Origin of the sequence: Marinococcus sp. PL1-022 (assembly GCF_033845285.1) — a bacterium.
Lineage (GTDB): Bacteria > Bacillota > Bacilli > Bacillales > Marinococcaceae > Marinococcus.
The window spans coordinates 3,099,578-3,140,269 of the sequence record NZ_JAWXCX010000001.1; the positions used below are offsets into that span (position 1 = coordinate 3,099,578).

34 protein-coding genes, 9 tRNA genes and 3 rRNA genes (1 of these 46 running past the window's edge) are annotated in these 40,692 nt (G+C 49.9%); all 46 read left to right on the plus strand.

Annotated features, from left to right (window positions below; all coding sequences use genetic code 11):
- Window positions 1-1,225 carry the 3' portion of a methionine--tRNA ligase gene (gene metG, locus SIC45_RS15840; RefSeq protein ID WP_319632885.1) on the plus strand. Its footprint begins 761 nt before the window's first position, so only the last 1,225 of its 1,986 coding nucleotides appear in the window; its start codon lies off the left edge, out of view; it ends in the stop codon at window positions 1,223-1,225.
- Between the two features lie 18 nt (window positions 1,226-1,243).
- On the plus strand, window positions 1,244-2,008 hold the full coding sequence (locus SIC45_RS15845; RefSeq protein WP_319632886.1) for a TatD family hydrolase: 765 nt from the start codon (window positions 1,244-1,246) through the stop codon (window positions 2,006-2,008).
- An 89-nt stretch (window positions 2,009-2,097) separates the two neighbouring features.
- Window positions 2,098-2,664 carry a ribonuclease M5 gene (gene rnmV / locus SIC45_RS15850; protein WP_298786930.1) on the plus strand — a complete coding sequence of 189 codons (567 nt, stop codon included), beginning with the start codon at window positions 2,098-2,100 and terminating at the stop codon, window positions 2,662-2,664.
- The gene (gene rsmA, locus SIC45_RS15855) at window positions 2,661-3,539 is read left to right on the plus strand and encodes a 16S rRNA (adenine(1518)-N(6)/adenine(1519)-N(6))-dimethyltransferase RsmA (protein WP_298786931.1); all 879 of its coding nucleotides are present in this window, start codon (window positions 2,661-2,663) and stop codon (window positions 3,537-3,539) included. The genes rnmV and rsmA overlap by 4 nt, the downstream gene beginning before the upstream one ends.
- Window positions 3,540-3,659: 120 nt before the next feature.
- The gene (locus tag SIC45_RS15860; protein WP_022792872.1) at window positions 3,660-3,914 is read left to right on the plus strand and encodes a Veg family protein; all 255 of its coding nucleotides are present in this window, start codon (window positions 3,660-3,662) and stop codon (window positions 3,912-3,914) included.
- A gap of 251 nt (window positions 3,915-4,165) precedes the next feature.
- Window positions 4,166-5,029 carry a 4-(cytidine 5'-diphospho)-2-C-methyl-D-erythritol kinase gene (gene ispE, locus SIC45_RS15865; protein ID WP_319632982.1) on the plus strand — a complete coding sequence of 288 codons (864 nt, stop codon included), beginning with the start codon at window positions 4,166-4,168 and terminating at the stop codon, window positions 5,027-5,029.
- Between the two features lie 59 nt (window positions 5,030-5,088).
- Window positions 5,089-5,931 carry a pur operon repressor gene (gene purR, locus SIC45_RS15870; protein WP_319632887.1) on the plus strand — a complete coding sequence of 281 codons (843 nt, stop codon included), beginning with the start codon at window positions 5,089-5,091 and terminating at the stop codon, window positions 5,929-5,931.
- A complete protein-coding gene (locus SIC45_RS15875; RefSeq protein WP_298786941.1) occupies window positions 5,928-6,305 on the plus strand; it encodes a RidA family protein in 378 nt (125 codons plus the stop codon). The genes purR and SIC45_RS15875 overlap by 4 nt, the downstream gene beginning before the upstream one ends.
- Before the next feature lie 342 nt (window positions 6,306-6,647).
- Window positions 6,648-6,944 carry a septation regulator SpoVG gene (gene spoVG, locus SIC45_RS15880; RefSeq protein WP_298786943.1) on the plus strand — a complete coding sequence of 99 codons (297 nt, stop codon included), beginning with the start codon at window positions 6,648-6,650 and terminating at the stop codon, window positions 6,942-6,944.
- Between the two features lie 185 nt (window positions 6,945-7,129).
- The gene (gene glmU / locus SIC45_RS15885) at window positions 7,130-8,518 is read left to right on the plus strand and encodes a bifunctional UDP-N-acetylglucosamine diphosphorylase/glucosamine-1-phosphate N-acetyltransferase GlmU (RefSeq protein WP_319632888.1); all 1,389 of its coding nucleotides are present in this window, start codon (window positions 7,130-7,132) and stop codon (window positions 8,516-8,518) included.
- A gap of 16 nt (window positions 8,519-8,534) precedes the next feature.
- Window positions 8,535-9,485 (plus strand): ribose-phosphate diphosphokinase, encoded by a 951-nt coding sequence (locus SIC45_RS15890; RefSeq protein ID WP_298786946.1) that lies wholly within the window; start codon window positions 8,535-8,537, stop codon window positions 9,483-9,485.
- A 126-nt stretch (window positions 9,486-9,611) separates the two neighbouring features.
- Window positions 9,612-10,277 (plus strand): 50S ribosomal protein L25/general stress protein Ctc, encoded by a 666-nt coding sequence (locus SIC45_RS15895; protein ID WP_319632889.1) that lies wholly within the window; start codon window positions 9,612-9,614, stop codon window positions 10,275-10,277.
- Between the two features lie 230 nt (window positions 10,278-10,507).
- Window positions 10,508-11,062: an aminoacyl-tRNA hydrolase gene (pth, locus tag SIC45_RS15900; protein WP_319632890.1), complete on the plus strand. Its 555-nt coding sequence runs from the start codon at window positions 10,508-10,510 to the stop codon at window positions 11,060-11,062.
- 84 nt (window positions 11,063-11,146) lie between these two features.
- On the plus strand, window positions 11,147-14,686 hold the full coding sequence (gene mfd, locus SIC45_RS15905; protein WP_319632891.1) for a transcription-repair coupling factor: 3,540 nt from the start codon (window positions 11,147-11,149) through the stop codon (window positions 14,684-14,686).
- 25 nt (window positions 14,687-14,711) lie between these two features.
- Window positions 14,712-16,274, plus strand: a complete 1,563-nt coding sequence (locus SIC45_RS15910) for a polysaccharide biosynthesis protein (protein ID WP_319632892.1) — start codon at window positions 14,712-14,714, stop codon at window positions 16,272-16,274.
- Entirely contained in the window at window positions 16,274-17,758 is a 1,485-nt protein-coding gene (gene mazG, locus SIC45_RS15915) for a nucleoside triphosphate pyrophosphohydrolase (protein ID WP_319632893.1), read from the plus strand. The genes SIC45_RS15910 and mazG overlap by 1 nt, the downstream gene beginning before the upstream one ends.
- 2 nt (window positions 17,759-17,760) lie before the next feature.
- Entirely contained in the window at window positions 17,761-18,015 is a 255-nt protein-coding gene (locus SIC45_RS15920; protein ID WP_091615012.1) for an RNA-binding S4 domain-containing protein, read from the plus strand.
- 221 nt (window positions 18,016-18,236) lie between these two features.
- Entirely contained in the window at window positions 18,237-18,629 is a 393-nt protein-coding gene (locus SIC45_RS15925; protein WP_319632894.1) for an FtsB family cell division protein, read from the plus strand.
- 129 nt (window positions 18,630-18,758) lie between these two features.
- Window positions 18,759-19,196, plus strand: a complete 438-nt coding sequence (locus tag SIC45_RS15930) for a S1 domain-containing RNA-binding protein (protein ID WP_298786961.1) — start codon at window positions 18,759-18,761, stop codon at window positions 19,194-19,196.
- A 147-nt stretch (window positions 19,197-19,343) separates the two neighbouring features.
- A tRNA-Met gene (locus SIC45_RS15935) sits at window positions 19,344-19,420 on the plus strand.
- 167 nt (window positions 19,421-19,587) lie between these two features.
- Entirely contained in the window at window positions 19,588-20,349 is a 762-nt protein-coding gene (locus tag SIC45_RS15940; protein WP_319632895.1) for a threonine/serine exporter family protein, read from the plus strand.
- Between the two features lie 24 nt (window positions 20,350-20,373).
- Window positions 20,374-20,826, plus strand: a complete 453-nt coding sequence (locus SIC45_RS15945) for a threonine/serine exporter family protein (protein ID WP_298786964.1) — start codon at window positions 20,374-20,376, stop codon at window positions 20,824-20,826.
- Window positions 20,810-22,168, plus strand: a complete 1,359-nt coding sequence (gene tilS, locus SIC45_RS15950; RefSeq protein WP_319632896.1) for a tRNA lysidine(34) synthetase TilS — start codon at window positions 20,810-20,812, stop codon at window positions 22,166-22,168. Before SIC45_RS15945 ends, tilS begins: the two co-directional genes overlap by 17 nt.
- Before the next feature lie 229 nt (window positions 22,169-22,397).
- The gene (hpt, locus tag SIC45_RS15955) at window positions 22,398-22,940 is read left to right on the plus strand and encodes a hypoxanthine phosphoribosyltransferase (protein ID WP_298787035.1); all 543 of its coding nucleotides are present in this window, start codon (window positions 22,398-22,400) and stop codon (window positions 22,938-22,940) included.
- A gap of 67 nt (window positions 22,941-23,007) precedes the next feature.
- Window positions 23,008-25,044 carry an ATP-dependent zinc metalloprotease FtsH gene (gene ftsH, locus SIC45_RS15960; protein ID WP_319632897.1) on the plus strand — a complete coding sequence of 679 codons (2,037 nt, stop codon included), beginning with the start codon at window positions 23,008-23,010 and terminating at the stop codon, window positions 25,042-25,044.
- Window positions 25,045-25,258: 214 nt separating this feature from the next.
- Window positions 25,259-26,152: an Hsp33 family molecular chaperone HslO gene (gene hslO / locus SIC45_RS15965; RefSeq protein ID WP_298786971.1), complete on the plus strand. Its 894-nt coding sequence runs from the start codon at window positions 25,259-25,261 to the stop codon at window positions 26,150-26,152.
- 109 nt (window positions 26,153-26,261) lie between these two features.
- Entirely contained in the window at window positions 26,262-27,194 is a 933-nt protein-coding gene (gene cysK, locus SIC45_RS15970; RefSeq protein ID WP_298786973.1) for a cysteine synthase A, read from the plus strand.
- 231 nt (window positions 27,195-27,425) lie between these two features.
- On the plus strand, window positions 27,426-28,889 hold the full coding sequence (locus SIC45_RS15975; protein ID WP_319632898.1) for an anthranilate synthase component I family protein: 1,464 nt from the start codon (window positions 27,426-27,428) through the stop codon (window positions 28,887-28,889).
- A gap of 27 nt (window positions 28,890-28,916) precedes the next feature.
- Window positions 28,917-29,504, plus strand: a complete 588-nt coding sequence (gene pabA, locus SIC45_RS15980) for an aminodeoxychorismate/anthranilate synthase component II (RefSeq protein WP_319632899.1) — start codon at window positions 28,917-28,919, stop codon at window positions 29,502-29,504.
- An 8-nt stretch (window positions 29,505-29,512) separates the two neighbouring features.
- The gene (gene pabC, locus SIC45_RS15985; protein WP_319632983.1) at window positions 29,513-30,343 is read left to right on the plus strand and encodes an aminodeoxychorismate lyase; all 831 of its coding nucleotides are present in this window, start codon (window positions 29,513-29,515) and stop codon (window positions 30,341-30,343) included.
- 27 nt (window positions 30,344-30,370) lie between these two features.
- A complete protein-coding gene (gene folP / locus SIC45_RS15990) occupies window positions 30,371-31,213 on the plus strand; it encodes a dihydropteroate synthase (RefSeq protein WP_319632900.1) in 843 nt (280 codons plus the stop codon).
- Window positions 31,206-31,571 (plus strand): dihydroneopterin aldolase, encoded by a 366-nt coding sequence (folB, locus tag SIC45_RS15995; protein ID WP_319632901.1) that lies wholly within the window; start codon window positions 31,206-31,208, stop codon window positions 31,569-31,571. Before folP ends, folB begins: the two co-directional genes overlap by 8 nt.
- The gene (gene folK, locus SIC45_RS16000) at window positions 31,568-32,083 is read left to right on the plus strand and encodes a 2-amino-4-hydroxy-6-hydroxymethyldihydropteridine diphosphokinase (RefSeq protein WP_319632902.1); all 516 of its coding nucleotides are present in this window, start codon (window positions 31,568-31,570) and stop codon (window positions 32,081-32,083) included. Before folB ends, folK begins: the two co-directional genes overlap by 4 nt.
- Before the next feature lie 33 nt (window positions 32,084-32,116).
- Window positions 32,117-33,106, plus strand: a complete 990-nt coding sequence (gene dusB, locus SIC45_RS16005; RefSeq protein ID WP_298786987.1) for a tRNA dihydrouridine synthase DusB — start codon at window positions 32,117-32,119, stop codon at window positions 33,104-33,106.
- 124 nt (window positions 33,107-33,230) lie between these two features.
- On the plus strand, window positions 33,231-34,733 hold the full coding sequence (gene lysS, locus SIC45_RS16010) for a lysine--tRNA ligase (protein ID WP_319632903.1): 1,503 nt from the start codon (window positions 33,231-33,233) through the stop codon (window positions 34,731-34,733).
- 299 nt (window positions 34,734-35,032) lie between these two features.
- Window positions 35,033-36,605, plus strand: a 16S ribosomal RNA gene (locus SIC45_RS16015).
- A 110-nt stretch (window positions 36,606-36,715) separates the two neighbouring features.
- Window positions 36,716-36,792: transfer RNA gene (locus SIC45_RS16020), tRNA-Ile, on the plus strand.
- 9 nt (window positions 36,793-36,801) lie between these two features.
- Window positions 36,802-36,877: transfer RNA gene (locus SIC45_RS16025), tRNA-Ala, on the plus strand.
- A 119-nt stretch (window positions 36,878-36,996) separates the two neighbouring features.
- A 23S ribosomal RNA gene (locus SIC45_RS16030) occupies window positions 36,997-39,930 on the plus strand.
- A 65-nt stretch (window positions 39,931-39,995) separates the two neighbouring features.
- Window positions 39,996-40,112, plus strand: a 5S ribosomal RNA gene (rrf, locus tag SIC45_RS16035).
- Together the 16S, 23S and 5S rRNA genes with 8 tRNA genes alongside form the textbook arrangement of a ribosomal RNA operon.
- A gap of 14 nt (window positions 40,113-40,126) precedes the next feature.
- Window positions 40,127-40,202, plus strand: a tRNA-Val gene (locus SIC45_RS16040).
- A gap of 7 nt (window positions 40,203-40,209) precedes the next feature.
- A tRNA-Lys gene (locus tag SIC45_RS16045) sits at window positions 40,210-40,285 on the plus strand.
- A 7-nt stretch (window positions 40,286-40,292) separates the two neighbouring features.
- Window positions 40,293-40,367, plus strand: a tRNA-Gly gene (locus SIC45_RS16050).
- Between the two features lie 5 nt (window positions 40,368-40,372).
- A tRNA-Arg gene (locus SIC45_RS16055) sits at window positions 40,373-40,449 on the plus strand.
- 16 nt (window positions 40,450-40,465) lie between these two features.
- A tRNA-Pro gene (locus SIC45_RS16060) sits at window positions 40,466-40,542 on the plus strand.
- A 10-nt stretch (window positions 40,543-40,552) separates the two neighbouring features.
- A tRNA-Ala gene (locus SIC45_RS16065) sits at window positions 40,553-40,628 on the plus strand.
- Window positions 40,629-40,692 lie beyond the last annotated feature (64 nt).

The window sequence follows — 40,692 nt, forward strand, 5'->3', positions numbered from 1 at the left end:
GACAGAGCACGACGAAGAATATCAAAAATACTGGCCGGCAGATGTGCATATTGTTGGCAAAGAAATCGTGCGTTTCCATACTATTTACTGGCCGATTATGCTGATGGCCCTCGATCTGCCGCTTCCAAAGAAGGTGTTCGGCCACGGATGGCTGTTAATGAAGGACGGAAAAATGTCGAAATCCAAAGGCAACGTTGTTGATCCGATTCCGCTTGTCGACCGGTACGGTTTGGATGCTGTCCGCTACTATCTGCTCCGGGAAGTTCCGTTTGGATCTGACGGGGTATTCACGCCGGAAGGATTTGTGGACCGGCTGAACTATGATCTCGCAAATGATCTGGGCAATCTTTTGAATCGTACTGTGGCGATGATTAACAAATATTTTTACGGCTCCGTCCCGGCCTATGTAAAGAATGCGACTCAGTATGATGCTTCGCTGCTTGAACTAATGGAGGCGACCGTCACAAAGGTAGAAAATGCGGTTGAAGAAATGGAGTTTTCGGTGGCTCTGACAGCCATCTGGCAGCTCATCAGCCGGACAAACAAATATATTGATGAAACGCAGCCGTGGATTCTGGCAAGAGATGAAAGCAAGCGGGAAGTGCTCGGCTCCGTGCTCTACCACCTGGCAGAATCTCTGCGGGTAATCAGCATACTGATTCAGCCGTTTATGACAGAAACGCCGAAGAGCATCTGGTCGCAGCTTGGGATAGATAAAGAAATTACAGGCTGGGAGACGACAAAATCCTTCGCCCATATAAAAGCAGGTACCCAAGTAGCCGCAAAGGCTGTACCCGTCTTTCCTCGTCTTCAGCAGGAGGAGGAAGTGAAGTATATTATTGAGTCAATGGGCGGTACGGTAAAAGCGGAAGCAGAAGAGGAAGAGGAAACGGAAGAAAACGGTGAAATCACGATTGATGATTTTGGGAAGGTGGAACTGAAGGTAGCGGAAATCATTGACGCAGAACCAGTCAAAAAGGCTAATAAACTTCTTAAAATCCAGTTGGACGTGGGGGATGAGAAGCGTCAGGTCATTTCAGGCATCGCAGAGCATTATACACCGGAGGATCTAAAAGGCCGGAAGGTGATCTGTGTGACCAATCTGAAAGCGGTGAAGCTGCGGGGAGAATGGTCGGAAGGAATGATTCTGGCAGCTTCTAAAGGAAAGGAACTTACGCTTGCTACTATTGATCAGGCTCTTCCGAACGGATCGGTCGTGAATTAAAGAAGGGACGAGAATGTAATGCTTTTTGATACACATGTTCATTTGAACGTAGAACAATTTGAAGGAGAAGTTGCAGAAACGATCGGACGGGCCAAAGAAGCCGGAGTCGAATACATGACGGTCGTCGGCTTTGACCGGGAGACGATTCCTAAAGCGATAGAATTGGCGGAAACGTATGATTTTATTTATGCAGCAGTTGGCTGGCATCCGGTTGACGCTGTCGACATGACTGATGAGGACCTGGACTGGCTTGAGGAACTCGCCGGCCACCCCCGCGTGGTTGCCCTCGGAGAAATGGGACTTGATTATCACTGGGACAAGTCTCCAAAGGATGTACAAAAAGATGTCTTCCGCCGGCAGATACACCTGGCAAAGAAAGTAAATATGCCAATCATTATTCATGACCGCGAGGCCCATGATGATATTGTCGACCTGCTCGAGGAAGAAAATGCGGGAGAAGTCGGTGGTATTATGCACTGCTTTGGCGGAACTGCCGAGACGGCGAAGCGCTGCATGGATATGAATTTTTATATTTCCTTTGGCGGCCCGGTAACGTTCAAAAACGCAAAGCTTCCTAAGGAAGTAAGCAGGGAAATCCCGATGGACCGGCTGCTGGTGGAAACCGACTGTCCATTTTTGGCGCCGCACCCTTACCGGGGCAAGCGAAACGAGCCGGCGTACGTAAAGCTGGTGGCTGAAAAAATCGCAGAGCTGAAAGAAATTCCGTATGAGGAATTGGCTGAACAGACGACAAAAAATGCTAAACAGCTTTTTCGTCTGTAGACGATGAACAGGCCCGCTCTTTCCATGAAGAATGGAAAAGCGGGCTGTATCATAGCAAAAGACTAAATTGGCTTAGAAGGAAGGTAACCGTGCGTATTTATGAATGTATCGTAGTGGAGGGCAAGTCTGATACTGCAGCCGTCCGCAACGCGGTGGAGGCAGACACTATTGAAACAAACGGGTCGGCAGTAAGTGAGGAAGCGCTCCGCCGGATTGAACTGGCCAGGGAGCGAAGAGGAGTTATCATTCTGACTGACCCGGACGTGCCGGGCGAGAGAATACGCCGGATTGTCAGCCGGCGTGTGCCTGGGTGCAAGCACGCTTTTTTAACAAAGGGAAAAGCTTACGGAAGCCCGGGCCAGAGTCTGGGCGTAGAGCATGCTTCTGCAGAAACGATCCGGGAAGCTTTAAGGCACGTGCGCAGCGAAAAAGAGCATCCGGAAGTGACAGCAGCAGTAACAAGGCAGGACCTTTTGGAGCTCGGCCTGTTCGCCGGAAGCGGCTCAAGAGATAAACGCGCCCGTCTTGGGGAAATATTGAACATTGGCTATGCTAATGGAAAGCAGTTTTTGAAAAGACTGGAAATGTTTCAGATCAGTCAGGCTGAATTCGCTGCGGCATATGAACAATTATTGGAAGAGGAGGAGAAGGCGTGAAGGATATAGCAACCCCGGGGCGGACAAAGGATATATTGGAAAGACACGGATTTGCGTTTAAAAAAAGCCTGGGACAAAATTTCTTAATCGATGCAAACATTTTAACGCGCATTGCAGAAGCAGCGGGCATAGGGCCGGAGGACGGTGTCATAGAGGTAGGACCCGGCATCGGAGCGCTCACAGAGCATCTCGCAAAACAGGCGGGGCAGGTGGAAGCATTCGAAATCGACCAGCGCCTGCTTCCGATTCTTGAAGAAACGATGGCCCCTTATCCGCATGTCCGGGTACACCACCGCGACATTCTGCAGGTGGAGCTTGGGGCTTTTATTCGTGAACAGATGAGTGAATGCCGCAGCATATCCGTCGTAGGAAATCTTCCGTATTACGTTACAACTCCCATCCTGATGGCAGTGCTTGAACAGAGGCTGCCGATTAAAAACATTGTGATTATGCTGCAAAAAGAAGTGGCAGAGCGAATGGCGGCAGTGCCTGGCACAAAAGCCTACGGGTCCTTATCCATAGCGGTGCAATACTTTGCGGAAACAGAGAAGGTGATGACCGTTCCTAAAACCGTTTTTATTCCGCAGCCAAGAGTGGATTCGCTGATTCTCCGCCTGAGAAAGCGCTCCGCTCCACCGGTGCACACAGTGAATGAGGAATTCTTCTTCCGTCTGGTGCGGGCGTCGTTTGTCCAACGCAGAAAAACCCTGTGGAACAATTTGCTTCACCAGCTCGCTGGGCCGGAGGGTAAAGAAAGACTGCTGCATGCGTTTTGGCAGACCGGCATCGATCCTGCGAGACGCGGGGAAACGCTTTCTATGGAGGAATTCGCTCTATTAGCCAACGAACTTGCTCCTTTTTATCAAGAATTTTAAGACATTCCGAAAAAGAAGATTTAGTAATTGACATTCAAATTAAAGAATTGTTATAATGAAAAATTTTTGACAACTAATCCGGGTTATGTTAACATTGTTTTTAGTGAGGTGGGTTAGACAATGGGAAAAACATTGGTGGAGATTAAAGAAGCGTTGGATCTAAAAGTAGGTAAACGAGTTACGGTAATTGCTAATGGCGGACGCAAGAAAACCGTCGAACGTTCCGGGTATTTAGAAGAAACATATCCTTCCGTCTTTATTGTCAAACTGGACAGAGCCCAGCATCCTGTCGAACGTCTTTCTTACAGCTATACAGATGTACTCACCCAGACAGTCAAACTGTATCTAACGGAAGAAGAAGAGCTTCAGGCTTAACTAACACATACGAATGCAGTCCCCGGACAGCATACAGGCTTTCTGCGCTAAGCAGGAAGCTTTTTTCGTGTTTAAAATCATGTTGAAAAAAGGACGACGAAACGCGCGCGAAAGCCTGGTTTCCGAATCTGCGCGCGCCTGCGGCAGCAGGGGAAGCTTTTCCTGCTGTACATGCTGCTGTTTTTCAACTAAAATGTTAGAAGGTTGAAAGTGCGGTAAACGTGGAGGAAGATGAGAGAAGGAGAATGATGGTGAAGTTATCAAAAAAGGCTCCGGCGAAAATAAATCTGACGCTCGACGTTTTAGGTAAACGGGCAGATGGCTATCACGAAGTGAAAATGGTGATGGCCCAGGTGGATTTGGCTGATCGTCTGGAGTTTGAGCGAAGAAAAGATGGAAAAATTGTCGTGCAAATGTCAGAAGGCTTTCTTCCGGAAGACCATAGAAACCTGGCTTACCAGGCTGCAAAGCTGTTAAAGGATAAATACCGGATTGCATACGGCGTATCGATCTTCATACATAAAAATATCCCTGTCGCTGCCGGACTTGCCGGTGGCAGCAGTGATGCCGCAGCTACGCTGCGGGGAGTGAATGAGCTGTGGGAAATCGGTGCGGACATGGATGAACTGGCGGAAATCGGGGCGCTGATCGGCTCAGATGTCTCTTTTTGTGTCCACGGCGGAACGGCGATCGCCACTGGCCGGGGGGAGCAAATTGAACACATTGACCCGCCTCCGTCCTGCTGGGTAATTTTAGCTAAACCTCCTACAGGCGTTTCCACCGGGGAGATATACCGCAGAATTGATGCGTCGAAAAAACGCCGGGAGATGACACCTGCGATGGTCGAGGCGATTCGGAGTAACAATTATGAACAATTGTGCCGCTCTTTATCCAATACCCTTGAAGAAGTAACTCTGCCTCTGTACCCCGAGGTGGGCCAGATTAAAGCCCGCATGCTCGATTCCGGTGTGGATGCTGCGCTGATGAGCGGCAGCGGTCCTACTGTTTTCGGGCTGGTGGATAAGGAAAGTAAAGTAAGCCGTGTGTATAATGCGTTGCGTGGTTTCTGCTCCCAAGTGTACGCGGTTCGTCTGTTGAACAACCGAAACGCTTGATAAAATCCGTATGAAAATGGTATATTCTTGCTAAATATTCGGATTTTACGGAGGTAAGCATGAAAAAATTGAAACGAAGCGGCCGATTGGTTGATATGACCAATTTTTTGCTGCAGCATCCACATGAACTTATCTCTCTTGGTTATTTTACGGAGAGGTATGATTCCGCCAAATCCTCGGTAAGTGAAGATTTGACTATCATTAAAGAAATTTTTGAAACACAGGGCGTTGGTGCACTGCGTACGGTGGCAGGCGCGAGCGGCGGCGTGCGATATGTACCGAAAGTGGAAAAAAGCACTGCAGAATTGTTTGTCGAAGAGCTGTGTGAAAAGCTCGAAAACAAAGAACGGCTGCTGCCTGGAGGATATTTATATATGATGGATATTCTTGGGCGTCCGCGCACGATGAACGAAGTGGGAAAAATGTTTGCTTCTGTTTTTGCGGACCGGCAGATTGATGCGGTTGTCACCGTGGCTATGAAAGGCATTCCGCTTGGACACGCAATTGGTACATACCTTGACGTACCTGTAAGCATTGTGCGGAGAGACCACCGGGTTACAGAAGGATCGACGGTGAGCATCAATTACGTATCGGGTTCATCGAGACGTATTCAGACGATGTCCTTGGCGCGGAGGAGCCTGCCGGAAGGATCCAACGTCCTTGTAGTGGACGATTTCATGAAAGCAGGCGGTACGGTGAGCGGTATGATAGAGCTGCTGCAGGAGTTCCGGGCAAACGTAGCGGGTATTGGAGTGCTCGTAGAAGCTGAAGGCGCCGGAGAGCGGCTGGTGGATGATTATGTAAGCATTGCAAGAGTGGAAGAGGTGAACGAAAAGACGAAAAATATCCGTGTAGTTCCCGGCAATTTTCTAACAAAGCTGGAAAAGGAGAGATCAAGATGAAGGAAGTATATACTAATCAGGCTCCAGAGGCCATTGGCCCATATTCACAGGGTATAAAGGTAAATAATGTATTTTACAGCTCCGGCCAGATCCCTTTGACCACGGCGGGCGAAATTGTCAGCGGCGGCGTTGAAGAGCAGACGCATCAGGTTTTTCAAAACCTGCAGGCAGTGCTCGCTGAAGCCGGTTCCTCGCTGAATCACGTTATTAAGGCAACAGTATTCATTAAAGATATGGATGAGTTTCCGGTTATTAATGAAGTGTATGGGTCTTACTTTCAGGAGCATCAGCCGGCCCGTTCATGTGTCGAAGTGGCACGTCTTCCTAAGGATGTAAAAGTGGAAATTGAAGTCATTGCTTTATTGGCTCCATAAAAACAGTACTCTGTGCTGCCTGTGCAAATGGCAGCCGGGGTGCTGTTTTTTTACGATATGGGTAGAAAAAAGCAGGTGACAGGCCGATAAGAAGAATAGAGGAAGGATTTTTTAAAGACAGGACTTTTAGCTCGAGTAAAAAGATGTGGTAACATACATAAAACATCGTTATACTGAATACATGTTTATATACTTCAAAACCAAATATATCTGCAGGTGATTTTTTGCCTGGGGAGGACTTTACCAAATAATATAGAAACTAATAATCAGCCTCTTTACGTTTTGTGCGGCAGAGGAGATACATATAGAGGAGAGAGTTAATAAATCAAAGGTGGTGAAAATATGCAGGTAACAGATGTCAGGCTGCGCCGGGTAAATACTGATGGACGAATGAGAGCAATTGCGTCGATTACATTCGATGAAGAGTTTGTGGTCCATGATATTCGGGTCATTGATGGAAATAACGGTCTCTTTGTTGCTATGCCGAGTAAACGCACCCCTGATGGGGAATTCCGTGATATTGCCCATCCTATTTCGTCAGCAGCGAGAGAGAAGATCCAGGCTGCTGTATTGGCAGAATATGACGAACAGGAAGAACAGCCCGCAGAAAAAAATTATAACGAAGCCGGCGCTTCGTAATATCATATGTATCAGGGCAGCGATAACGGTCTCAAGGAGGCCGTTATTTATTTTTGGCTGTAAACGAAATCAGGTGGATAGGAAAACGTTCATTATGTAGAATAGGTAATAGTGTATTCTTGAAAATCGAAAGCTTTTAAGATATTATTCTTAATGGACAAAAATGCGCATATGGAGGAACCTACATGAACAATCGCTATGCCGTTATTTTAGCTGCCGGAAAAGGCACCCGCATGAAATCCAGCCTCTATAAAGTACTTCACCCTGTCTGCGGAAAACCGATGGTGGAGCACGTAGTGGACGAACTCGAAGACGCCGGTGTCGACCAATTAGTGACGGTGACCGGCCACGGTGCAGAAGCTGTCGAAGAGCATTTAAAGGAGCGTACTTCTTATGTGCTTCAGGAGGAGCAGCTTGGCACGGCTCATGCTGTAATGCAGACGAGGCAGATGCTCGAGGGCAAAAAGGGGACGACCATCGTTGCGTGTGGAGATACTCCATTGATCCAGGGGAGCACGATGCAGGCGCTGATGGATCACCACGAACAAATGGAAGCAAAAGCAAGCATTCTGACAGCCGTAGCAGACGACCCTGCCGGTTACGGCCGGGTCGTCCGGGGCAGCAGTGGAGAAGTGGTCAGGATCGTTGAACATAAGGATGCAGACGAAGCAGAAAAAAGCATCCGGGAAATTAATACGGGGACCTACTGCTTTGATAATGAAGCATTGTTTCATGCCCTCAGCCAGGTGGATAACAATAATGTTCAAGGTGAATATTACCTTCCTGATGTCATTGGTATCCTTCAGGAGGAGGGGGAAACCGTATCTGCCTGGACCACTCCGGACTTTTCTGAGACAATCGGGGTGAACGATCGCGTGGCCTTATCCCAGGCTGAAAAAGCCATGAAGCGCCGCATCAATGAACATTGGATGCGGCAGGGAGTAACCATTATCGATCCGGAGAATACTTACATCTCCAAAGAATCTGTGATCGGCGCTGATACAGTCATTGAGCCGGGCACTATTCTCCGCGGCAGTGTGCATGTAGGAACCTCCTGCCAGCTCGGCCCGCATTCAGAAATCAGCAATGCTGTCATCGGCAGCGAAACAGTGGTTCGTCAGTCGACAGTGACAGACAGCGAGATAGGAAACTCCGTACAAATCGGCCCCTATGCCCATATCCGGCCGGCGTCATCGATCGGTGATGAAGCCAAAATCGGAAATTTTGTTGAAATTAAAAAAGCATCCATCGGACAGGGAAGCAAAACATCCCACCTAAGCTACATCGGAGACGCAGAGGTAGGAAAAAATGTGAATATCGGCTGTGGCTCCATTACTGTTAATTACGACGGTATGGATAAGCATTTAACGAAAATTGAAGATAACGTGTTCATCGGATGCAACTCCAATCTTGTAGCGCCGGTAAACGTTGGGAAAGGCGCTTACGTAGCAGCAGGTTCCACTATTACTTCGGATGTTCCGGAGGATGCGCTCTCTATTGCGAGATCAAGACAGACGAATAAAGAAAACTATGTAAGCGAAAAATTAAATGCAGGTAAAAAGCAAAACAAGTGACGGAGGGAATTAAAAAATGTCCACGATGGATCGCTCCAATTTGAAAGTATTCACCCTGAACTCGAATCCAAGGCTGGCAGAGGAAATTGTTGAACAGATCGGTACAACAATGGGACTCAGCTCTGTAAAACGATTCAGTGACGGAGAAGTGCAGATAAACATTGAAGAAAGTATCCGCGGCTGCGATGTCTTTTTGGTGCAGTCGACTTCAGACCCGGCCAATGAGCATCTCATGGAGCTTTTGATTATGATCGATGCGATGAAGCGGGCTTCGGCAAAAACAATCAGCGTTGTCCTCCCTTATTACGGATATGCACGCCAGGACCGTAAGGCACGGGCGAGAGAACCAATTACAGCCAAGCTGATTGCCAATCTGCTGGAAACAGCTGGAGCGACCAGGATTTTGAGCCTGGATCTGCACGCGACGCAAATTCAGGGATTCTTCGATATTCCGGTGGATCAGCTGCAGGGAGAACCTATTTTGTCCCGTCACTTCAACGAAAAGGGCCTGGAGGATCTCGTTATTGTATCGCCTGACCACGGAGGCGTGGTGCGCGCACGCAGAATGGCAGACCGCTTAAAGGCTCCTATTGCGATCATTGATAAGCGCCGGCCGCGTCCAAACGTTTCAGAGGTCATGAATATCGTCGGTGACGTAGAAGGCAAAACGGCCATCATTATTGATGATATTATTGATACCGCCGGTACGATCACTCTCGCAGCGGATGCATTAATCGATTCGGGGGCAAACCATGTGTACGCATGCTGCACCCACCCGGTACTCTCCGGCCCGGCGATAGAAAGAATCGAAAATTCGAAGATTGAAGAGCTTGTAGTAACAAATTCCATCGTGCTTCCGGAAGAGAAAAATATTGATAAAATAACGCAGCTTTCCGTCGGCCCGCTTATGGCTAAAGCAATTATTAATGTCTTTGAGCAGACGTCGGTCAGCCGTTTGTTTAATTAATCTACAAGAAAATCAATGGTTTGAATAAGCCATTGATTTTTGATGTGGATTCTGGTATAATTCTGTCTCAAGTGGGCAAAATTACGCGAACACGTGAAAATAAAATTTAATTATGAGGTGAATACCATGGCTACGCAGTTAACTGCAGCACGTCGTCCTGAAACAAAACAGTCAGTGACGAAAAAACTCCGCAGAGAGGGCACAATTCCAGCCGTTATTTATGGCAAGAAAACGGAAAGCCAGCCTATCTCTGTCGACAATGTTACATTCCTGAAAACGATTCGTGAGGCCGGAAAGAACGGCATCATTGATCTGAGTATTGAAGGCGAAAACAAAAAGCACCAGGTCATCGTGCATGATATGCAGGTTGATTCCATCAAGGATTACTTCATTCATGTTGACTTCTTTGAAGTAGACATGACCTCCGAAATGGAAGCAGACGTTGTTGTAAACCTTGCCGGTGAAGCTCCAGGGGAAAAAGACGGCGGCGTTGTCTCCCACATGATGTTCAATATTACTGTCAGCGCACTGCCTGCTGAAATTCCTGAGAGTATCAGCGTGGACATTTCGACATTGAACGTCGGCGACTCCATTCAGGTGGCAGACCTTCCAGAAGGTTTAAACTACACGATTACGAGTGAGCCGGAAGAAACGATTGTTACTGTTCTTGTACCGGAAGAAGAGCCGGAAGAGCCAGGCGAAGAAGAAGCAGAAGAGCCTGAGCTTGTAGATGCGGACGAAGAATCCGAAGAAGGTTCTGAAGAAGGCAGCAACGACAACAACAATTCATAATTTCTGCACCAAAGCTGACGGAGGGCGTGCCCTCCGTCATAAATAAAGATCGCAGGCGACGCTGCTTGACAGGCGCCCTGCGATCTTTATTTATGCTATGCTGTTAAGCTGAAATATCTTAAAATAAAACAAGCGCCGTAATCGTTTCAAACGTCAAAAAGCAGTTTTTTTAGTACAATAAAAAGAAGCAGCCTAAACATTATACGTACGAGGCAGAGCGGGGGACCAGCATGAAATTTATTGTCGGGTTAGGCAACCCGGGGAAAAAATATAACAAGACACGCCATAACGTTGGATTTGAAGCTGTGGAAGAGCTCGCTTCCATGTGGCAGCTGTCATGGAAAAAGAGCAAGTGGAGGAGCGAAACTGCCGAAACAATGGCAGGGGGCGAAAAAGTGATACTGGTAAAGCCTTTGACTTATATGAATCTTTCAGGAGAAGCAGTAGGCCCGATGCTTGATTTCTATAAAGCGTCCCCGGAAGACGTCTTAGCTGTTTATGATGATCTGGATCTGGCTCCCGGTACCGTCCGCCTGCGTAAAAAGGGCGGCCACGGCGGCCATAACGGCATACGCTCGTTGATTGAACATTTGGGTACAAAGGAGTTCAAGCGGCTGCGCATTGGGATTGGAAAGCCGGAGAAGGCGTCTGTGATCGACTACGTTCTTGGCACCTTTCCCCCGGAAGAGAGAAAGCAGATGGATGAGGCTGTTAAAAAGGCAGCGGCTTCGGCGGAAGCTTGGAGCAGTAAATCATTTGATGAAGTAATGAATGAGTTTAATTAATAGAAGGACGGGGTGGGACTGGAGAGTTCCGCTCCCCTTTTGCGTGATAAAAAAAGAGACCACCATAAATAGGGAGGAACGAGCATGAAGGGTTTACCATCGATATTGGCCTCCAACCCGGAGATCGGTGAAGTTATCAGCGATCTTCAAAACGGGGTGCCGGAGCAGCTGATTTCAGGGCTCAGCGGATCGGCAAGAACGTTATTTATGACGCTTGCCCAGGAGAAGACGCAACAGCCTCAGCTGGTAGTGACGCATACGCTGTATCAGGCGCAGAAGCTGTACGATGATTTGTTGGAATGGTCGGAAAAGGACGTATTAATATATCCGGTCAATGAGCTTATTTCTGCTGAAATTGCGGTAGCGAGTCCGGAAATGAGATCGCAGCGGATTGAAGTGCTCGACCGTCTGATCGGCGGTTTTGACGGAATTATTGTGAGTCCGGTGGCCGGCCTGCGCCGTCTGCTGCCTCCGCCTGCTGTTTGGGAAGCAGCCCAGTGGCCGCTGCATACCGGTGACGATCTTGACCTGGATGCGCTCCAGCAATTTCTCTATTCTGCCGGCTATCAGCGCGCCGATATGGTGGCTGCTCCTGGTGAATTCAGTATCCGCGGCGGTATTATCGACATCTACTCACTGACGGCGGACAATCCAGTGCGGCTGGAGCTGTTTGATACAGAAGTTGATTCTCTTCGTTTATTTAATCCGGAGGACCAGCGGACAATTGAACAGATTACTAAGGTCAATATCAGCCCCGCCCAGGAAACCATCCTTTATCCGGAGCAATTTCAGCGGGCAGCCTCTCACCTTGAGGACGGACTGAGCAAAACGCTGAAAACGGTCAAGGACGAGACCGTGAAACAGAAGGTGCAGGAGCGCCTGTCGGAAGAGCGGGAGCAGCTGCTGCAGCACGTGCGCTTCCAAAGTCTGTACAAATATATGCAGTTTTTCTATGAAAAGCCGGCTACCCTGAGCAATTATTTTCCCTCGGAAACGATCTTTTTTATCGATGAAGTAAGCCGGGTACAGGAAACGGCAGAACGTCTGGATGAAGAAGAGGCAGAGTGGCGGACAAATATGGTGGAGCAGGGAGAACTGCCGGTAGAAATGCAGCTTTCGGTGCCGTTTCATACGCTGATGAAAAACATCGACTTCCCGAAGGTGCTTTTTTCTTTATTTACCCGTAGTTTGTCCGAGTTTCACCCGCGCCGGGTGGCGAATGTCACGAGCAAGGCAATGCAGCAGTTTCACGGTCAACTGCCGGTGCTGAAAAATGAAATTGAACGCTGGCAGAACGGAGGATTTCGTATCGTTTTTGCCGCTGAGACAGAGGACCGGCTCGAGCGGCTGCAGAGAATTCTCGATGATTACGGAGTGGAAGCAGAACGGGCAAACAAGGATGGGCCGTTTACGCCGGGACGTCCTGCTATTGTGCAGGGACGGCTCGACAGCGGATTTGAACTGCCACTTGAGAAGCTTGCCGTCATTACGGAACAGGAGACGTTTACAAAACAGGTACGCCGCTCAAGGCGCCGTGAAAAGCTGAACAATGCTGAACGTATCAAGAGCTATTCGGAGCTTCAGGTGGGAGACCTGGTCGTTCACGTGAACCATGGCATCGGAAAATACCTGGGAATGGAAACCCTCGACGTTGGAGGAGTGCACCAGGACTTCCTAAACGTATCCTATGCGGGCAACGATAAACTGTATGTGCCGGTCGAGCAGATTGACCAGGTTCAAAAGTACGTGGGGTCAGAAGAAAAGGATCCTAAAATTTATAAACTCGGCGGCAACGACTGGAAGCGCGTAAAGCGCAAAGTACAGTCCTCTGTTGAAGACATTGCCGACGACCTGATCAAGCTGTATGCGGAACGGGAGGCTACCAAGGGGCATGCCTTCAACCGGTATGCGATGGAAGAACAGGCGTTTGCTGCCACCTTCCCTTACCAGGAAACAGAGGATCAGATAAAAGCGATTGAAGAAATCCGCGAAGACATGGAGCGTGAACGTCCAATGGACCGCCTCTTATGCGGTGATGTTGGCTACGGAAAAACTGAGGTGGCCATACGGGCGGCGTTCAAAGCAGTGATGGATGGCAAGCAGGTGGCCATTTTGGTGCCGACAACGATTTTGGCCCAGCAGCATTTCGACACGCTCACAGAGCGTTTTGCCGACCAGCCGATTAACATCGGCCTGATGAGTCGCTTCCGGACGAAAAAACAGCAGAATGAAACGACCCGGGGGCTGAAGGCAGGAAGTGTCGATATTGTGATCGGCACGCACCGTGTGCTTTCCAAAGATGTACAGTTTCATGATTTAGGGCTGCTGATTGTCGATGAAGAGCAGCGGTTCGGGGTTACTCATAAGGAGAAAATCAAACGGCTCAAGGCAAACATCGACGTATTAACGCTGACGGCAACGCCGATTCCAAGAACGCTGCACATGTCGATGCTTGGCGTTCGTGATCTTTCTGTCATCGAGACCCCTCCGGAAAACCGCTTTCCAGTACAAACGTATGTGATGGAATACAATCCGACGCTGGTCAAAGAAGCTATAGAACGCGAAATCAGCCGGGGCGGCCAGGTGTATTTTATGCATAACCGGGTGGATAATATCAGCCGGATGGCTGACCAGATTTCGATGCTTGTGCCGGAGGCAGAGGTCGCTTACGCTCACGGGCAGATGAATGAGCAGGAGCTCGAATCGGTTATGGTGGAGTTTTTAGAGGGCAACAAGGATGTACTGGTCACGACAACGATTATAGAAACAGGGGTCGATATCCCGAACGTGAATACGCTTATTATTAACCACGCTGATCGGATGGGGCTTTCCCAGCTGTATCAGATCCGCGGTCGGGTCGGCAGGTCCAACCGCGTAGCTTATTCGTATTTTACGTACCAGCGCGACAAGGTGCTTTCTGAGGTGGCGGAAAAGCGGCTGCAGGCGATCAAGGAATTTACGGAGCTTGGTTCGGGCTTTAAGATCGCCATGAGAGATCTTTCCATCCGTGGAACAGGTAATCTGCTCGGCGCAGAGCAGCACGGCTACATTGAATCCGTGGGGTTTGATTTATACTCGCAGATGCTTAAAGAAGCTATTGAAGAACGTAAGGGAGACCAGCCGAAGCAGCAGGAGCCGGAAATGGAAATGAACATGAAAGCAGACGCCTACATCCCTGATTTTTATATTGATGACTCCAAGCAGAAAATAGAGATGTATAAACGCTTCCGGGGGCTTGAAACGCTTGAGGATATGCAAGATCTGCAGAGTGAAATGATGGATCGCTTCGGGGCGTACCCGGTGGAAGTGGAAAAGCTGTTTATTCTCAGTAATATTCGTCTGCGTGCGGAAGCTTCCGGAGTGGAGTCCATTTCCCAGGAAGCGAACAAAACCATTATTCTGGTAAGCGAAGGAGCAAGCAGTGAGGCAGATGGCGCTTCGCTGTTCGGACTTGTCAATGAACTGGGTCGTCATATCGGTATCGGGACCAGCGGGAAAAAGATTCAAATATCAGTGCAGCATCAGCGGCTCGAGGAAATGAAAATTCTCACTTCTGTGCAGGCGGTTGTCAAAGGCGTGCAGGAAGCAAAAAAAGAGCCGGAGGAAACAACGTCCCCGAAATAAAGCGGGCGGATAGAAGGGATCGAAGATGACAAATGACACAAGCTCTTTCGCCCGTTTGCTAAAAAGCGTTTCCCTGCTGACAGCGGCTGCCCTTATAGGGAAAGTATTCAGCGCTGTTTACCGGATTCCGTATCAGAATATGACCGGAGATATTGGGTATTATGTTTATCAGCAGGTGTACCCGTTTTACGGTATAGCGATGATTCTTGCTCTTTACGGTTTTCCGGCTGTGCTGGCTGGGGAAATGGTACAGCAGAAAAAAGCATCCGAACGGCTGGAAACGATGAAAGCGGCTGGAGTGGTGCTGGCAGCTGCAGGAGCTTTGGCTTTTGTGTTTCTGTTTCTTTTTGCTCCAGTGGCAGCAGGTGCCATGGGGGACGGGAAGCTTACGCCGGTGCTGCGTGTGGCTTCATTCGTATTTCTTCTCGTGCCTGTGCTTTCGCTTGGACGCGGATATTACCAGGGGAGGGGAAGAATGGAGCCGACCGCTTTATCGCATGTAGTGGAGCAGGTCTGCCGGGTAAGCTTTATTCTCTTATTTGCCTGGGCGGCAGTGTCGGCTGGACAGGGAGTGTATGACATAGGAGCCGGGGCTATGGGAGCGTCCATAGCAGGTGCCGGTGCCGGGGCGTTGATTCTGCTGCTTCTCTGGTGGTCTCAGCACCGTAGCAAATCGCTGTCTTTTCGTTTTCGGGGAGCCGGGCAAGAGTATAAAATAATGATGAAAAAACTGTTGGTACCAGGAGTGGTTGCCTGTCTCGGTGCCATGGTGTTTTTATTTTATCAATGGATTGATGCGTTTACTGTAGTTCCCGGCCTTGAGGCGTATGGTATTTCCGGGCGGGATGCAAAAGAAACGAAGGGGGTTCTGGACCGGGCTCAGCCGCTTCTCCAGTTCGGTACAGTAGTATCTACGGCGCTTGCAGCGGCTGTACTTCCTTCTCTGCAGGGAAAGGAAGGAGTTGTCCTTGGCGGGCTTGCTCTTCGGATCAGTCTGGTTATCGGCGGAGCGGCGGCTGTAGGGCTGTATACAGTAGCTGGCTTTGTGAATGTGATGCTGTTTGAAAACAGCAGAGGGACAGATCTTATGGCTGTGCTCGCTATTTCACTTCTGTTCAGCGGCTGGATTGTAACTGCAAACGCGATCCTCCAGGGGGGAGGGCGTGTCCGGATGGCTGCCGGATCGATAGTGGCCGGAGGCCTCATAAAGCTTGTCGGGAACGTAGTGCTTATCCCGGCCTTTGGAGCAATTGGTGCAGCAGCGGCGACGATCATAGGTCTTGCTGTTACAAGCCTTCTTCAGGGGGCGCTCCTGCAGAAGCACCGGCTGGTTTCCTGGCCTTCCATCAGGTGGTGCGCATGCCTGGGGGCTCTGTTGGTCCTGCTTGGAGCTGGACTATGGGTGCTGCAGCTGCCTGCCGGCAGCGTGGATGCACGGACGGTCGCTGGCATGTGGGCCCTTGGCCTCTCCGGTGCCGGCTTGGCACTTTGTCTTGCCCTTGTCAAAGGCTTAAGACTTTTCGAACGCCGGGAGTGGAACATATTTTCCGCAGGCGGAAACAAGAATGAAAAGAGAGGGACTTCCTAATGAATAGTGCAGATATGCGACCGATTATTACCGTTTTAGGGCTCGGGGCAGGGGACGCCGGACAGCTTCCCCTGAACGTTTACCGTCGTCTCCGCTCAGCCTCCTCTCTGTATTTGCGTACCGGGGAGCATCCGGTAGTCAGAGAGCTGCTGGATGAGCTGCCGGAGTATAAAACATTTGACCGGATTTACGAACAGACAAATTTGTTTGAAGAGGCATATGGATTAATGACAAAAGAGCTGTTGGAAGCTTCCAAAGCCCACGGAGAAATTTGTTATGCCGTTCCGGGTCATCCACTAGTGGCAGAAATGGTGGTGCAGCAGCTGCTTGAAGCGGAAAATGCCGGGAAATGCCGGGTGGATATCATAGGGGGGCAAAGCTTCTTAGACCCTGTGTTTGCAGCCCTGCGCCTGGATCCAAGTGAAGGCTTTCAGCTATTGGATGCGACGGCACTGAAAAGAGAAGAGGTTCAGGTCTCCACTCATCTGCTGCTTACCCAGGTGTATGATCGTATGACAGCTTCGGAGGTGAAGCTGACGCTGATGGAGCTGTACCCGGAAGAGCACACGGTGCACATGATTTCCGGAGCGGGGACTGGGGCAGAACGGCTGCAGGAGCTTCCGCTGTACGAGCTTGACCGCGAAGAATTTGTCGATAATCTAATGTCAGTCTATGTACCGCCGCTTCCATTTTCGGCCCGTTTCGGGGATTGGGACAAATTGCGAAGCATTATCGCCGCCCTCCGTGCGCCGGATGGATGCCCGTGGGACAGAAAACAGACGCACGAGTCGCTGAAAAGATATCTGCTTGAAGAAACCTACGAAGTATTAAGTGCCATCGATGCGCAGGACGACGACAACCTTCAGGAAGAGCTGGGAGATATTTTACTTCAGGTGATGCTTCATGCTCAAATCGGGGAAGAAGAAGGCTTTTTCACCATTGATGATGTGGTAGAATCAGTAACAGAAAAATTGATCCGTCGCCACCCGCACGTATTCGCGGAGTCAGCAGCGGCTACTCCGGAAGAAGTAAACACGCAGTGGGAACAGATTAAACAAGCTGAAAAAGGCAAAGATGGCGAAGAAGATTCTCTACTGGCGGATATTCCCCAGGCAATGCCGGCACTCATGAGAGCCTATGAAATCCAGAAAAAGGCTGCGAAGGCCGGGTTCGACTGGGGTGATGATGCCCCGATGTGGGACAAGCTCCATGAAGAAATAGAAGAATGGAAAGCAGAGCTTCAGGCAGGAAACGAACAAAAAAGCTCAAAAGAATTTGGGGATATTTTATTTGTGCTCGTTAATCTCGCCCGCTTCTTTCGGGTGCATCCGGAGGAAGCGCTGGAACAGACGAACCAGAAATTTTTCCATCGTTTTGCCTACATTGAACGGAGAATGAAGGAAGAAAACCGGCATTGGAAGGAAGAGAACTTTCTGCAGACAGCGGAATCGTGGTGGCAGGAAGCGAAGAAGGAGGAACTGTAACGTTGAGAATAGATAAGTTTTTAAAGGTGTCCCGTCTGATTAAGCGGAGAACCCTGGCAAAGGAAGTAGCTGCTCAGGGACGCATTACGGTAAACGGCAATCAGGCGAAGGCTGGAACGGAAGTAAAGCCTGGAGACGAAATCATCGTACGCTTTGCTTCGAAAACATTAAAGCTAAGAGTGGAAGCCATTAAGGATACAACGAAAAAAGACGAAGCAGAGTCGATGTATACACTGATGGAAGAAGAAAGCAAATAACACGAACGGCCGTTCCTTTTTGGGGCGGCTTTATTATTTAGGATGGAAGAAAATCTGCGAAAATAGAAAAAATAAAGCGAAAAACTGTAATAAAGAGGAAAAACCGTGTTGAAACTCTTTCGCTGCTCCGTTATGATTAACATAACTAAAATCGTAAACGCTTTATAAAGCGCGTGTTTTACAACAAAGCTTGCAGAGACGAGCGAAGGAGGAGCTCTTGATTGATTGAGGAAAAGAAAAAAGTAACAAACATTCATCGACCGCACTCCCACCAGCCGACACAGACAGATGCCCGTAAAGAAGCCGCAGAGAAAAAGCAGCGCCGTGGGTTGAAAAAAAGAATGACGGCTTTAACTGTCGTTACTGCCTTTATTGTCATATTGATGGGAATCACTTTATTTTCCCAGTGGCAGACAATTGCAGCCAACAATGAAGAGCAGCAGCAGCTGGAAGAGCAGATGGTGAACCTTGAGGATAAAGAAGCAGACTTAAATCAGCAGGTGGAGGATTACAACGACCTTGATTACATAGCGGAAGTTGCCCGGGAAGAATATTATTTAACCAAAGAAGGGGAAACGCTTTATAAACTTCCGGAAAGCGATTCATCTAATTGACATTGTTTTTTGGCTTCGAGTATAATTACTTGGACACAGAGAAATTGAAAACGTGAGGCGTTTCTATTTCTTTTGCACTAATCTCTTTTTATATTTCATATAGGATCCATAAGGAGGAGCATTTTTTAGATGGCAATTGAAGTGGGCAGCAAGATACAGGGCAAGGTTACCGGCATTACGAAGTTTGGTGCTTTTGTAGAAGTGGAGCCGGGAAAAACAGGTCTCGTTCACATTAGTGAAGTTGCGGATAAATACGTCGAAAACATCAGTGATTTTCTGTCCGTCGGGGATGAAGTGACAGTAAAAGTGATGAAGGTAGAGGATGATGGAAAAATCGGACTCTCTATCCGTAAGGCGCAGGACCGACCTCAGGAAGAACGCCCGAAAAGCAGCGGCAGCGGCCGTCCAAAAAGCGGGGGAGACCGGCCCCGCGGAGGATCGAAACCTCCGCAGCAGCGTCCGGCAAGCTTTGAAGACAAAATGAGCAGCTTCATGAAAGACAGTGAAGAACGCCTGGCCACTATCCGTAAGCATACAGAGAAACGGGGAAAAAAATCCCGCAAGTAATGCCGAAAGCTTCCAACCCTGGAGAGAGCCTGCCAGCGCACGGCAGGCTCTCTTTGTTTGGAGAAATGCTTCAGCTGAAATTAATTTCATCTCCCATATTGACTTTTAATATAAAAACAATTTATAATCGTGAATGTCGCAATAAATGGCGGTGTAGCTCAGCTGGCTAGAGCGTACGGTTCATACCCGTAAGGTCGGGGGTTCGATCCCCTCCGCCGCTACCAAATTATAACTTGAATGCTTCCACTGCTGATTCGGGCAGTGGTTTTATTTTGTGCCAATTAATTAAAGCGGTTTCACTGCTGAAAACTACTTTTGTTCCGCTGGCGAGTATTCTATACTTTAACGGAAAGCATGTTTACATATTAATTGAGGAAGGGCGGGGAGGCACGTGGAAAAAGCAGATGACGTTATGGCCATGTGTCTGCATGCCGGACAGCTTATGCTTCGTTACGGTTCAGAAACATTCCGGATAGAGGACACAATGAGAAGAATGGGGCAGGCTGCCGGAATGGAGCAGGTGAACACCTTTGTGACGACAACAGCTATCTTTTTGTCGTTTAAATCGCCTGTAGACCAGCGTGATCATATACAAATGCTCCGAATCGAGGAACGCTACCAGGATTTAAGCAAAGTAACTTCAGTCAATCAGCTGTCGAGAGAGTATGTGAGCGGTCTTCTTACTTCAAGGGAAGTAAAGAAGCAGTTAAAAGAAATAGAAGAAGCACCAATGAATTATCCGGTATGGTTCATTTACCTGGCTTCTGGTATCGGCGGGGGTGCTTTTTCATATTTGATTGGATCGAGCTTCATGGATATGCTGCCGGCAGCGCTTGGCGGACTTGTGACAGCGGTAGCGCTTGTACGCTACCAAATGAGACTGAAAGTAAAGTTTTTCTCGGAATTTCTGGCATCATTTACAGGTGCTCTGGTGGCTATGCTGATGGTGCAGATGGGACTTGTGATGAATACCAACCAGGTCATTATCGGCACGATTATTCCTCTTGTGCCAGGCGTGCCGCTGACGAATGCGGTGCGTGATTTAATGTCGGGAGATTTAGTGGCAGGAGTGGCCAGGGGAGCCGAAGCTGCCGTCTCAAGCATGTCTATAGCAGGCGGTGTGGCAGTGGCACTCACAATTTTTTTCGTATAGATTGAGGAAAAGAGGGAAATAACGATGGCGATGTTTGCATTAGAGCTGGGCCTTTGTTTTGTCGCAACGATCGCTTTTGCGATTATTTTTAATATTCCGCTCCGGCTCGTCTGGTGGGGCGGCGTTATCGGTGTATGCACGTGGGCCATTTATTCCCTGATGCCGGTTTTAGGATTGTCGCTCGTTTTTGCGGCAGCGGTGGCTGCTTTTTTTGCTTCGTTTGTCAGCCAGTGGTTTGCCCGGTTTATGAAAGTGCCGGTGACCACCTTCAGTCTGCCGGGCATTATTCCATTGATTCCGGGCAGCCGGGCTTATGAAACGATGCTTGCATTTGTGCAGGAACGGTATTTATACGGACTGGAGCAGGGCGTGGAAACAGTGCTGCAGGCCATTGCCATTGCGGCGGGCCTCGTGTTCGCGTTTTCGGTATTTTCTGTTGGCAAAGGGGTGGGCCAGCGCTATGAAACACATCGTTGAAGAATGGATTACCAGATGGGACATGATACCACGGGGGACGAAAGTGCTCGCAGCGGTGTCCGGCGGTCCAGATTCCATGGCAGCTGCGTCCATCCTGAAAAGCTTACAGAGTAAATATGAATTCACCCTGGGAATCGCGCATGTAAACCATGGGTTCCGTCCGGAAGCATCGAAAGAAGAGGCGCGGGTGGTGCGGACGTGGTCGGAGGACCAGCAGCTGCCTTTTTTTTCTTCGGCAATGTTTATGAAAGAGTCTCCTGAAGATAAGACGACACAGGCAGCGGCACGGGAAAAAAGGTATGATTTCTTTTTCCGGACCATGGAACATTTTGGCTACAGCGTGCTGATAACCGGCCACCATGCAGATGATCAGCTTGAAACAATAATCATGCAGGCTGCATCGGGCCGGTCGCTTCTCGGAGAAGAAGGAATCGCCCCGAAGCGTACGATGAACGGTTTTGAGGTGGCGCGTCCCCTGCTTGGGGTGAAAAAAAAAGAGATTCTGTTTTATTGCAGAGAGCATGGCATACCTTACGTGGAGGATGAAAGCAATTCTACGGACGATTACAGGCGTAACCGGGTGCGCCGCCATGTTCTGCCGGCGCTCAAAGAGGAATTCCCTTTAGTGCATCAGCACATGCAGAAAAAGTATGAATGGCAGAAAGAACAGCAGAATTATATGCGCAGGCAGGCCCGCACTTCTCTCGATTTTTACGGAGAAAGGCTTGAGCGGAATTACGTTTCTGTAAAAATGGATTGTTTTCGCGAAACCCCTCTTGCTTTACAAAGGGAAACGGTTTCGCTACTATTAAATTATTATTTTTCTGCAGAAGAAACAGGCATTTCTGCTTCGCTGGTGGATGCCTGTATAGATCTGGCTTCTGCCGCCGGCTCGTCGGGAGAGCTCCATTTACCCGGGGGAATACTGATACGCAAATCCTACGGCAGGCTGGAATTTTTAAGCCGTGAGGAATCAGGCCCTTCTTTTCCTGAACCGATACGTATTTCTGATTACGGTAACTATAAATACGGCGCCGGGATTGTGGGAGTAAATCATGCACGGCCGGAAGATACGGAGGTGTGGATTGCGGTGCCGGAAAGAATTCTTTCGTTCCCGATATACGTAAGACCCCCGCGGGCAGGGGACCGAATACATATACCAGGCATGAAGGAAGCGAAAAAGGTTCATCGTCTGTTTATAGACGAAAAAGTCCCAAAGCATGAACGTTCGTTCTGGCCCGTATTTACAGATGAAAAGGGAACCGTTTTATGGATTCCCCGCCTCCGCGCCTCCTTTCGTTATGAAAAAGAGGCAGCATACTTCGTATGGAAAAAGGACTAAAGGGTCCGTGAAATAAGAAGTGACAATTTCGGAAAATTTTTTGTGCAGGGAAGCAAATTCCCTTTATACGTGCTATGATTGAAAATGGACCATTTTTAACAATGGCGGCTTATAACACGGTTGTACTGCTTCTGTTTTGTGACTATAGTTTTATAAAATAAAACAGCGGCTGTTTAATAACAGCCCGGATGAAAGAATGAAATTCGCTTGGGAGGGTAAAGACATTCAGATGCACGACGAAATACAGGATATATTAATCTCGGAAGAAGAGCTGCAGGCAAAAATTAAAGATCTGGGCACGACGCTTACGGAAGAATACGATGGGCGTTTTCCCTTAGTGATCGGAGTTTTAAAGGGAGCACTTCCTTTTATGGCGGACATTGTCAAACGCATGAACATTCATCTTGAAATGGATTTTATGGACGTTTCAAGCTACGCCGGAGGGACAGTTTCCACTGGGGAAGTTAAAATTATCAAAGACCTGGACACCACGGTTTACGACAGGGACATCGTGATACTTGAAGATATTATCGACAGCGGGCGGACGCTTAAATACTTAATCAGTCTCCTGCAGACCCGGGGAGCAAAGTCGTTGAAGGTGGTAACGCTTCTGGATAAGCCGGAAGGACGGGTGGTTGACCTTACCGCAGACCTGGTTGGTTTTACTGTGCCGGATGAATTTGTCGTGGGCTACGGTCTGGATTATGCAGAAAGATACCGTAATCTGCCATACATCGGTGTGTTAAAGCCCGAGATTTATCAAGGCGGATGATTAGGAACAGACAAGTGAATATGATACTATTATTGCAGCTTTCGATGTATGCAGGAGGAGGTCAGGAATGAACCGAATTTTTCGTAACACTGTGTTTTGGCTTTTTTTATTCCTGGTTATTATAGGGATTATCAGCTTTGCCCAAAACGATGGTGGAGATACAAATACAATCAGCAGTACAGAGTTCAACGAACGTCTCAGTGAGAACGAATTTGCTACTATTACGCTTCAGCCCGAGGGCGGAGTTTACAATGTAACAGCTGCTACCAGTGAAAATGCCGAAAATGCGGAAACATACGAATCGTATCTTCCGATGACGAATGAATCCACACAGCAGCTGCAGACAGCGCAGGGGCCAAACGGCAATGCTGTCGAATTTGATACACAGCCGGAAGAAGAAACGAGCGGCTGGGTTACTTTCCTTACGACGATGATCCCATTCATCATTATCTTCCTTCTATTCTTCTTCCTGCTCAGCCAGTCCCAGGGCGGCGGCAGCAAGATGATGAACTTTGGTAAAAGTAAGGCGAAGATGTACCAGGAAGACAAAAAGAAGGTGCGTTTTAAAGACGTAGCCGGTGCGGAGGAAGAAAAGCAGGAGCTTGTAGAAGTCGTTGACTTCTTAAAAGATGCCCGTAAATTCTCCAACATCGGTGCCCGTATTCCAAAGGGCGTACTTCTTGTCGGTCCTCCGGGTACAGGTAAGACGCTGATCGCCCAGGCGGTTGCCGGAGAAGCAGACGTACCGTTCTTTTCCATCAGTGGTTCAGACTTCGTGGAAATGTTTGTCGGTGTCGGTGCTTCCCGTGTACGTGACCTTTTTGAAAACGCGAAGAAAAATTCGCCGTGTATTATTTTCATCGACGAGATTGACGCAGTAGGACGCCAGCGTGGTGCCGGCGTCGGCGGCGGCCATGACGAACGTGAGCAGACGCTGAACCAGCTTCTGGTTGAAATGGACGGCTTTGCCGGCAATGAAGGTATTATTATCATTGCGGCTACTAACCGTGCTGACGTACTGGACCCTGCACTTCTGCGTCCGGGACGTTTTGACCGTCAGATTCTTATCGGCCGTCCGGATGTAAACGGCCGTGAGGAAATTCTTCAGGTGCATGCGCGTAACAAGCCGCTTGCAGAGGATGTTAACTTCCGGGCCATTGCCCAGCGTACGCCTGGCTTTACCGGTGCGGACCTCGAAAACCTTCTGAATGAAGCGGCGCTTGTAGCAGCCCGTGCTGATATGCAGAAGATCAGAATGACGCATGTGGAAGAAGCGATCGACCGCGTTATTGCCGGTCCTTCGAAAAAATCACGCGTTATTTCAGAAAAAGAACGTAACATCGTGGCTCACCACGAAGCAGGCCACACAGTTGTTGGTATGAAGCTTGAAAACGCGGATATGGTGCACAAGGTGACCATTGTGCCTCGTGGCCAGGCCGGCGGTTATGCAATGATGCTTCCGAAGGAAGATCGTTACTTTATGACCAAGCCGGAGCTTCTCGATAAAATTGTCGGCCTGTTAGGCGGCCGTGTGGCCGAGGAAGTCATGTTTAACGAAGTGAGTACAGGTGCTCATAATGACTTCCAGCGTGCGACAGATATCGCCCGCCGCATGGTTACCGAGTACGGTATGAGTGAAAAGCTCGGTCCGCTGCAGTTTGGTTCAAGCGGAGGCGGTCAGGTATTTCTTGGCCGTGACATGCAGAACGAACAAAATTACAGTGACGCTATCGCTCACGAAATTGATAATGAAATGCAAAGAATCATTATGGAATCTTACGAACGCTGTAAACAAATTCTTACGCAGTATAAAGACCGGCTTGAGCTTGTAGCCCAAAGTCTTCTGGAGCTGGAAACGCTGGATGCAGAGCAGATCCGTTCCCTTGTTGAAGACGGCAAGCTTCCGGAGGATCACTATTCGAATAAATCGGATGAAGAAATGGGTGCTACGAAAACTGAAGAACAAAAGCGTGAAGAGGAAGAGGCTGACCATGTCCTAAAAGAGGACAGCGGCGACTCTTCTTCGGAGGAGACCTCCTCGGAAGAAACGACAGCTTCTTCAGATTCGAGCTCCGACAGTGACGATACAAACCGTCGCGACTAGTATAAAAGAAAGGGTGCCTTTAAACGGGCATCCTTTTTTGTATGCTGAAAGAAAGCGGACGTTTTTCTCTGCGCGTTCTGCGGTATAGCATAAACAGAGAAAATGCGAGCGGATTAGTTGTTTTTCGATGGGTTTTGTACAATACTATGTATCAGGTTTTCAAAGATAATATAATGATATAGAGAGCAAGAGTGGAAAGGAAGGAATTAAATCAATGAAGGATTATTTAGTAAAAGCAACAGCGTTTAATCATCAGGTTCGTGCTTATGCTGTGCACACGACAGAAATGGTGGATGAGGCGGTCAGACGCCACCAGGCATGGCCGACTGCTTCGGCGGCTTTAGGCCGGGCGATGACAGCGGGTTCCATGATGGGGGCAATGCTTAAGGGTGACGACAAGCTGACCATTAAAATTGAAGGGCACGGGCCGATGGGTCCGATTATTGTCGACAGCAACTCTTCGGGCGACACCCGGGGATACGCCCACAATCTGCAGGTTCACTTCGATTTGAACGATAGCGGTAAACTGGACGTAGCCCGTGCCGTCGGTACGGAAGGAACTTTATCAGTCGTTAAAGATCTCGGCATGCGGGATATGTTTACCGGCAACGTTCCGATTGTTTCTGGTGAACTCGGAGACGATTTCACGTATTACTTTGCAAATTCCGAACAGCTGCCTTCTTCTGTTGGTCTTGGAGTGCTTGTCAATCCGGATAACTCTGTGAAAGCAGCAGGCGGGTTTATTATTCAGGTGCTTCCCGACGCAGAGGAAGAATATGTAGCGCGCCTTGAGCAGCAGATACAACAGATGCCGCCGGTGTCCAAGCTGATTGAACACGGCAAAACCCCGGAGGAAATTCTTCATATTATCCTCGGTGAAGAAGTGAACGTGCTCGATACGCAGCCGGTTCAGTTTTCCTGCCAGTGCTCCAAGGAACGGGTGGAAAATGCAATTATTTCTCTTGGCACCGATGAGCTCCAGGATATGATTGAAAAAGACGGGGGAGCCGAAACGACGTGTCACTTTTGTAATGAGGTCTATCACCTGGATGTCGACGACCTGGAACGTTTGAAAGAGCGCACCTCCGAAATTGAAAACCGCTCCTAGGTTATTTGTGCGCCTTTTGATCTACAGATTGACAGAAGTTGACCAAATTGGTACGATTAAATTATTATAAAACCAATGAATTTACTTGGTGTTTGAAGGAGGAGCATGAATGAAGGCTGCAAATAACGTTACAGAACTCATTGGAAATACTCCCGTAGTAAAACTAAACCGTTTAACCGGGGAAAATGATGCAGATGTTTATTTAAAACTCGAGTATATGAATCCAGGAAGCAGCGTAAAAGACCGTATTGGTCTTGCGATGATCGAAGCTGCCGAGCGGGATGGCCGTTTAAAAGAAGGGGATACAATTGTTGAACCGACAAGCGGTAACACAGGCATCGGCCTGGCGATGGTAGCAGCTGCCAAAGGCTACCCGGCGGTATTGGTAATGCCGGAGACAATGAGCATGGAGCGTCGCAATCTTCTTCGTGCATACGGTGCGGAACTGGTGCTCACACCGGGACCTGACGGCATGGGTGGTGCGATTTCTAAAGCGAACGAGCTTGCTGAAGAAAAAGGCTACTTTATGCCGCAGCAGTTTGAAAATGAAGCGAATCCGAAAATCCACCGTGAAACGACTGGCCGTGAACTGCTGGATCAGATTGATGGGCCGATTGATTCCTTCGTTTCCGGCATCGGCACCGGCGGTACGATTTCCGGTGCAGGCGGCCTGTTGAAGGAGCACTATCCGGAGATGCGTATTGTAGGTATTGAACCAGCGGATTCCCCGATTCTAAACGGCGGAAATAAAGGCCCTCATAAAATCCAGGGAATTGGTGCCGGATTTGTACCGGGCACGCTGAATACAGAGATTTATGATGAAGTAGCGGTAGCAACGACGGAGCAGTCGTTTGAATATGCACGCCGTGCTGCCCGTGAGGAAGGCGTTTTAGGCGGTATTTCTTCCGGATCGGCTATTTACGTTGCTCTTCAGGAAGCGAAAAAGCTCGGCAAGGGCAAAAAAGTTGTGGCTGTCATTCCTAGTAACGGGGAGCGTTATCTTAGTACGCCTCTCTATCAGTTTGAAGAGACTACAGACTAGCATAAATTCTTTAAAGAGTCCGTACCCTGAAAAGGGGCGGGCTTTTTTTATGGAATTATCTTTAATGATGCACTTTGGTTTATTTGGAGTGAATGATAACGAAAAAGGGTAATGAAGCAAACGCAGCGTTCTGATTGTTTTTTTATAAAATATTTCGTAGACTTGTAGGAAATATAAAGAGAATTTTCTGTAAAACAGAGAGAATTGGATGAAACCGGGGGCATACACATAATGGATGAGCGACTGGCCCGAGGGCCTCAAGCAGGAGAATCATATACACAGAGTACGACGTCGTTTTTTCAGACAAATGACCAGTTTTTTCAGGCGTTTGAGTTTCGTGCAAGGGAGGAGCCTTATCACGTGCTGCTTGAAAGCGGGCGCCAGGGCGAACTCGATATTGCTGCCCTTCGTCCCTTTGGGGTAGTGGAAGGGAAAAACAAAGAGACGACCCTTCATAGGCAGGGAAGCACTGAAATGCATGCGGGAGACCCGCTTGAAGCATTGGCAAAATGGATGGAGCCGTACAATCTGCCAACGGACTCTGCTCTTCCTTCGTTCCAGGGAGGCGCAGTAGGCCAGATAAGCTATGACTATGTACGATATATTGAGCATCTGCCGGAGCTTGCGGTGGATGATCTGAAAATGCCGGATGCGTATTTTCTCCTGTACGATCTGTTTTTTATTCACGATAAAAAAGCGGGTAAAACGTGGATTTGGCATTTGCATGCCGAAGAGGAAGACGCCGGTGAATTTCTCGGGAAATGGAAAAAAGCATGGTCGGAAGCGGCTGAAGCGTTTTCCGGGCAGGAGCGTTCAGAAGCGAAGGGGGCTGTCTCTGCCGAAAAGTCGGTGCCGTCCTTTTCCGGGGAATTATTCGGCGGAGCGGTAGAGCAGATTAAAGAATACATTGCCGCGGGAGACGTGTTTCAGGTGAATTTATCCACCCGCCAGACACAGCTCCTGCATACCTCAGCCTTTCACATTTATCAGAAGCTGAGAGAGCTGAATCCTTCCCCGTATATGGGCTATATGCATACACCGGACTGGCAGACGGTTAGCGCCTCTCCGGAGCTGCTGGTTAAAAAACGGGGTGCAGAGGTGTCCACGCGCCCGATCGCCGGGACCCGTTCGAGAGGAAAGGACGAAGAGGAGGATATGGCGCTTGAACAGGAATTGATGGGCACAGAAAAAGAGCGGGCTGAGCATGTTATGCTCGTCGATCTTGAAAGAAACGATCTTGGCCGTGTCTGCCACTACGGTTCGGTGAAGGTGGATGAATTAATGGCGGTGGAGCGGTATTCCCACGTGATGCATATTGTTTCCAATGTAAGGGGGATACTTGCTGAAACAGAGCAGGTATATGATATGATAAGGGCAGTGTTTCCTGGAGGGACGATCACCGGTGCTCCGAAAATACGGACGATGGAAATTATTGAAGAGCTTGAGCCGGTACGCCGGGGTTTCTATACAGGATCGTTCGGCTGGATCGGCTACAACAAGGATGCGGAGCTGAACATTTCCATCCGCACGATGCTTGCCAAGGACGGGTACGCTCATGTGCAGGCAGGGGCCGGGATCGTCATCGACTCTGATCCAAGAGCAGAATACAAAGAATCAATCAAAAAAGCTAAAGCATTATGGGAAGCGAAAAGACAGAGTGAAGCAGAGGCCGGCATTATCCATGAGCAGAGCTGAGACTAGAATAGAAAGGAAGATTTTCGCATGATTTTAATGATTGATAACTATGATTCGTTTACGTACAATCTCGTGCAATACCTCGGTGAAATGGGAGAAGAACTCGAAGTACGGCGTAACGACCAAATTACAGTGGAGGAGATCGCCCGGTTGAATCCGGATATTCTGATGATTTCCCCGGGGCCCTGCAGTCCGGATGAGGCAGGAATCAGCGTCGAAGCGATACGCCGCTTTGCCGGAGAAATCCCGATTTTTGGTGTCTGTCTCGGCCACCAGGCGATTGCGCAGGCCTTCGACGGCGATGTTGTACGGGCGGAGCGGCTGATGCATGGGAAAACGTCGGAGATCCACCATGACGGTGTAAGTATTTACGCTGATCTTCCAAATCCGTTAACGGCGACAAGGTACCACTCGTTAATTGTGAAAAGAGACACACTGCCGGACTGCTTTGATATCACCTCGGAAACGGAAGCCGGGGAGATTATGGGGATCCGCCACCGCACCCTCCCTGTTGAGGGTGTACAGTTTCACCCTGAATCGATTATGACCGGTGAAGGAAAACAGATGCTCAAGCGCTTTGTGGACCGGCACCGGAAGTCTGAAGAGGTGCTGTAGCATTGTATGTGCATATAGACGGGGAAATAAAGAAGGCGGGCGAAGCTCGTCTTTCTGTATTTGACCACGGTTTTATGTATGGGCTTGGCTTATTTGAGACGTTTAGGGTGTATAATGGTCATCCGTTTTTACTGGATGCTCATATGGAAAGGCTCGAAGCCGGTGCAGAAGAGCTCGGCATTGTCTTTCACTATGAGCGGAAAACAGTCGAAGCAGAAATCAGGCAGCTGCTTGATGCCAATGGACTGAAGGATGCCTACGTGCGGTATAACGTATCCGCAGGGCCGGGGGGCCTGGGAATTCAGACGACCCCCTACCTTGAGCCGGCTATTGTTATTTACATGAAGCCGCTTCCGGCAGCGGGAGCGGAGCCTGTGCAAAAGGATGCCCTGTGGCTTCAGCTGAGACGGAACAGTCCGGAAGGTCGGGAGCGCCTGAAGTCGCATCATTACATGAACAACTGGCTTGCCAAACAGGAAATAAAAGACCGGCCGGAGGCGGAAGGGATTTTCGTTAACGAAGAGGGATATGTTGCAGAAGGCATCGTCTCCAATATTTTCTGGCGGAAAAAAGATACCTTGTATACGCCGGCAGTGGAAACAGGTATTTTAAACGGCATTACCCGTCAATTTGTGATACAGTTAGCACATGAAAATGACTACGTTGTGGAGGAAGGATACTTTCTTCCGCAGGATATAGAAGCAGCAGAGGAAATGTTTGTTACGAATTCTATTCAGGAAATTGCAGCAGTGCGTGCCTTAGGGGATTATTATTTTCCAAGTTATTCAGCGGCCCGGCTGCTGCACAGCCGCTATCAGAACGAAAGAGAAAAAAAATAACAGCTGGCACGCCAGGGAGGAGAGAAAATGCGCAATCAGGTAATGCGATGGAAGAATTGGGAGCTTGATTTTTCCTTAAAGACGTTTGTCATGGGGATTTTAAATGTGACGCCGGATTCCTTTTCTGACGGAGGCCGGTACAGCGGGGTGGAGCAGGCTGTCGCGCAGGCAGAAAAGCTGGTGGAGGACGGAGCGGATATTATAGATATCGGCGGTGAATCCACACGCCCGGGAGCGGCATTTGTAGAGGCAGAAGAAGAGCAGCGGCGGATCGTTCCGGTACTCGAAGCCCTGAGGGACCGGATTGGCGTGCCTATCAGCGTGGATACCTATAAAGCTTCCACGGCCGAGGCAGCTCTCGGAGCCGGAGCGGATATCATTAACGATGTATGGGGAGCGAAAGCAGATCCCGGTATGGCCCGGGTAGCAGCTGAATACGATGTGCCGATAATTTTAATGCACAACCGTGATAATACGGAGTACCAGGATTTGATGCCTGACATGATTCAGGACGTTTATGAAAGCATAGCTATTTGCGAGCAGGCCGGAGTCAAGGAAGACCGCATTATTCTGGATCCCGGCATCGGCTTTGCAAAAACCTATGAGCAGAATCTCGAAGCGATGCGGAAGATGGATCAGTTTACGTCGCTTTCGTATCCAGTACTCCTTGGCAGCTCCCGTAAATCGCTCATATCAAAAACACTTGAGCTTCCTGCCCATGATCGTGTGGAAGGTACAGGCGCGACGGTGAGCCTGGGTATTGAACGAGGGTGCGATATCGTCCGTGTGCATGACGTCAAAGAAATGACGCGCGTAGCCCGGATGATGGACGCTATGCTCGGAGTAAGAAAGGAGCATTCGGTTGGATAAAATTCATTTGCAGGGAATGGAGTTTTACGCTTATCACGGGGTGTTTGAAGAGGAAAACAGGCTAGGTCAGCGCTTTCGCGTCAATTTAGTACTCGAAGCGGACTTAAAGCCGGCAGCGGCAGAGGATGACGTAGAAAAAAGCGTTAACTACGCCGAAGCATTTGAAGCAGTGAAAGAGGCCGTGGAAAACCAAACGTACCGGCTGGTGGAAACGATTGCTGAAAAAATTGCCGAAACAATATTTGAGCGTTTTAATATTGTGGAGCAGCTTCACGTGAAAGTGATCAAACCGGATCCGCCAATCCCAGGACACTACGATCATGTTGCCATTGAAATGACCAGGACTCGTCCAGAATGACCCAGGTTTTTATTGCACTGGGGTCAAACCTCGGGAAACGGGAGGAGTATTTAAAGCGGGCGGTCCTGGCTATGCAGCAGGAGAAACAGATGCAGCTGACAAAGCTGTCGCCGGTGTATGAAACCGCGCCGGTGGGAGTGACCGATCAGCCGCATTTTCTGAACATGGTTTCCGAATGGAGTACTGATTACGGACCGGAGAAACTGCTTGAGGCGCTTCACCGTATCGAGCATGAGCTTGAGCGCATACGTGAAGAACGGTGGGGGCCGAGGACAGTGGACCTTGACATTCTTATCTATGATGAAGAAAATATGAACAAGGAGCATTTAATTATTCCTCATCCCCGGTTAACTGAGCGGGCCTTTGTTCTTGTGCCGTTTTTTGATATTGCCCCGGACCGTTTTGTTCACGAGGACAAGACGGTTCGTTGGTATGTAAAAAAACTGCCGGAGAAGGAACGGGCCGATGTAGTATACTGGGGCGAGCTGTTAATAGACAACGACGACACGTAAAATAATAAAGCCAACACATAGGAGGTTGCTGTGGTGTTAAAAATTCGCGATATAGAAATGAATAACCCGGTGGTGCTTGCTCCGATGGCGGGAGTCAGCAACCCTGCATTCCGGCTGATAGCGAAGGAATTTGGAGCAGGACTGGTCTGCGCAGAAATGGTAAGCGACAAAGCAATACTGCACGAAAATGAAAAATCGATGCGGATGCTCTACGTGGATGAAAGGGAAAAGCCGCTCAGTCTTCAGATTTTCGGCGGGGACCAGGAAACGATGGCTGGGGCTGCTGAAGTAGTGGATCAGCATACGAATGCAGATATCATTGATATCAATATGGGCTGCCCTGTACCGAAAATCACTAAGTGTGATGCAGGGGCCAAGTGGCTGCTCGACCCGGATAAAATTTATCAAATGGTAAAAGCAGCAGTGAACGCAGTAGATAAGCCCGTAACGGTGAAAATGCGGATGGGCTGGGACGATGAGCATATACTGGCTGTGGAGAACGCGCAGGCTATTGAGGCCGCCGGCGGTGAAGGCGTTGCGGTACACGGGCGCACCCGGGTGCAGATGTATGAAGGCGTGGCGAACTGGGAAATACTTAAGGAAGTAAAAGACTCGGTGAATATTCCGGTAATTGGCAATGGAGACGTATCTACCCCTCAGGACGCCCAGGCAATGCTTGATACGACCGGAGTGGACGGCGTGATGATCGGCCGTGCCGCCCTTGGGGACCCATGGATGTTTTACCGGACAGTGCAGTATTTGGAAACAGGAAAGCTTGTAGAGGAAGAACCAACTCCGAAGGAAAAAATGGATGTATGTATTGTGCATATGGACCGTTTGATAGAATTGAAAGGCGAAGATGTGGCCGTTCGGGAGATGCGCAAGCATGTGGCCTGGTATCTGAAGGGCATGCACGGCGGCTCCAAGGTACGGGGCAGAGTAAATGAACTGAATACACGCGACGAAGTGGCGGAAACACTATATAATTTTGTCGGTTCTACGGAAGCTCCCAGCATGGCATAAGTATTTGCACTAAGAGCGGCTTCTTTCAGGGAAGCCGCTCTGCTTATGAATGCATCACTGAAACTGGAAACAAACGATGTTTATATAGAAGAAAAATTAAAAACGATCTAAAGGGGAGACTACTATGAGCCAGGATCAAGAGCTGAACGACCAGTTCCGTGTACGCAGGGAAAAAAGAGAGGCATTGATTAATGAAGGAAAAAACCCGTTTGGAGAACGCTTCGCGCGTACGTATGATTCAAAAACCATGCACCGGGAGTTCGACGCTTTCTCTAAAGAGGAGTTAAGCGAAAAAAATACGGATATTACGATAGCAGGTCGCATGGTCACTAAACGTGGAAAAGGAAAAGCGGGGTTTGCACATCTGCAGGATCTTGAAGGGCAGGTCCAGATTTACGTACGGAAAGACGAAGTCGGCGATGAAGCGTACGAAGGCTTTAAGGATATGGATATTGGAGATATTGTCGGGGTGCGCGGCCGTGCATTCAAAACGAACGTAGGGGAACTGTCTGTGCGTGCAACAGAAGTAACCCTTTTAACAAAGGCTCTTCGCCCGCTGCCTGATAAATATCATGGTCTTCAGGATATTGAACAGCGCTACCGCCAGCGCTATTTAGATCTTATTGCGAACCCGGAAGTAAAGGATACGTTTATCATGCGGAGTAAAATTATCCAATCCATGAGAAATCATTTGAACCGCCAGGGCTTTTTGGAAGTAGAAACACCGATGCTTCATACGATACCGGGCGGAGCATCGGCACGTCCATTTGTTACTCATCATAATGCCCTGGACATGGAGCTTTACATTCGTATTGCGATTGAACTGCATCTAAAACGGCTGATTGTCGGCGGTATGGAAAAAGTCTATGAAATTGGCCGCGTCTTCCGTAATGAAGGTATTTCCACCCGTCATAATCCCGAATTTACCATGATGGAATTGTATGAAGCTTTTGGAGACTATGAAGATATTATGGATCTGACCGAAAGCCTGATCGTACAGATTGCTGAAGATGTGCTTGGGGGCACCACCCTGCAATACGGAGAAGAGCAGATTGAACTTGGCAATCAGTGGAAAAGAATGCATATTGTAGATGCTGTCAAAGAAGAAACCGGTGTAGATTTCTGGCAGGAAATGAGTGACGAAGAAGCGAGAGCACTGGCTAAAGAACATAATGTGCCAATTCGGGAAACGATGTCCTTTGGCCATGTGGTTAACGAATTCTTTGAGCACTTTGTTGAAGAAAAACTAATTCAGCCTACATTTGTGTACGGTCATCCACTCGCCATTTCTCCGCTTGCAAAGAAAAATGAAAAAGATCCCAGATTTACAGACCGCTTTGAGTTATTTATTGTAGGGCGTGAACATGCGAACGCCTTTAGTGAGTTAAACGATCCTGTGGATCAGCGGGAGCGGTTTGAAAAACAGGTGGAAGAAAGAGAAGCTGGAGACGAAGAAGCTCACATGATGGACTATGATTACCTTGAAGCAATGGAATATGGACTTCCCCCAACGGGAGGACTCGGGATAGGTATTGACCGTCTGGTGATGCTGCTTACAAACTCTGCTTCTATCAGAGACGTGCTTTTGTTTCCACAAATGCGGAGCCAGGCTTCACGCGAAGAGTAGAAAGCTTTCTGCCGGCTTTCTGATTTGAAAGCCGGCAATTATATAAAAAAATTAAAAGAAAATATAAAAATGGGTTGCGTACAAATAAGAAACGATGATATATTATTTTTTGTCGCCGTAAAGAGAGCGGCGGGCTGCTCAGACAGCTGAAAAAAGTTATTGACTTAATAACACTTCGGTGTTAACATATAAAAGTCGCAAAAATAACGACAGATTGTTCTTTGAAAAGGAAAGACAAGCCAGAGCCCCAAAGAAAAGAATCAAATTTAGGGCATTTCGGATGCCACAGCATCAAACTTTTTACGGAGAGTTTGATCCTGGCTCAGGACGAACGCTGGCGGCGTGCCTAATACATGCAAGTCGAGCGCGGGAAGCCGGCGGACTCCTTCGGGAGGAAACCGGTGGAACGAGCGGCGGACGGGTGAGTAACACGTGGGCAACCTGCCGGACTGATGGGAATAACCCCGGGAAACCGGGGCTAATGCCCAATGCGCCCTGACCTCGCCTGAGGTCAGCGGTAAAGCAGGGATCTTCGGATCCTTGCACAGTCCGATGGGCCCGCGGCGCATTAGCTAGTTGGAGAGGTAAGGGCTCCCCAAGGCGACGATGCGTAGCCGACCTGAGAGGGTGATCGGCCACACTGGGACTGAGACACGGCCCAGACTCCTACGGGAGGCAGCAGTAGGGAATCATCCGCAATGGGCGAAAGCCTGACGGTGCAACGCCGCGTGAGTGATGAAGGTTTTCGGATCGTAAAGCTCTGTTGACAGGGAAGAACCCACGTCAGTCGAACAGGCTGGCGTGCTGACGGTACCTGTCCAGAAAGCCCCGGCTAACTACGTGCCAGCAGCCGCGGTAATACGTAGGGGGCAAGCGTTGTCCGGAATTATTGGGCGTAAAGGGCACGCAGGCGGTTTCGTCAGTCCGATGTGACAGGCCACGGCTCAACCGTGGAAGGCCATTGGAAACTGCGAAACTTGAGGACAGAAGAGGAGAGTGGAATTCCACGTGTAGCGGTGAAATGCGTAGATATGTGGAGGAACACCAGTGGCGAAGGCGACTCTCTGGTCTGTACCTGACGCTGAGGTGCGAAAGCATGGGGAGCAAACAGGATTAGATACCCTGGTAGTCCATGCCGTAAACGCTGAGTGCTAGGTGTTAGGGGTTTCGATACCCGTAGTGCCGAAGCTAACGCATTAAGCACTCCGCCTGGGGAGTACGACCGCAAGGTTGAAACTCAAAGGAATTGACGGGGGCCCGCACAAGCGGTGGAGCATGTGGTTTAATTCGACGCAACGCGAAGAACCTTACCAGATCTTGACATCTTCCGCTACGCCTCGAGAGAGGCGGTTCCCCTTCGGGGGACGGAATGACAGGTGGTGCATGGTTGTCGTCAGCTCGTGTCGTGAGATGTTGGGTTAAGTCCCGCAACGAGCGCAACCCCTAATCTTAGTTGCCAGCATTCAGTTGGGCACTCTAAGGTGACTGCCGGTGACAAACCGGAGGAAGGTGGGGATGACGTCAAATCATCATGCCCCTTATGATCTGGGCTACACACGTGCTACAATGGATGGTACAACGGGATGCGAACCCGCGAGGGGGAGCCAATCCAGAAAAGCCATTCTCAGTTCGGATTGCAGGCTGCAACTCGCCTGCATGAAGCCGGAATCGCTAGTAATCGCGGATCAGCATGCCGCGGTGAATACGTTCCCGGGCCTTGTACACACCGCCCGTCACACCACGAGAGTTTGCAACACCCGAAGTCGGTGAGGGAACCCTTCTGGGACCCAGCCGCCGAAGGTGGGGCAGATGATTGGGGTGAAGTCGTAACAAGGTATCCCTACCGGAAGGTGGGGATGGATCACCTCCTTTCTATGGAGCAGTACCCCGGTCCCGCAGGGACCGGGCAGGGGCCTGGCTTGGCTTTCCTTTTGAGAGAACAATTCAACTATATATCACCCTATATAGTTGGAGTTTGTAATGGGCCTGTAGCTCAGTTGGTCAGAGCGCACGCCTGATAAGCGTGAGGTCGGTGGTTCAAGTCCACTCAGGCCCACCATTATAACTCGGGGCCTTAGCTCAGCTGGGAGAGCGCCTGCTTTGCACGCAGGAGGTCAGCGGTTCGATCCCGCTAGGCTCCACCATAATTATTACCGAACGTTGGACCTTGACAACCGAATACCGAGACCAACACACACAAGCAACACAAGGCTGCCGGCTGTTTCGGCCGGCGGCCGCGTCGAAGAATGACCGCGTATCGAGTGGTTAAGAAGAAAAGGGCGCACGGTGGATGCCTTGGCACTAGGAGCCGAAGAAGGACGCGACGAACGGCGAAACGCTCCGGGGAGCTGTACGTAAGCTTTGATCCGGAGATGTCCGAATGGGGAAACCCGCCTTCCGTCATGGGAAGGCGTCCGGCCGCTGAACACATAGGCGCCGGACGGTAGACCCGGAGAACTGAAACATCTTAGTACCCGGAGGAAGAGAAAGCAAACGCGATTTCCCGAGTAGCGGCGAGCGAAACGGAATCAGCCCAAACCGGGATGCTTGCATCCCGGGGTTGTAGGACCCCCGCACGGCAGGCGGGGAGGATAGGCGAAGCGGCCTGGAAAGGCCCGCCAGAGACGGTAACAGCCCGGTAGCCGACATCCTCCCCCCGCCGGGGGTATCCTGAGTACGACGGGACACGAGAAATCCCGTCGGAAGCTGGGAGGACCATCTCCCAAGGCTAAATACTCCCTAGTGACCGATAGTGAACCAGTACCGTGAGGGAAAGGTGAAAAGCACCCCGGAAGGGGAGTGAAACAGATCCTGAAACCGTGTGCCTACAAGAAGTCGGAGCCCGTTAAGGGGTGACGGCGTGCCTTTTGTAGAATGAACCGGCGAGTTACGCTCGTCTGCAAGGTTAAGCCGCAAAGGCGGAGCCGCAGCGAAAGCGAGTCTGAAGAGGGCGATGCAGTAGGCGGGCGTAGACCCGAAACCAGGTGATCTACCCATGACCAGGGTGAAGGCCAGGTAACACTGGCTGGAGGCCCGAACCCACGCAAGTTGAAAATTGCGGGGATGAGTCGTGGGTAGCGGTGAAATGCCAATCGAACCTGGAGATAGCTGGTTCTCCCCGAAATAGCTTTAGGGCTAGCCTCGGGTATGAGAGTCCTGGAGGTAGAGCACTGATTGGACGAGGGGTCCTTCCCGGATTACCGAATTCAGTCAAACTCCGAATGCCAGCGACTTGCTGCCCGGGAGTCAGACGGCGAGTGCTAAGATCCGTCGTCGAGAGGGAAACAGCCCAGACCACCGGCTAAGGTCCCTAAGTCTGCGTTAAGTGGAAAAGGATGTGGAGTTGCTTAGACAACTAGGATGTTGGCTTAGAAGCAGCCATCATTGAAAGAGTGCGTAATAGCTCACTAGTCGAGTGACTCTGCGCCGACAATGTACCGGGGCTAAACGCAGCACCGAAGCCGTGGACTCTCCCGCATGGGAGAGATGGTAGGGGAGCGTTCCAGGGGCTTTGAAGCCGGACCGTGAGGACCGGTGGAGCGCCTGGAAGTGAGAATGCCGGTATGAGTAGCGAAAAGAAGGGTGAGAATCCCTTCCGTCGAAAACCCAAGGTTTCCTGAGGAAGGCTCGTCCGCTCAGGGTTAGTCGGGTCCTAAGCCGAGGCCGAAAGGCGTAGGCGATGGAAAACAGGTTGATATTCCTGTACCACCTCCGTTCCATTTGAGTGATGGGGGGACGCAGGCAGGCACGGCCGCGCGCTGCTGGACATGCGCGTTGAAGCTGGCAAGGCCGGGGGAGCGGCAAATCCCTCCCCCAGACGGCCAAGCGGTGACCAGGAGGGCCCTACGGGGCCCGAAGGGCCGGCACCTACCCTGCCAAGAAAAGCCTCTAGCGAGGAACGTGGTGCCCGTACCGTAAACCGACACAGGTAGGTGGGATGAGTATTCTAAGACGCGCGGGAAAACTCTCGTTAAGGAACTCGGCAAAAGGACCCCGTAACTTCGGGAGAAGGGGTGCTCCCCGGGGTGAATAGCCCCAGGGAGCCGCAGTGAAAGGGCCCAAGCGACTGTTTATCAAAAACACAGGTCTCTGCGAAGCCGTAAGGCGAAGTATAGGGGCTGACACCTGCCCGGTGCTGGAAGGTTAAGAGGAGGCGTTATCCCCCTTCGGGGGGAGAAGCGCCGAATTGAAGCCCCAGTAAACGGCGGCCGTAACTATAACGGTCCTAAGGTAGCGAAATTCCTTGTCGGGTAAGTTCCGACCCGCACGAAAGGTGCAACGACTTGGGCACTGTCTCAACGAGAGACCCGGTGAAATTATAATACCTGTGAAGATGCAGGTTCCCCGCGACAGGACGGAAAGACCCCATGGAGCTTTACTGTAGCTTGACATTGGATGTGGGTACCACTTGTACAGGATAGGTAGGAGCCATCGAATCCGGACCGCCAGGTTCGGAGGAGGCGCTGGTGGGATACTACCCTGGTGGTATCGACATTCTAACCGCAGGCCGTGATCCGGCCTCGGGACCGTGTCAGGTGGGCAGTTTGACTGGGGCGGTCGCCTCCCAAACAGTAACGGAGGCGCCCAATGGTTCCCTCAGAATGGTCGGACATCATTCGCAGAGTGCAAAGGCACAAGGGAGCTTGACTGCGAGACCTACAAGTCGAGCAGGGACGAAAGTCGGGCTTAGTGATCCGGCGGCACCGCATGGAAGGGCCGTCGCTCAACGGATAAAAGCTACCCTGGGGATAACAGGCTAATCTCTCCCAAGAGTTCACATCGACGGGGAGGTTTGGCACCTCGATGTCGGCTCATCGCATCCTGGGGCTGAAGTAGGTCCCAAGGGTTGGGCTGTTCGCCCATTAAAGCGGTACGCGAGCTGGGTTCAGAACGTCGTGAGACAGTTCGGTCCCTATCCGTCGCGGGCGCAGGAAAGGTGAAAGGAGCTGTCCTTAGTACGAGAGGACCGGGATGGACACACCGCTGGTGTACCAGTTGTTCCGCCAGGAGCACTGCTGGGTAGCTACGTGTGGACGGGATAAGTGCTGAAAGCATCTAAGCATGAAGCCCCCCTTAAGATGACCTTTCCCCTCTACGGAGATAAGACCCCTTGAAGATGACGAGGTAGATAGGTCCGGCGTGGACGCATGGCGACATGTGCAGCGGACGGATACTAATCGGTCGAAGTCTTATCCACGCACAGCACGATACGCGGCCGTGGCTGCGGTCTCGGTATTTGGTTGTCAGGGCCCGACGGGCCAGTCCGGTGGCAACAGCGAAGAGGATCCACCCGTTCCCATGCCGAACACGGAAGTTAAGCTCTTCAGCGTTGATGATAGCCGGGGGTTCTCCCCCCGTGAAAGTAGATCGCTGCCGGGCATTTAAATATTTGTGGAGGATTAGCTCAGCTGGGAGAGCACCTGCCTTACAAGCAGGGGGTCGGCAGTTCGATCCTGTCATCCTCCACCATTAATACGAGCCATTAGCTCAGTTGGTAGAGCATCTGACTTTTAATCAGAGGGTCGGAGGTTCGAATCCTCCATGGCTCACCATGATTTTGCGGGAGTAGTTCAGTGGTAGAACACCACCTTGCCAAGGTGGGGGTCGCGGGTTCGAATCCCGTCTCCCGCTCCATTTATGCGCCCGTAGCTCAATTGGATAGAGCGTCTGACTACGGATCAGAAGGCTAGGGGTTCAAGTCCTCTCGGGCGCACCAATTATTCATTCAATAACGGGAAGTAGCTCAGCTTGGTAGAGCACTTGGTTTGGGACCAAGGGGTCGTAGGTTCAAATCCTGTCTTCCCGACCATCTAATATATGGGGCCTTAGCTCAGCTGGGAGAGCGCCTGCTTTGCACGCAGGAGGTCAGCGGTTCGATCCCGCTAGGCTCCACCAACTTTTTTTGAAAAAATCATTGACGCTGTGAAGCACAGTTGATATGATATTAATTGTCGCTTTG

Excerpts from the sequence above, each read along its gene's own strand:
- SIC45_RS15845 (WP_319632886.1), top strand. The coding sequence starts at position 1,244 with ATGCTTTTTGATACACATGTTCATTTGAACGTAGAACAATTTGAAGGA.
- SIC45_RS15860 (WP_022792872.1), top strand. The coding sequence starts at position 3,660 with ATGGGAAAAACATTGGTGGAGATTAAAGAAGCGTTGGATCTAAAAGTA.
- purR (WP_319632887.1), top strand. The coding sequence starts at position 5,089 with ATGAAAAAATTGAAACGAAGCGGCCGATTGGTTGATATGACCAATTTT.
- SIC45_RS15875 (WP_298786941.1), top strand. The coding sequence starts at position 5,928 with ATGAAGGAAGTATATACTAATCAGGCTCCAGAGGCCATTGGCCCATAT.
- spoVG (WP_298786943.1), top strand. The coding sequence starts at position 6,648 with ATGCAGGTAACAGATGTCAGGCTGCGCCGGGTAAATACTGATGGACGA.
- glmU (WP_319632888.1), top strand. The coding sequence starts at position 7,130 with ATGAACAATCGCTATGCCGTTATTTTAGCTGCCGGAAAAGGCACCCGC.
- SIC45_RS15890 (WP_298786946.1), top strand. The coding sequence starts at position 8,535 with ATGTCCACGATGGATCGCTCCAATTTGAAAGTATTCACCCTGAACTCG.
- SIC45_RS15895 (WP_319632889.1), top strand. The coding sequence starts at position 9,612 with ATGGCTACGCAGTTAACTGCAGCACGTCGTCCTGAAACAAAACAGTCA.
- pth (WP_319632890.1), top strand. The coding sequence starts at position 10,508 with ATGAAATTTATTGTCGGGTTAGGCAACCCGGGGAAAAAATATAACAAG.
- mfd (WP_319632891.1), top strand. The coding sequence starts at position 11,147 with ATGAAGGGTTTACCATCGATATTGGCCTCCAACCCGGAGATCGGTGAA.
- SIC45_RS15910 (WP_319632892.1), top strand. The coding sequence starts at position 14,712 with ATGACAAATGACACAAGCTCTTTCGCCCGTTTGCTAAAAAGCGTTTCC.
- mazG (WP_319632893.1), top strand. The coding sequence starts at position 16,274 with ATGAATAGTGCAGATATGCGACCGATTATTACCGTTTTAGGGCTCGGG.
- SIC45_RS15930 (WP_298786961.1), top strand. The coding sequence starts at position 18,759 with ATGGCAATTGAAGTGGGCAGCAAGATACAGGGCAAGGTTACCGGCATT.
- SIC45_RS15945 (WP_298786964.1), top strand. The coding sequence starts at position 20,374 with ATGGCGATGTTTGCATTAGAGCTGGGCCTTTGTTTTGTCGCAACGATC.
- tilS (WP_319632896.1), top strand. The coding sequence starts at position 20,810 with ATGAAACACATCGTTGAAGAATGGATTACCAGATGGGACATGATACCA.
- hpt (WP_298787035.1), top strand. The coding sequence starts at position 22,398 with ATGCACGACGAAATACAGGATATATTAATCTCGGAAGAAGAGCTGCAG.
- ftsH (WP_319632897.1), top strand. The coding sequence starts at position 23,008 with ATGAACCGAATTTTTCGTAACACTGTGTTTTGGCTTTTTTTATTCCTG.
- hslO (WP_298786971.1), top strand. The coding sequence starts at position 25,259 with ATGAAGGATTATTTAGTAAAAGCAACAGCGTTTAATCATCAGGTTCGT.
- cysK (WP_298786973.1), top strand. The coding sequence starts at position 26,262 with ATGAAGGCTGCAAATAACGTTACAGAACTCATTGGAAATACTCCCGTA.
- SIC45_RS15975 (WP_319632898.1), top strand. The coding sequence starts at position 27,426 with ATGGATGAGCGACTGGCCCGAGGGCCTCAAGCAGGAGAATCATATACA.
- pabA (WP_319632899.1), top strand. The coding sequence starts at position 28,917 with ATGATTTTAATGATTGATAACTATGATTCGTTTACGTACAATCTCGTG.
- folP (WP_319632900.1), top strand. The coding sequence starts at position 30,371 with ATGCGCAATCAGGTAATGCGATGGAAGAATTGGGAGCTTGATTTTTCC.
- folK (WP_319632902.1), top strand. The coding sequence starts at position 31,568 with ATGACCCAGGTTTTTATTGCACTGGGGTCAAACCTCGGGAAACGGGAG.
- lysS (WP_319632903.1), top strand. The coding sequence starts at position 33,231 with ATGAGCCAGGATCAAGAGCTGAACGACCAGTTCCGTGTACGCAGGGAA.